Source organism: Isoptericola sp. NPDC019482 (assembly GCF_040632295.1).
GTDB lineage: Bacteria > Actinomycetota > Actinomycetes > Actinomycetales > Cellulomonadaceae > Isoptericola.
Window position 1 is genome coordinate 169511 of sequence record NZ_JBEYBQ010000004.1, and the last position, 43732, is coordinate 213242.

Annotated in this window: 42 protein-coding genes, 2 tRNA genes and 1 pseudogene (1 of these 45 only partly in view); 21 read left to right on the forward strand and 24 right to left on the reverse strand. The window is 74.5% G+C overall.

All coding sequences use genetic code 11. The features are described from left to right. Both ABZ493_RS05135 and ABZ493_RS05140 read right to left on the reverse strand, forming a co-directional pair. Positions 1-986 carry the 5' portion of a P1 family peptidase gene (locus ABZ493_RS05135; protein ID WP_430581095.1) on the reverse strand. It extends 157 nt beyond the left edge of the window, so the window shows 986 of its 1143 coding nt (coding positions 1-986); the start codon lies at positions 984-986; the stop codon falls past the left edge of the window. Beyond that, positions 983-1462 (reverse strand): MerR family transcriptional regulator, encoded by a 480-nt coding sequence (locus ABZ493_RS05140; protein ID WP_430581096.1) that lies wholly within the window; start codon positions 1460-1462, stop codon positions 983-985. Before ABZ493_RS05140 ends, ABZ493_RS05135 begins: the two co-directional genes overlap by 4 nt. Before the next feature lie 56 nt (positions 1463-1518). On the opposite strand from ABZ493_RS05140, the gene ABZ493_RS05145 reads away from it, so the two are divergent. The 3 genes from ABZ493_RS05145 to ABZ493_RS05155 all read left to right on the forward strand — a co-directional run bounded on the left by ABZ493_RS05145 (position 1519) and on the right by ABZ493_RS05155 (position 4706). Further along, positions 1519-2472, forward strand: a complete 954-nt coding sequence (locus tag ABZ493_RS05145) for an NAD(P)/FAD-dependent oxidoreductase (RefSeq protein ID WP_430581097.1) — start codon at positions 1519-1521, stop codon at positions 2470-2472. Between the two features lie 87 nt (positions 2473-2559). Then, complete coding sequence (locus tag ABZ493_RS05150) at positions 2560-3861, forward strand: nucleotide disphospho-sugar-binding domain-containing protein (protein ID WP_430581098.1); 1302 nt, start codon at positions 2560-2562, stop codon at positions 3859-3861. After that, positions 3858-4706, forward strand: coding sequence for a hypothetical protein (locus ABZ493_RS05155; protein WP_430581099.1), 849 nt, complete (start codon positions 3858-3860; stop codon positions 4704-4706). The genes ABZ493_RS05150 and ABZ493_RS05155 overlap by 4 nt, the downstream gene beginning before the upstream one ends. A gap of 21 nt (positions 4707-4727) precedes the next feature. Here ABZ493_RS05155 and ABZ493_RS05160 read toward each other — a convergent pair whose 3' ends face one another. Continuing rightward, positions 4728-5084 (reverse strand): nuclear transport factor 2 family protein, encoded by a 357-nt coding sequence (locus tag ABZ493_RS05160; RefSeq protein WP_430581100.1) that lies wholly within the window; start codon positions 5082-5084, stop codon positions 4728-4730. Between the two features lie 127 nt (positions 5085-5211). Between ABZ493_RS05160 and ABZ493_RS05165 the strand changes: the two genes are divergently transcribed. Further along, complete coding sequence (locus ABZ493_RS05165; RefSeq protein ID WP_430581101.1) at positions 5212-5607, forward strand: MmcQ/YjbR family DNA-binding protein; 396 nt, start codon at positions 5212-5214, stop codon at positions 5605-5607. Between the two features lie 18 nt (positions 5608-5625). Here ABZ493_RS05165 and ABZ493_RS05170 read toward each other — a convergent pair whose 3' ends face one another. After that, positions 5626-7944, reverse strand: coding sequence for a M28 family peptidase (locus ABZ493_RS05170; protein WP_430581102.1), 2319 nt, complete (start codon positions 7942-7944; stop codon positions 5626-5628). Positions 7945-8071: 127 nt separating this feature from the next. Between ABZ493_RS05170 and ABZ493_RS05175 the strand changes: the two genes are divergently transcribed. From ABZ493_RS05175 to ABZ493_RS05190, 4 genes and pseudogenes are all read left to right on the forward strand, one after another. Beyond that, positions 8072-9106, forward strand: a complete 1035-nt coding sequence (locus ABZ493_RS05175) for an alcohol dehydrogenase catalytic domain-containing protein (RefSeq protein WP_430581139.1) — start codon at positions 8072-8074, stop codon at positions 9104-9106. Positions 9107-9458: 352 nt separating this feature from the next. Further along, on the forward strand, positions 9459-10640 hold the full coding sequence (gene corA, locus ABZ493_RS05180) for a magnesium/cobalt transporter CorA (protein ID WP_430581103.1): 1182 nt from the start codon (positions 9459-9461) through the stop codon (positions 10638-10640). A 178-nt stretch (positions 10641-10818) separates the two neighbouring features. Next, positions 10819-11658: pseudogene (locus tag ABZ493_RS05185) on the forward strand (AI-2E family transporter); the annotation flags it as partial. A 231-nt stretch (positions 11659-11889) separates the two neighbouring features. After that, a complete protein-coding gene (locus ABZ493_RS05190; RefSeq protein ID WP_430581140.1) occupies positions 11890-12330 on the forward strand; it encodes a YbaK/EbsC family protein in 441 nt (146 codons plus the stop codon). A gap of 27 nt (positions 12331-12357) precedes the next feature. Here the strand turns inward: ABZ493_RS05190 and ABZ493_RS05195 are convergent, their stop codons facing one another. Continuing rightward, the gene (locus ABZ493_RS05195) at positions 12358-13239 is read right to left on the reverse strand and encodes an SGNH/GDSL hydrolase family protein (RefSeq protein WP_430581104.1); all 882 of its coding nucleotides are present in this window, start codon (positions 13237-13239) and stop codon (positions 12358-12360) included. 180 nt (positions 13240-13419) lie between these two features. Between ABZ493_RS05195 and ABZ493_RS05200 the strand changes: the two genes are divergently transcribed. Beyond that, on the forward strand, positions 13420-13785 hold the full coding sequence (locus tag ABZ493_RS05200) for a VOC family protein (protein ID WP_430581105.1): 366 nt from the start codon (positions 13420-13422) through the stop codon (positions 13783-13785). Positions 13786-13815: 30 nt separating this feature from the next. Here ABZ493_RS05200 and ABZ493_RS05205 read toward each other — a convergent pair whose 3' ends face one another. The 4 genes from ABZ493_RS05205 to ABZ493_RS05220 all read right to left on the reverse strand — a co-directional run bounded on the left by ABZ493_RS05205 (position 13816) and on the right by ABZ493_RS05220 (position 17276). Next, the gene (locus ABZ493_RS05205) at positions 13816-14220 is read right to left on the reverse strand and encodes a hypothetical protein (protein WP_430581106.1); all 405 of its coding nucleotides are present in this window, start codon (positions 14218-14220) and stop codon (positions 13816-13818) included. Positions 14221-14399: 179 nt separating this feature from the next. Then, complete coding sequence (gene cofE / locus ABZ493_RS05210) at positions 14400-15224, reverse strand: coenzyme F420-0:L-glutamate ligase (RefSeq protein WP_430581107.1); 825 nt, start codon at positions 15222-15224, stop codon at positions 14400-14402. After that, positions 15221-16231: a TIGR03557 family F420-dependent LLM class oxidoreductase gene (locus tag ABZ493_RS05215; protein ID WP_430581108.1), complete on the reverse strand. Its 1011-nt coding sequence runs from the start codon at positions 16229-16231 to the stop codon at positions 15221-15223. Before ABZ493_RS05215 ends, cofE begins: the two co-directional genes overlap by 4 nt. Positions 16232-16310: 79 nt before the next feature. Continuing rightward, a complete protein-coding gene (locus ABZ493_RS05220) occupies positions 16311-17276 on the reverse strand; it encodes a bifunctional helix-turn-helix transcriptional regulator/GNAT family N-acetyltransferase (RefSeq protein ID WP_430581109.1) in 966 nt (321 codons plus the stop codon). A 103-nt stretch (positions 17277-17379) separates the two neighbouring features. Between ABZ493_RS05220 and valS the strand changes: the two genes are divergently transcribed. Next, positions 17380-20181 carry a valine--tRNA ligase gene (gene valS, locus ABZ493_RS05225; protein ID WP_430581110.1) on the forward strand — a complete coding sequence of 934 codons (2802 nt, stop codon included), beginning with the start codon at positions 17380-17382 and terminating at the stop codon, positions 20179-20181. Between the two features lie 31 nt (positions 20182-20212). Here the strand turns inward: valS and ABZ493_RS05230 are convergent, their stop codons facing one another. Together ABZ493_RS05230 and ABZ493_RS05235 are read right to left on the reverse strand one after the other, a co-directional pair. Continuing rightward, entirely contained in the window at positions 20213-21463 is a 1251-nt protein-coding gene (locus ABZ493_RS05230; RefSeq protein WP_430581111.1) for a hypothetical protein, read from the reverse strand. Between the two features lie 132 nt (positions 21464-21595). Continuing rightward, a complete protein-coding gene (locus tag ABZ493_RS05235; protein WP_430581112.1) occupies positions 21596-21985 on the reverse strand; it encodes a chorismate mutase in 390 nt (129 codons plus the stop codon). 158 nt (positions 21986-22143) lie between these two features. Here ABZ493_RS05235 and ABZ493_RS05240 point away from each other — a divergent pair, with 158 nt between their 5' ends. Next, the gene (locus tag ABZ493_RS05240) at positions 22144-23937 is read left to right on the forward strand and encodes an AMP-dependent synthetase/ligase (protein ID WP_430581113.1); all 1794 of its coding nucleotides are present in this window, start codon (positions 22144-22146) and stop codon (positions 23935-23937) included. Positions 23938-23962: 25 nt separating this feature from the next. On the opposite strand, the gene clpX is transcribed toward ABZ493_RS05240, so the two are convergent. From clpX to ABZ493_RS05260, 4 genes are all read right to left on the reverse strand, one after another. Beyond that, entirely contained in the window at positions 23963-25237 is a 1275-nt protein-coding gene (gene clpX, locus ABZ493_RS05245; RefSeq protein ID WP_429728324.1) for an ATP-dependent Clp protease ATP-binding subunit ClpX, read from the reverse strand. Between the two features lie 156 nt (positions 25238-25393). After that, entirely contained in the window at positions 25394-26092 is a 699-nt protein-coding gene (locus tag ABZ493_RS05250; protein WP_430581141.1) for an ATP-dependent Clp protease proteolytic subunit, read from the reverse strand. Positions 26093-26174: 82 nt separating this feature from the next. Next, positions 26175-26795 (reverse strand): ATP-dependent Clp protease proteolytic subunit, encoded by a 621-nt coding sequence (locus tag ABZ493_RS05255; RefSeq protein WP_430547200.1) that lies wholly within the window; start codon positions 26793-26795, stop codon positions 26175-26177. Between the two features lie 136 nt (positions 26796-26931). Next, on the reverse strand, positions 26932-27522 hold the full coding sequence (locus tag ABZ493_RS05260; protein ID WP_430581114.1) for a helix-turn-helix domain-containing protein: 591 nt from the start codon (positions 27520-27522) through the stop codon (positions 26932-26934). A gap of 33 nt (positions 27523-27555) precedes the next feature. Between ABZ493_RS05260 and ABZ493_RS05265 the strand changes: the two genes are divergently transcribed. Then, positions 27556-28536 (forward strand): DMT family transporter, encoded by a 981-nt coding sequence (locus tag ABZ493_RS05265; protein ID WP_430581115.1) that lies wholly within the window; start codon positions 27556-27558, stop codon positions 28534-28536. A gap of 49 nt (positions 28537-28585) precedes the next feature. On the opposite strand, the gene tig is transcribed toward ABZ493_RS05265, so the two are convergent. Together tig and ABZ493_RS05275 are read right to left on the reverse strand one after the other, a co-directional pair. Further along, the gene (gene tig, locus ABZ493_RS05270) at positions 28586-29962 is read right to left on the reverse strand and encodes a trigger factor (RefSeq protein ID WP_430581142.1); all 1377 of its coding nucleotides are present in this window, start codon (positions 29960-29962) and stop codon (positions 28586-28588) included. A 210-nt stretch (positions 29963-30172) separates the two neighbouring features. Next, positions 30173-30685, reverse strand: a complete 513-nt coding sequence (locus ABZ493_RS05275; RefSeq protein ID WP_430581116.1) for a DUF4190 domain-containing protein — start codon at positions 30683-30685, stop codon at positions 30173-30175. Positions 30686-30916: 231 nt separating this feature from the next. Here ABZ493_RS05275 and ABZ493_RS05280 point away from each other — a divergent pair, with 231 nt between their 5' ends. Then, on the forward strand, positions 30917-31837 hold the full coding sequence (locus tag ABZ493_RS05280; protein ID WP_430581117.1) for a biopolymer transporter Tol: 921 nt from the start codon (positions 30917-30919) through the stop codon (positions 31835-31837). A 39-nt stretch (positions 31838-31876) separates the two neighbouring features. On the opposite strand, the gene ABZ493_RS05285 is transcribed toward ABZ493_RS05280, so the two are convergent. After that, positions 31877-31950 (reverse strand) — tRNA-Pro (locus tag ABZ493_RS05285). A 149-nt stretch (positions 31951-32099) separates the two neighbouring features. Between ABZ493_RS05285 and ABZ493_RS05290 the strand changes: the two genes are divergently transcribed. Continuing rightward, positions 32100-32170: transfer RNA gene (locus ABZ493_RS05290), tRNA-Gly, on the forward strand. A 187-nt stretch (positions 32171-32357) separates the two neighbouring features. Here the strand turns inward: ABZ493_RS05290 and ABZ493_RS05295 are convergent. Next, a complete protein-coding gene (locus ABZ493_RS05295; protein WP_430581118.1) occupies positions 32358-32504 on the reverse strand; it encodes a hypothetical protein in 147 nt (48 codons plus the stop codon). A gap of 169 nt (positions 32505-32673) precedes the next feature. On the opposite strand from ABZ493_RS05295, the gene cysK reads away from it, so the two are divergent. The 4 genes from cysK to ABZ493_RS05315 all read left to right on the forward strand — a co-directional run bounded on the left by cysK (position 32674) and on the right by ABZ493_RS05315 (position 35783). After that, on the forward strand, positions 32674-33609 hold the full coding sequence (gene cysK, locus ABZ493_RS05300) for a cysteine synthase A (protein ID WP_430581119.1): 936 nt from the start codon (positions 32674-32676) through the stop codon (positions 33607-33609). A gap of 79 nt (positions 33610-33688) precedes the next feature. Beyond that, positions 33689-34300 (forward strand): serine O-acetyltransferase, encoded by a 612-nt coding sequence (gene cysE, locus ABZ493_RS05305; RefSeq protein WP_430581143.1) that lies wholly within the window; start codon positions 33689-33691, stop codon positions 34298-34300. Positions 34301-34413: 113 nt separating this feature from the next. Further along, on the forward strand, positions 34414-34767 hold the full coding sequence (locus ABZ493_RS05310; RefSeq protein ID WP_430581120.1) for a GntR family transcriptional regulator: 354 nt from the start codon (positions 34414-34416) through the stop codon (positions 34765-34767). Next, positions 34764-35783 (forward strand): DUF1648 domain-containing protein, encoded by a 1020-nt coding sequence (locus tag ABZ493_RS05315; RefSeq protein WP_430581121.1) that lies wholly within the window; start codon positions 34764-34766, stop codon positions 35781-35783. The genes ABZ493_RS05310 and ABZ493_RS05315 overlap by 4 nt, the downstream gene beginning before the upstream one ends. 43 nt (positions 35784-35826) lie before the next feature. On the opposite strand, the gene ABZ493_RS05320 is transcribed toward ABZ493_RS05315, so the two are convergent. Next, positions 35827-36216, reverse strand: a complete 390-nt coding sequence (locus tag ABZ493_RS05320; RefSeq protein ID WP_430581122.1) for an MmcQ/YjbR family DNA-binding protein — start codon at positions 36214-36216, stop codon at positions 35827-35829. A 143-nt stretch (positions 36217-36359) separates the two neighbouring features. Here ABZ493_RS05320 and ABZ493_RS05325 point away from each other — a divergent pair, with 143 nt between their 5' ends. Further along, complete coding sequence (locus tag ABZ493_RS05325; protein ID WP_430581144.1) at positions 36360-37496, forward strand: LLM class F420-dependent oxidoreductase; 1137 nt, start codon at positions 36360-36362, stop codon at positions 37494-37496. 21 nt (positions 37497-37517) lie between these two features. On the opposite strand, the gene ABZ493_RS05330 is transcribed toward ABZ493_RS05325, so the two are convergent. Continuing rightward, a complete protein-coding gene (locus ABZ493_RS05330) occupies positions 37518-37931 on the reverse strand; it encodes an MGMT family protein (protein ID WP_430581123.1) in 414 nt (137 codons plus the stop codon). 90 nt (positions 37932-38021) lie between these two features. Here ABZ493_RS05330 and ABZ493_RS05335 point away from each other — a divergent pair, with 90 nt between their 5' ends. After that, positions 38022-39317 (forward strand): GNAT family N-acetyltransferase, encoded by a 1296-nt coding sequence (locus ABZ493_RS05335; RefSeq protein ID WP_430581124.1) that lies wholly within the window; start codon positions 38022-38024, stop codon positions 39315-39317. A gap of 81 nt (positions 39318-39398) precedes the next feature. On the opposite strand, the gene ABZ493_RS05340 is transcribed toward ABZ493_RS05335, so the two are convergent. Further along, a complete protein-coding gene (locus ABZ493_RS05340; protein ID WP_430581125.1) occupies positions 39399-40415 on the reverse strand; it encodes a zinc finger domain-containing protein in 1017 nt (338 codons plus the stop codon). Positions 40416-40429: 14 nt separating this feature from the next. Beyond that, a complete protein-coding gene (locus ABZ493_RS05345) occupies positions 40430-40897 on the reverse strand; it encodes a ribose-5-phosphate isomerase (protein WP_430581126.1) in 468 nt (155 codons plus the stop codon). 88 nt (positions 40898-40985) lie between these two features. Between ABZ493_RS05345 and ABZ493_RS05350 the strand changes: the two genes are divergently transcribed. Then, the gene (locus ABZ493_RS05350) at positions 40986-42998 is read left to right on the forward strand and encodes a M13-type metalloendopeptidase (RefSeq protein WP_430581127.1); all 2013 of its coding nucleotides are present in this window, start codon (positions 40986-40988) and stop codon (positions 42996-42998) included. A gap of 111 nt (positions 42999-43109) precedes the next feature. Here ABZ493_RS05350 and ABZ493_RS05355 read toward each other — a convergent pair whose 3' ends face one another. Then, a complete protein-coding gene (locus ABZ493_RS05355) occupies positions 43110-43601 on the reverse strand; it encodes a hypothetical protein (RefSeq protein ID WP_430581128.1) in 492 nt (163 codons plus the stop codon). Positions 43602-43732 lie beyond the last annotated feature (131 nt).

Here is a 43732-nt window from a genome sequence, read left to right on the forward strand (position 1 = left end):
TCGACGGCCTCCGTCGTGGCGGCGAACAGCGGATCGAGAGCATCGTCGGGCACGAGCCCGTCGCCGGGGTCCGCCGTCGTGAGCGCGAGGCCGTAGTCGCCGCTGCCGTGCGCGAAGTCGGAGCCCACGCGGCCCATGGCGAACACCGCGCGGCGGGCGACCCGCTCCAGGCGCCGGGCGTCGAGCGGGGCGTCCGTCGCGACGACGATCATGCAGGAGTTGCCTTCTGCCGGGCCGGATCCCTTCGGCACCCCGTCGATCCCTTCGGCAGGGGGAACAGCCGAAGAGATCGACTCCGTGCCGAGGAGATCCGCCGCGGGCAGCGGCACGCCCCGGACGGTGAGCGTGCCGGAGAAGTTCGACTGCACCAGCGCGCCCACGGTGCGCACGGTCCCCGCGACGTCGACCCGGCGCGACGACGTCCCGATCCCGCCCTTGTAGCCGAGCGCGGAGGTCCCCGCCCCGGCGCCGACGCAGCCCTGCGCCACCGGGCCGGACGTCGCGCCGTCGAGCGCGGCCAGCGCGTGCGCCTCCGTGATCGGCCGGGCGCGGATGTCGGACAGGAACCCGTCGTTCGTCTCCCCCACCACCGGGTTGAGCGTGCGTACGTCCTCGTAGCCCGGCCACGCCAGCACGTGCGTGACGAGCGCGTCGGCGGCGCGGAACGCCGAGAGCGTCGCGGTGAGCAGGATCGGCGTCTCGATCGATCCGAGCTGCTCCAGCTGCGTCGCGCCCACGAGCTTGCCGTACCCGTTGCCCACGAACAGGCCGCACGGCAGCGCGCGCCGCTGCCCCGGCCCGGCGCCGAGCGCGTCCGGCACGACGGCGGTGATGCCGGTGTGCAGGCGCTCGCCCTCGTGCAGCGTCGTGTGCCCGACGCGCACGCCCGCGACGTCGGTGATCGCGTTCGCCGGGCCGGTCGGCAGGTCGCCGACGACGACGCCGAGGTCGCGCGGCCCGGGTCGCCCTGCGACGGGGGCGCTCATGCCCGCTCCCCGACGGGGACGAGGCGCTCCGGGTGCATGTCGCGCCACGACCGGGTGCCGTCGACCAGGTCCTGCACGTGCTCGCGGAACCGCGGGCAGGTGGCGATGTCGTGCGCCCGGCACGACAGGGCGTGCTCCGTCATGTGCCGGGAGCGGTCGATCTCCTCCTGACGGCGGTCGAGCTCGGCCAGGTGCGCGGTGAGCACCTCGTGCCGGTCGCGGGCACCGCGCCCCGTGGACCCGGCGTCGAGCAGCACCTGGATCTGCTCGAGACTCATGCCCGCGACCTTGGAGCTGAGGATCGTCGCGACGCGCACGACGTCGTCGGACCCGTAGCGGCGCCGGCCCGCGCCGTCGCGGGCGGGGGCGAGGAGGCCGACGTCCTCCCAGTAGCGCAGCACGTGCGTCTCCAGGCCGAACCGCTCCGCCAGCTCGCCCACGCTCCAGGCCCGTTCCGCCGCCCCGCTTGACTTCATGTTGACATGAAGTCACAGCCTGGGGTCAGCACGCAACCCGACCCGAAGGAGACGCCATGATCGACACCACCCGCCACGACCTGCACGACGCGGTCATCCTCGGCGCCGGCCCGGCCGGCCTCGCGGCCGCGCTGATGCTCGGCCGCACCCACCGCGACGTCGTCGTGCTCGACTCCGGCACCTACCGCAACGACCCCACCGACGCGATGCACAACGTGCTCGGGTTCGACGGCGCCGCCCCCGCCGAGTTCCGCGCCGCCGCGCACCGCACGCTGGCCGCGTACGACACGGTGGAGCTGCGCCGCGCCGCCGCCCTCGACGTCGCCCCGCTCGATCCCTCCGCTCCGGCCGACGGGTTCGTCGTGCGGACGGACGCCGGCGACGTCGCCGCCCGGCGCCTGCTGCTGGCCACCGGGGTGCGCGACGAGCTGCCCGCCACCCCCGGGCTGGAGCAGCTGTTCGGCACGGTCGCGGCGCACTGCCCGTACTGCCACGGCCACGAGTTCTCGGGCACCCCCGTGGCGATCCTGGGCGCCGGCCCGCACGCGCCGCGGGTCGCGGGGCTGCTGGAGCGGATCGCGAGCCGCGTCGTCGTGCTCGCCGACGGCGCCGACGTCGACCCGCAGGTCCGGGAGGCGCTCGACGCCCGCGGCGTCGTCGTCCGGCCCGAGAAGGTGCTCCGCCTGGAGCCGCTCACCCTCCCCGGCGGGCACCCGGGCGCGCGGGCCGTGCTGGACGGCGATGCCGAGGACCTCGGCGGGATCATGGTCGCCCCGACGCTGCACCAGGCCGCGCCGTTCGCCGTCCGGCTCGGCCTCGAGCTGCGCGAGTCCGGCTGCGTGGCCGTCGACGCCACGGCCCGCACGAGCCTCCCGGGGGTCCTCGCCGCCGGGGACCTGGCCCACACCGCCGACTTCCCCATGCCCGTCAGCTCCGTGACCGCGGCGATGGCGGCCGGGCAGCTCGCTGCCGCCTCCATCGACTCCGACCTGCTCGCCGCCCCGCGCTGACGCGCGCGGCGATGCGCGGGGTCGGCGCAGCGGATGAAGTTTCGCCGACGCCGCACGGGCCGCGCGGCACGGACGGAGACTGGAGCCGTGGCCTCGATCATGCTGACGGCGATGCCGTTCGCCGGGCACACGCTGCCGCTGCGCACGGTCGCGGCGGAGCTCGTGCGCCGCGGCCACGACGTCCGCGCGTACACGGGGCGCCGGCACACGGAGACGTTCGCCGAGGTCGGCGCCCGGGCGGTCGCGTGGCAGCGGGTGCCGGACTTCGACGAGCGGCACCCCGCCACGACCTTCCCGCGCATGCGGGGCGCGAAAGGGTTCGGCCAGATGCTGGTCAACGTCGAGGACCTCTTCCTCGGCACCGCCGCCGCGCAGACCGCCGACCTCGTCGCCCTGTACGAGGACGAGCCGTGGGACCTCATCGCCGGCGACCCCATGGCGCTCGGCACCCGGTTCGCCGCGGAGCGGCTCGGCTCCAGGTGGGCGACCGTCTCCCCGCTCGCGTACTGGCCGCCCGGCACGCAGGTGCCGCCTGCGGGCCTCGGCCTCACCCCGCCGCGCGGGCCCGTCGGGCGGGCACGCGACGTCGTCCTGCGGCGCGCCGTGCGGGCGGGCGCCACCGTCCTGACCCGGCGGTACCGGCGCGCACGGTCGGGCGCGGGGCTCCCGCCCGACCGCACGACGATCGAGAGCGCCTGGCACTCGCCTCGCCTCGTCGTGACCGCCGGCTCCCCCGGGCTGGACTACCCGCGCGACGACATCCCCGCGGCCGTCCGGTTCGTCGGGGACCTCACCGACGACGGTCGCCCACCCCGACCGGCGCCCCTCCCCGCGTGGTGGGAGGAAGTCCTCCGGGCCGACGTCCCGGTGGTGCACGTGACGCAGGGCACGGAGAACGTGGACCCCGCCGACCTCGTCCTGCCCGCCCTCGAGGCGCTGGCCGACGAGGACGTCCTGGTCGTCGTCGGGCTCGGTCATCGCACGGCGCCGCTCCCCGGCCCGCTGCCCGCGAACGCGAGGGTCGCGCCGATGGTCCCCTACCCCGCGCTGCTGCCGCTCACGTCCGTGATGATCACCAACGGCGGGTACGGCGGGGTCCTCCAGGCCCTGCGGCACGACGTCCCGCTCGTCGTCGCGGGCGGCGACCTCGACAAGCCGGAGATCGCCGCCCGGATCGGCTGGCACGGCGCCGGCGTCAACCTCCGCACGGGCACGCCCCGGCCGGCGGCGATCGCGGCCGCGTACCGCGACGTCACGACCGACCCCCGCTACCGCGCGACCGCCGCCCGCCTGGGGGCGGAGCTGCGCAGGCTCGGCGGGACGCGAGCCGCGGTCGACCTGCTCGAGGAGCACCTGGCGTCCCGGCCTCCGACTACGCTCGCCGCATGACCTCTGCGCAACCGCTGCCGCTCGGCCCTGCCCCGCGACCCGCCACGGGCGACGACCTCGCCGACCGGCTCCGCGCCCTCGCGGTGCGGGCGGCCGGAGCCGGTGTCACGGGCCTGGACCGGGCGCGCCTCTCCGCCGCGCTGGACGGCGCGGACGTCACGTCGCTCGAGGCGGACCTGACCGGCGTCGCGTTCGGCGCCCAGCAGAAGGCGCCGGGCGTCGTGTGGCGTCCCGGGACGATCACCGCGCGCGAGGAGGGCACGGTGCGCCGCCTGCGCGTCGACGCCCACCCGCTCACCGCCGTCGACCTGCCGGTGGACGTCACCGCCGAGGCGGAGGGGCTGCGGTTCGCATGGGTCGAGGGCGCGGACGGCCAGGTCGGGTTCGAGCCGGTCGAGCCGGACGACGCGCACCCGGTCACCGGGCACGCCCGCGTCGCGGTCTCCCGCGCCGGCCTGGTCGCGACCGTGCACGGCCTGCTCGCCGTCTCGCTGCAGTCCCAGGGCATCACGCTCAGCGACCTGGACGTGCAGCTCGACTCGCACGGCCCCCGAGCCGCCGGCCTGCGGATCGAGGCGAAGATCCGCAAGGGCTTCCTCTCCGCAGGCGTCTCCGCCACGGCGTCGGCGTCGGTGGACGCGGCGATGGTGCTGACCGTCGGCGACGTGCGCATCTCCAGCGGCAACCCGCTCGTCGCCGCGATGCTCGGCGCCGTCCGCGGCCGCGTCGAAGCGGCGGCGAACCGCCGCGTCGACCTGGCCGCCGCGCTGCCGCCCGGGGTCCGCCTCGCGGACGTGCGCCTCGACGTCGGCGAGGAGCTGGTGCTCAGCGCCCGGCTGGGCTGAGCGCGGTCACGGCCTGCCCCGTCAGGCGATGGCGGGCTGGTCGAGCACCCACAGCCAGGTCCCGTCGGGCTGCCGGCGGGCCACCTCGGCCGTCACCGCGCCCGACTCGAGCCGGGTGGACGTCAGCGCCAGGTCACCCTGGACCAGCGTGGGTGCCGGCACGCCAGGGGCGAGCTGCGGGCGCGCGGCGAGGACCGGTGCGAGAGCGGCCCTGATCGCCTCGTGGCCGACCTGCCGTTCCCCGGGCGGGAACGCGAAGACCGCGTCCGGCTCGTACAGCGCGACGAGGCCGTCGAGGTCCCCGGCGTTGACCCGTTCGACGAACAGCCGTCCCAGGTCGTCGGGTTCGCGGGCAGGAGCGTGGTCACCGTTGGCCATGCGCCGATCGTGCCACCGCGCCCGGCGTCCGTCCACGGTCCGTGACACACCTGGCCGGCCCGCGCTGTCCGGGCCTGACGCCGGACGTCGGCCCGGCGGTGTGGGTGGGCCGTGCGAGATTCGGGGCATGCCCGACCGCCCCGACGTCCCGCCCGCGCTCGCCGAGCGGCTGCGTGGGCTGCTCGAGTTCCCCGAGTGCACCGAGGAGGCCGCCTGGACGGGTGTCCGGTGGCGGGTGCGCAAGGCGACCGTGGCGCACGTCTTCGGCGGCGAGGACCAGCTCTTCCGCGTGACCTTCCGCGCCGACCCACAGGAGGTCCGGGCGTTCGAGCACCTCGGCCACCCGTACTTCCGCGCCGGCTGGGGCGGCGACGTCGTCGGCGTCGTCCTCGACGACGCCACCGACTGGGGCGAGATGGCCGAGCTGCTCACCGACTCCTACTGCATCCAGGCGCCGCGGCAGCTGGCCGACGCCGTCGACCGGCCGGAGCCGCCGGACGACGGCGCCTCGACCGCCGGCTGACACCGGTCGGGGCCTGGGTCAGAGCGAGACGGACGTCCCGACCAGCACCAGCTCGGAGGTGTGCGACCCGGCCACGCCGACGTCGGCGGGCCGTGGGCGGAACCCGGGCAGCCCCTCCAGCCCGCCGCCGGCGGCGACGACCCGCAGGTCCAGCGGCTGCCCGGCCGGCACGGTGAGCGCCACCTCGAACCCGCCCTCGCCGGGGGCGTAGAAGCGGGTGTCGAGGTCCCCGCCCTCGACCGGGACCGCGCGCCCGGCGACCTCCGCGCTCTCCACGCCGGAGGCGTTGAGCTGCACGTACCGCAGGGCTCCGGCGGTGCCGATCGGGGCGCCGCCGCCCGGGGTCACGCGCAGCGTGAGGACGCGCGCGTCCCCCGCGGGTTCGGCGTCCTCGACGTCCACGACGGGGGCGGGCAGGTCCGCCGCCTCGGCGTCGCCGGCGTGCACCTCGCCGTCGAACATCGGGAACGGCTCGGACAGGTCGGTCTCGGTGTCCACGAACTGCGCGGTCCACTCGCTCGGGGTGCCCTCGTCGGAGACCCAGTGCGCCGAGCCGGTGTCGGCGTCGAGCGCGTACGCGAGCCGGGTGGGCTCGGGGTGCTCGGCGTCGAACGGGTCGACGAGGAGGCCCACGACGAGCGCGACCACAGCTACGGCGGCGCAGCCGCCGACCAGCCCGACCGCACGCCGGCGGCCGCGCGGCCACAGCACGGCGAGCACGGGGGTGAGGGCCAGGCCGAGCAGTGCGGCGACGACCGCGGGCGCCGCACCGGTCGCCAGGCCGAGCGCCGGGAAGAACAGGAGCACGATCGGCACGAGCAGCACGACGCCGACCGCCGCGCCCAGGGTCGCGGCGACGCGGCGCCCGACCACCCCGCGCGCCCACCGCAGCGCGACGAGCCCGGCCACGGCGCCGGCGAGCGCCGGCAGCGCCGCGAGATAGGAGCCGCCGGGCGTGAACGCGGCCAGCACGACGCCGAGGACGGCGAGCCAGCCGAGCGCCCCGACCACGAGCGCCGGCCCGCCGAGGGACCGGCGCAGCCCGACGAACCAGGCGGTCCACACGGTCGCGACGATGCCGAGGAGCGCGAAGCGGAAGCCCCACGGCCGCCAGGGGTCGAGCATCTCGTCGTAACCAGGCCGCACCAGGCCCATCACCCACCACAGCGCGATCGAGCCGGCGACGGCGCCGACGATCGGCAGGAGGGCGGAGACGAAGCCGAGCGCGAGGGTGCCGGCCGTGGTCCGGTCGCCGCGCACCTCGCGCCGCCGGGCGAGGACGACGGCGAGGGCGCCGACCGCGAGCACGGCGGCGACGGCCAGGGGCCACACGAGCCACCCGGGGTAGCGCGCGAGCACGCCGCCCGGCAGCGGGAAGTAGGTCGCGTCGCCGGCGGACGGCGTGGCGAGCGCCGCCGCGTCGGCGTTCCCGAGCTCGCGGGCCAGCGCCAGCATGTTGGCGCCGTGGTGCTGCAGGCTCGCCGTCGACATCCGCTCGGGCGTGTCCTGCGGCGCGTGGTAGGTGGCGGACCCGTCGATGTACGCGGAGTTGAGGCCGGTGAACCGCCCGTCGGGGTCGTCGAGGAACGGCGAGAAGTCGGTGTCGTTCGGCAGGATCCGGTAGACCTCGACCGCCATCGAGCTGCCCACGGGGTACGGCACGTGCGAGTAGGCGTCGACGAGGGCCGCGTTGCCGTCCGACGTCTCGAACATGATCGCCGGGCCCGACGAGCCGCGGGCCTCGACGTTGACCACGACGCCGCCGTCGGCCGCGCGCGGGTCGGCGTGCGCGAACGCCTCCGCGCCGCACAGGCACGCTTCCTCCGCGTCGGTGAACACGAGGACGAGGTCGTTGCGCAGCGGCTCGCCGGCACCGAGCGCGCGGGCGGTCTCCAGCAGCGTCGCGACGCCCGCACCGTCGTCGTTGGCGCCGTAGGACACCTCGGCGGAGTCGTAGTGCGCGACGAGGAAGACCGGCCCGGTCGAGTCGGTGCCCGGGATCGTGGCGACGACGTTCTTCGTGGCCGCGACGCGGCTCTGGTCGCCCAGGCGCCCGGACATGCCGACGCCGTCGGTCACCTCGGGGTCGAGACCGAGCTCCTCGAGGTCAGCCACGATCGTGTCGCGGACCGCTGCGGCCGCGGCGGTGCCGTGGGGGTGCACCTCCCCGCCGACCGCCTCGACCGTCGTGAACGCGCGCTCGGCGCTGAACTCGTCCGCGGCGGCGTCGGCCGGGCGCGCGGACGGGGGCAGCACCGACCAGACGGCGAGCGCCGCGAGGACGAGCAGGAACAGGGAGCACGCGAGCGACGTCGCCCGCGACCGGGTCTGGGTCACCGGGGCACGCTAGCGGCGCCCGCGCGCCGTGTCCCAATCGTGATACGCGCGGTCTCAGGTGGACCGCCGCCTGAGACGACGCTCCGACAACCTGGTGGGTCGATGGTTGGATCGCCCCGTGCGCGCGATGACGTTCGACCGGTTCGGCGGCCCCGTCACGGTCCGCGAGGTGCCCGACCCCGCGGCGCCGCCCGGCGGCGTCGTGGTGCGGGTCCGTGCGAGCGGCCTGTGCCTCAGCGACTGGCACGCCTGGGCGGGCCACGACACCGACATCACCTCCCTCCCCCACGTGCCAGGCCACGAGCTGGCCGGGGTGGTCGCCGCGGTGGGCGACGGCGTCACGCGCTGGCGCGTGGGCGACCGGGTGACCTCGCCCTTCGTCTGCGGCTGCGGGCGCTGCGACTGGTGCCGCTCCGGGCAGGCGCAGGTCTGCCCGGACCAGACGCAGCCGGGGTTCACGCACGCCGGGTCGTTCGCCGAGCTGGTCGTGCTGCACGCCGCCGACACCAACCTCGTCGCTCTGCCGGACGACGTCGACGACGCCACCGCGGCGAGCCTCGGGTGCCGCTTCGCCACCGCCTACCGCGCGGTCGCCGGGCGGGCGCGCGTGCGCCCGGACGAGTGGGTGGTCGTGGTGGGCGCCGGCGGCGTCGGCCTCAGCGCCGTCATGGTCGCGGCGGCGCTCGGCGCGCGCGTCGTCGCCGTCGACCGGCACGACGGCGCGCTCGACGCCGCCCGCCGGGCCGGGGCCGCGCACACGGTCCGCGCCGACGAGGACGTCGACGTGGCCGCCGCGGTGCACGAGCTCACCGGCGGCTGCCACGTGAGCGTCGACGCCGTCGGCAGCGAGCGCACCTGCGCCGACGCGATCGGCAGCCTGCGACGGCGGGGCCGCCACGTGCAGGTGGGCCTCCTGCCGCCGGTCGACGGCCACCCCCGCGTGCCGATGTCGCGCGTGATCGGCTGGGAGCTGGACGTGCTCGGCAGCCACGGGATGGCCGCCGCCGACTACCCGGAGATGCTGGCTCGCGTCGCCGACGGCACGCTCCGCCCCGCCGACCTCGTCGACCGCGTCGTCGGCCTCGACGAGGGCGCGACCCTGCTCCCGGGCCTGGCGGACACCCCGCGCTCCGGCATGGTGGTCGTCGACCCGCGCCGCTGAGCCAGGCCTGCAGGCTGTCGGCGCCGACGTCGCGGAGATCACCCCGACGACGCGCTCCCGGTCGTGGCCCGGGCCGGCGCGGCGGGGCTATGCTGGCCGACGGCCTGAGCAGCAGCGGCGACCGCCGCAGGACGACGAGGGAGGTGCGCGCCACATGACCCGTAGCGAGCCTCCCAGTAGTCCGAGCCGCGACTGACGGCTCCCCGCCCGGCCGCGCCGGGCGGCCGTGGCGCACGTGCCCTGATCCGGCGCCACCGCACCTCCGAGCACCCCGACGTCCGGGGCGCCTCCAGCCGCAGTCGCGGGACCGACGTCCTCGTCCCTGCACGCCCCTGCACGCTCGGAGTCCGCCATGTCCGTCACCTCTGCCCGCGCGTCCGCCGCCCGCACGGCCCGCACCCGCCCCCTGCTCGGCGCGCTGCGCCCCCGCCGCGCCACGCCCGCCTCCGGCGCCCACCTCGCCGGCGGGCACCCCGACACCGCGGCCCCGCGCCGCGAGGTGCCCGGCCGCACGTCGATCGTCGAGTCCGCCCTGTACGACGCGGACGGCCGCCGGGTCGCGAGCTTCACCCGCCTCGCCGACACGTTCCGCGAGCTGCGCGCCCACCCCGGCGGCATGGCGTGGATCGGTCTCGAGCGGCCCGACGAGAACGAGCTCGCCCAGCTGGCACGCGAGTTCGACCTGCACCCGCTGGCCGTCGAGGACGCGATCGTCGCGCACCAGCGGCCCAAGATCGAGCGCTACGGCGACACGCTGTTCGTCGTCCTGCACGCCGCCCGGTACCTCGACCAGGCGGAAGAGGTGGAGTTCTCCGAGCTGCACGTCTTCGTGGGCCCCGACTTCGTCGTCACGGTGCGGCACGGCGCGTGCCCCGACCTGTCGGCCGTGCGCACGCACCTCGAGGCGCACCCGGCCATGCTGGCCCGCGGGCCCGAGTCGGTGCTGTACGCGATCGTGGACCGCGTCGTCGACGACTACGCGCCCGTCGTCGCCGGCCTCGACGGCGACATCGACGAGATCGAGTCCGAGGTGTTCGGTGGCGACGCGGCGGTCTCGCGGCGCATCTACGAGCTCTCCCGCGAGGTCGTCGAGTTCCAGCGGGCGGTCCGCCCCCTGCAGCGCGTGTGCGGCTCGCTCGCCAAGGGCGCGGAGAAGTACGGCGTCACCGAGGAGATGCAGGCCTACCTGCGCGACGCCGCCGACCACCTCACCGAGGTCGCGGACCGCGTCGAGTCGTTCCGCGCCGCCCTGCGCGACATCCTCACCGTCAACGCCACCCTCGTGGCCCAGCGGCAGAACGAGGAGATGACGCACCTCACCGAGGCGAGCATCCGGCAGGGCGAGGAGGTCAAGAAGATCTCCGGCTGGGCCGCCATCCTCTTCGCCCCGACCCTGGTCGGCACCGTGTACGGGATGAACTTCGACGACATGCCCGAGCTGCACTGGGCCTGGGGGTACCCGGCCGCGCTGGTGGCCATGCTCAGCGTGAGCGTCGCGCTGTTCGCCGTCTTCCGCTGGAAGCGCTGGATCTGAGCGAGGCGCTCGCCGCCGCGTGGTCGTGCGCGCCGTCGCCGGGCGCGGTCGCTAGGGTCGCGGGGTGACCTCGACCGCGACGACCGCGCCCGGCAGCCCGACCACCGACCCCGGCGGCCTCAACCCCGCGACCCGCACCCTGCTGGCGCTCGGCGGCGCCGTGCTGGTCCTCGCGGGCATGTACTGGGCGCGGGACGTCCTGGCCCCCGTGTTCCTCGCCGCGGTGATCGTCATCATCTGCCACCCGGTGCGGCGCCCGCTGGAGGCCCGGGGCTGGCCGCGCTGGGCGGCCACCACGGCCGTGATCGTCGTCGCGTACCTCATCCTCGCGGCCCTGCTCGCGATGCTCGTGTTCGCCGGCTTCCAGTTCGCCGACCTGGTGACGGAGTACTTCCGCGACCTCGAGCAGTCGGTCACGCAGGTCGCCGCGCAGCTGTCCGAGCTCGGCCTCGACACGCAGGTCACGGACGCGGCGACGTCGTTCCTGGAGCCGTCCCGCCTCCTCAGCCTGGCCGGCAGCGTGAGCGGCATGGTGCTGTCGATCGCGACGGCATTCTTCTTCGTGCTCGCGTACTCCATCTTCATGGCCGCCGACGCCGCCCGGTACGCGACCGCGTCCCGCGTCTTCGGCGCCACGCACGCGGAGCAGATCGGCCGCGCGACGCGGTTCAGCACCGGGGTGCGCCGCTACTTCGTGGTCAACGCGACCTTCGGCGCCGTCGTCGCGATCGTCGACGGCTTCGCCCTCGCGCTGCTCGGCGTCCCCGCCCCGGTCGTGTGGGCGATCCTCGCGTTCGTCACCAACTTCATCCCGAACATCGGCTTCGTGCTGGGCCTGGTCCCGCCGCTCGTCATGGCCTTCGTCGTGGGCGGTTGGCCCCTGGCCCTCGCCGTCGCCGCGGTCTACTGCGTCGTCAACGTGGTGCTCCAGGTGCTGGTGCAGCCCAAGTTCGTCTCCGACGCCGTGAGCCTCAGCCTCACGCTGAGCTTCGTGTCCGTCGTCTTCTGGACGTTCGTCATCGGCCCGCTCGGCGCCATCCTCGCGATCCCGCTCACCCTGCTGGTGCGGGCGCTCGTGCTCGAGGGCGACCCCCGCAGCGTGTGGCTGCGGTGGCTCTCCGGGGACGACGTGACGCCCGAGGACGAGCGGCCCGCGGCGCCCGCCGGCGTCGTCGCGGCGGCACCGGCACACGCCGACCCCGTCGATCCTGCCGCCTCCCACCCCGCCGTCGACCGCGTCCGCGCCGCGCTGGACGCCGCGGGGGCGGACGGCGAGATCCGCTGGCTGGACGACCACGCCACCACCGCCGCCCGCGCCGCCGAGGCGCTCGGTGTCCCCGTCGGCGCCATCGCGAACTCGCTGGTCTTCACGCTCGACGACGAGCCCGTGCTCGTCCTCACGAGCGGCGCCCACCGCGTCGACACCGACTTCCTGGGCTCGCGCCTCGGCGGGCGGCTCGCGCGGGCGAGCAAGGAGACCGTGCGCGACGCCACCGGCCAGGTGATCGGCGGCGTCGCGCCCGTCGGGCATCCTTCACCGGTGCGCACGCTGGTCGACGTCGACCTGGGGGTCCACGACGTCGTGTGGGCCGCGGCAGGCCACGCGAAGACCGTGTTCCCCACGTCCTACGACGAGCTGGTCCGGATCACGGGCGGCACGCCGACCCCGGTCGTGCCGCCCGCGGAGTGATCCCCGGCCACCTCGGGGCGGGCGCGCTCAGTAGCCCAACGCATCCAGGGCGGCGTCCGCCATCGCGCTCTCGCCGCGCGCGTTCGGGTGCACGGGCACCACGTTCGTGCCGAACAGCAGCGGCTCCACCCACCGCTCGCCGGCCGGGGCGCACGCGTCGCGGCCCTCGCTGCGCTCCGCGAGGTCGACGAACGTCGCACCTGTCTCGTCGGCCGCCCGCTCGATGACGCCGTTCAGCGTGGCCTGGAGGTCGCGCAGGTAGGGCACGTCGCCGGCCGCGACGGGGAGCTTGGCGAAGCAGCCCTTCTCCGCCGGCACGATCCACGGGTAGCCGAGGATCGCGACCCGGGCGTGGGGGGCCCGCGCCCTGATGTCCTCGAGCGCCTGCCGGACGGCCGGGTAGGTGGACTCCTCGACCTGGTCGGTGAACCGGTCGCCGTAGGTGCGCTCGCACGGGTTGCCGCGCCCGCCCGTGAGGGCCCCGGCGGAGCCACAGGCGAGCAGCGCGCCGATGAACGTGCTGTTGTCGTTGCCGCCGATGGTCAGCGTGACCAGGTCCGTGCCCTCGGTGACCGCGTCGAGCTGCGGCGCGACACCCGGGTACTGGGCCTGGCTGAGGTCCTTCGTCTGGGCCGCGCCGCAGGTGACGTCCACGAGGTCCGCGCCGATCCGGTCGGCCACGAAGTGCGGGTAGTTCAGGGTCGTGCGCAGGCAGGCGAGCGGGGCGTCGGGGTCAGGGGGCAGGATGCCCGACCCGGCGGAGTACGAGTCGCCGAGGGCGACGTACTTCTCCGGCTCCTGCGCGGCCGAGGCGGGGGCGGCGACGAGGCCGGCGGCCGCGACGATGCCGACGGTGGCGGCGGAGGCCGCGGCGAGGGCGGTACGGCGCGTGCGACGTGCGAGGTGCATGACAACTCCCTTGTTGTGTCCGCAGGCGTTCGACGGTGAACACCGAGACCGAGTATCACGACGTGCGACGGCGTCTACCAGGCGGCGCGCCGATGATCCTTGCCCCCGGCACCCGCCCTGCCGGGCGCCGGCCCGCGGCTAGCGTGGTGACTCACCGCACGACGAGCGAGGAGCACGACGATGGCTCACGGCGACATCACGCACATCGACATCCCGGTGACGGACAAGGAGCGCGCCAAGGGCTTCTACTCCGGCCTGTTCGGCTGGCAGATCGAGGCCCCGCCCGGGTTCGAGGACTACCCCATGTGGCGGGCGCCCAACCAGATCAGCGGGGGCGGGCTGGCGCCGCGCAGCGAGGGCTTCGAGCAGCCGCGCAGCTACGTCGAGGTCGACTCCATCGACGACGCCCTCGCGAAGGTGGCGGCGCTCGGCGGCACGGTGCTCATGGAGAAGTCCGAGATCAGCCCCACCAGCTGGTGGGCGGTGCTCCAGGACCCGGACGGCAACCGGATCGGCCTCTACGAGGGCACGACCGACGCCGGCTGAGCCGCCTCGGGCCGCGGCCCCCGGAGCGTCTCAGCGGGCGAAGAGCACCCGCCCGTCCGGGTCGCCCTCGCGGCGCGGGCGCAGCGCCGACGGCGCCGGCCACGGCAGCTCGAACCGCTCGACCGCGACGTCGATCGCGCCGAAGTCGTCGGTCTGCACGACGACGCGGTCGGGCGTGACCTCGACGAGCTTCACGCGCAGCGGCTCGTCGCCGTCGCGCTCGAGCGTCCAGACGTCGGCCATCCACGACAGCCCGGCCGCCTCGAGCGCGTCCTCGGCGTCGGTCCAGTCGAGCGGCCCGCTCACGTCGCGGCCGAGCAGCGACACGGCGACCCAGCCGTCGCCCTCGGGGCGCAGCCAGCCGAGCGCCTCGCGGTCGTCGGGGCGGCGGTGCTCGATCCAGTCCGCGGGCAGGGAGGTCTCGGGCGCAGGCATGTCGGCACCGTAGGCGACGGCGCCGCCTCCGGGCGAGCGGATTCCCGCACCACCTCGTACTACCTCACGGAGCCCCGCACTACCTCGCGCCGTCCGGAACTACCTCACGGAGCCCCGCACTACCTCGCGCCGTCCGGAACTACCTCACGGAGCCCCGCACTACCTCGCGCCGTCCGGAACTACCTCGCAGGGTCTCGTACTACCTCGGCACGGCCGTCCGCGAGCCCGCGGGCGTAGGCCTCGGCGCTGCCCTCGCGGAACAGGTCGTCGGCGCTGGGGCGCACCAGCGAGCGGGCGCCGGGGCCGTCGGCGTCCGGCCCGTCCCCCGCGCGCACGTGCCGCGCGAGCCCGCGCACCACCGCGACGGGCCGGCCGTCCGCCTTGCCGCGCACCAGCTCCGACGCGGCGGCGACCTCGTCGGCGACGGCGGTCACGGTGACCGACAGCGGCCGACCGTGCGCGTCGACCCCGCCGCGCAGGTCGTCGACGACGTCCACGCCGGCCGCGCCGATCGCGATGTCGGTGAGCCCGTCGCGCCAGGTCCGACCGGCGGTGTCGGTGACGACGACGCCGAGCCGGTCCAGGCCGAACCGCGCACGCAGGGCGGCCCGCAGCGCGCGGGCCGAAGCGTCGGGGTCCTCCGGCAGCAGCAGCACCGTGCCGTCGGGGGTGTTGGAGGCGTCCACGCCGGCGGCGGCCATCACCAGGCCCAGCCGGTTCTCCACGATCCGCAGCGGGGGCAGGCCGTCGGGCCGCTCGCGCGTCGCGACCACCCGCACGGTCTCGTCGGTGATCGCCTGCTCGCGGTCGGCGGCGCGCACCACGCGCCCCTCGGCCTTCGAGACGATCTTGGAGGTCACGACGACGACGTCCCCCTCGGCGACCGGGTCCCCCGACGCCGCGCCGTCGGCGGCCAGGGCGTCGCCCACCAGCCGCGCCAGGTCGTCGCCGGGCCGCACCTCGGGGAACCCGGCGGGCGCCCAGAGCGTGAGCCGAGCGCTCACCGCACCAGCTTCGGGAGCACCTCGCGGCCGAAGACCTCGATCCACTCCTTCTGGTTGCGCCCCACGTTGTGCAGGTAGATGCGGTCGAAGCCGAGGTCGACGTACTTCTGGATGGCGGCGCGGTGCTCGTCCGGGTCGGCGCTGATGACCATGCGGCCCTCGAAGTCCTCCGGGCGCACCAGCTTGGCCATCTGCGCGAAGTCGTGCGGGGAGCGGATGTCGGCCTTGGGGAACTTCATGCCGCCGTTGGGCCACTCGGTCATCGCGTTCGCGAGCGCCTCCTCGTCCGTGGCCGCCCACGACATGTGCACCTGCAGCACCTTGGGCATCCCCTGCGGGTCACGACCGGACTCGCGCACGCCGTCGTCGAACTTGCCGAACAGCATCTCGATCTTCTCCAGCGGCGCCCCGACGGTGATGAGGCCGTCGGCGTGCTTGCCGGCGCGCTTGGCGGTGATCGGCCCGGCGGTGGCGACCAGGATCTCCGGCGGCACCTCGGGCATGGTCCACAGCCGCGTGGACTCCATCTTGTAGTACTGCCCGGAGTGCTTGACGTCCTTGCCGTCGATGCCGGACGCGAACAGCTTCTTGATGATGTCGATGGCCTCGAACATGCGGTTGATCCGCTCGGGGGCCTCGGGCCAGTACCCGGCGACGACGTGCTCGTTGAGCGCCTCGCCGGACCCCAGGCCCAGCCAGTGCCGGCCCGGGTACATCGCGGCGAGCGTGGCCGACGCCTGCGCCACCATCGCCGGGTGCCAGCGGAACGTCGGCGCGGTGACGCCGGGGCCCAGGTCGCCGCGGGTGCGCTCGCCGAGCGCCGTCAGCACGTTCCACACGAAGGCCGCCTCGCCCTGCTGCGGCACCCACGGCTGGAAGTGGTCGGCGGCCATGACGCCGGAGAAGCCGTGCTCCTCCGCGTAGGCCGAGTACGCGACCACGTCGGTGGGGTGGAACTGCTCGAGCATCGCGGCATAGCCGATGGTCAGGTCGGGGTTCGCAGCCATGCTTCCGACCCTATCCCCGGCCGACGACCAGGTACGTGGTACCGGGTCGACCCAGCAGACGCTCCCTCAGCCCGCCCGCTCAGCCCAGCCGCTTGGCGAAGAAGCGCTCGGCGTACGGGTTGTCGTTGTACCGGGCGATGCGCCGGTACCCGGCGCGCTCGTACATCGCGACCGCCTCGGTGAGCGTCCCGTTCGTGTCGAGCCGCACCTCCCGGTGGCCTAGGTCGCGGCTCACGCCCTCGAGGTGCCGCAGCAGCCGGGAGCCGAGCCCGGCGCCGCGCCAGCCGGGGTGCACCCACATCCGCTTGATCTCACCCACGCCCCCGGCTGAGTCGTCGGCCTCGCCGTCCGGCAGCGTCCGCACCCCGCCGCACGCGACGGGCTCGCCGTCGCTCGTCGCCACGACGAACGCGCCCGACGGCGGCGCGAGGCGCGCGTCCTCGGCGTCGCGCTCGCCGGGGGCGGGCGACGGTCCGGGGTCGAAGCCGCCGGGAAACCGCTCGTCGAGCTCCGCCACGTAGGCCGCCACGGCCCGCCGAGCGAGGTCCGACGCCGGGTCCACGCGCTCGAGGGACACCGTCGCGGCCCGCACCAGCAGGTCCGCCTCGGCGAGCGCCGCGGCGAGCCGGGCGCGCTGGCGGTCGGTAAGGGGCGCGACGAGGTCGCGGGCGCGGTCCACCGACCGGCGCTCCAGGTCGTCCCAGGCGCGGCGGCCCGCGGCGGTGAGGTCCACGCGGCGCCGGCGCCGGTCCTCGTCGTCGGGCACGACGGCGACGAGCCCGTCGGACTCGAGCCTGCGCAGCAGGCGGCTGAGATACCCGGAGTCCAGGCCGAGCCGGGCGCGCAGGTCCCGTGTGGTGCCCGGCTCGGTGCCGATCTCGAAGAGGAGGCGCGCGGTGCCCAGCGGCATCCCGGTGCCCAGGAACGAGTCCTCGAGCGCGCCCACCCGCTGCGTGTAGCTGCGGTTGAACCGCCGCACGACGTCCACCTGGTGCTCGACCTGTCCGCCGGTCTCCGCCGTCGCTCCGCCCGTCGATCCCGTCATACCTCTGACTTTAGTCAGAGGCTCTGGCCGACGTTCCGGCGGCGTCCGCCGATCGAGACGGCCATGCCCGGCGGGCCCCTCGGATCTGGGAGAATGAGCGACCATGAGCGACTTCCCGACCCCCGAGGCGCCGACCGCGCCCGCGCAGACCTCCGCAGCGACCCCGCCCGCCGGCAACCCTGTTGCTCAGGTAGCCGGCGACGTCGTCCGCGCGGTGGTCCGGGAGGTACCGGACAAGGTCAGCCTGGAGGGTCTGGAGCAGCGCTTCGACGAGCGCTGGTCGGCCGAGGGCACCTACGCGTTCGACCGCACCGCCACGCGCGAGCAGGTGTACTCGATCGACACCCCGCCGCCCACGGTCTCCGGCTCGCTGCACGTGGGCCACGTGTTCAGCTACACGCACACGGACACGGTCGCCCGCTTCCAGCGGATGCGCGGCAAGAAGGTCTTCTACCCGATGGGCTGGGACGACAACGGCCTGCCCACCGAGCGCCGCGTGCAGAACTACTACGGCGTGCGCTGCGACCCTTCGCTGCCGTACGTCGAGGGCTTCGAGCCCCCGCACGAGGGCACCGACGGCAAGAACGTGAAGCCCGGCGACCAGGTGCCGGTCAGCCGCCGCAACTTCATCGAGCTGTGCGAGCGGCTCACCGCCGACGACGAGCGCCAGTTCGAGGAGCTGTGGCGCCGCCTCGGCCTGTCCGTGGACTGGGCCCAGAACTACCAGACGATCGACGCCACCTCCCGGGCCGCGTCGCAGCGCGCCTTCCTGCGCAACCTCGCCCGCGGCGAGGCGTACCAGGCCGAGGCGCCGGGCCTGTGGGACGTGACGTTCCAGACCGCCGTCGCGCAGGCCGAGCTCGAGGCGCGCGAGTACCCGGGTCACTACCACCGGGTCGCGTTCCACCGCACGACGTCGGACGGCGCGGTCGGCAGCCCGGTCTACATCGAGACCACGCGACCGGAGCTCATCCCGGCCGTGGTGGCGCTCATCGCCCACCCCGACGACGAGCGGTACCAGGGCCTCTTCGGCACCACCGTGACCTCGCCCCTGTTCGGCGTCGAGGTGCCCGTGCTCGCGCACCCGGCCGCCGCGATGGACAAGGGCGCCGGCATCGCCATGTGCTGCACCTTCGGCGACCTCACCGACGTGCAGTGGTGGCGCGAGCTGCAGCTCGCCACCCGTTCGGTCATCCAGCGCGACGGCCGCCTGTCGCGCGAGACGCCGGCCTGGATCGCGGGCGGCCCGGGCGAGGCGCTGTACGCCGAGGAGCTGGCCGGCAAGACCACGTTCAGCGCCCGCAAGGCCGTCGTCGACGCGCTCGTCGCGTCCGGAGACCTGGACGGCGACCCGACGCCCACCCAGCGCATGACGAACTTCTACGAGAAGGGCGACAAGCCCCTCGAGATCGTCACCTCCCGCCAGTGGTACATCCGCAACGGCGGGCGCGACTGGGAGGCCCGCGACCTCAAGGCCGAGCTGCTGGCCCGCGGCAAGGAGCTCGACTTCCACCCGGACTTCATGCGCGTGCGCTACGACAACTGGGTGAACGGGCTCAACGGCGACTGGCTCATCTCGCGCCAGCGCTTCTTCGGCGTCGCCGTGCCGCTCTGGTACCCGGTGACGCAGGACGGCGACGTCGACCACGACCACCCGATCGTGCCGACCGAGGCCGAGCTGCCCGTCGACCCGACGTCGCAGGCCCCGGCCGGCTACGACGAGTCGCAGCGCGGCGCACCCGGCGGCTTCGTCGGGGACGCCGACGTCATGGACACCTGGGCCACGTCGTCCCTGTCGCCGCTCATCGTGTCCGGCTGGGAGCGCGACGCCGACCTGTTCTCCCGCGTGTACCCGATGGACCTGCGCCCGCAGGGCCAGGACATCATCCGCACCTGGCTGTTCTCCTCGGTGGTGCGCTCGCACCTCGAGTGCGGGGTGCTGCCGTGGAAGCACGCGGCGATCAGCGGCTGGATCCTGGACCCGGACCGCAAGAAGATGTCCAAGTCCAAGGGCAACGTCGTCACGCCGATGGCGCTGCTCGAGGAGCACGGCGCGGACGCGGTGCGCTACTGGGCCGCCGCGGCACGCCTGGGCACGGACGCCGCGTTCGAGGTCGGGCAGATGAAGATCGGCCGCCGCCTCGCGATCAAGGTGCTCAACGCCTCGAAGTTCGCGCTGACCTTCGGCGTCGACCCCGAGTCCGGCGCCGGCGAGATCGTGCTGGACCCGGCACGCGTGACCGTCCCCCTGGACCGCGCGATGCTCGCGGGGCTGGCGGACGTCGTCGAGCAGGCCACCGCCGCGTTCGAGGCGTACGACCACACCCGCGCGCTGGAGGTCACCGAGACGTTCTTCTGGACGTTCTGCGACGACTACCTCGAGCTGGTCAAGGACCGCGCGTACGGAGCGGGCGCCGCGGCCACCGAGGTGACCGCAGAGACCGAGTCCGCCCGCACCGCCCTCGCCCTCGCGGTCGACACCCTGCTGCGCCTCCTGGCGCCGTTCCTGCCGTTCGCGACCGAGGAGGTCTGGTCGTGGTGGCGCGCCGGCTCGGTGCACCACGCCGCCTGGCCCGTGGCCGCCCCGCTGCGCGACGCGGCCGGCGACGCCGACCCCGTGCAGCTCGCCGCCGCCGGGCACGCGCTCGCGGCGCTGCGCAAGATCAAGTCGGAGGCCAAGGTCTCCATGCGCACGCCGATCCTCAGCGCCTCCATGGTGGTCCCGGCCGCGCTGCTCGAGGGCGTCCGGTCGGCCCTCGACGACGTGCGCGGCGCCGGCCGCGCCACGGGCGCCCTCGACGTCGTCGAGGCGGCCGAGGGCCAGGGCAACCCGGACGTGCAGGGCGGCATCGTCGTCACCGCGTCCGAGCTGGGCGAGCCCCCGGCCCGCAAGCCGAAGGCCTGACGCCGAGATAGAGAACCCGGACCCGCGTTCTCTATCTCGGCGTGGTGAACCGGTCGCCGTCGCCGCTCATGGTGGCGGCGACCTCCTTCGGCGTCCCGTCGTCGTGCCACCGCAGGGTCGCGCCGACGCCGTCCATGAGCTCCACGGAGCCCTCGGGCGCGAAAGTCAGCGCGGCGTCCTGGCCGATCGCCGCCCGCAGCAGGGCCGACGTCGCGGGCAGCTCCTCGAGACCCTCCGTGACGCCGAGGTCCGTCAGGTCGGCGCGCGACGTCGCGATGTGCATCGGGTCCGGCCCGATCCACAGCGTGCGCCCCCCGAGCAGGCCGTCGGCGCCGCCCGCTCCCCCGGCCCCGCCGGCAGAGGCCGCCAGGGCCGACGTCGAGTCGATCGCGATCTGCTCGGCCAGGACGAGCGCCTTGACCTGACCGCGGGCCAGGACGGCGACGACGTCGTCGATCGACGACACGGCCCCCTCCTCGCGCCCCTGGTCCTGGCGGTACTCGGCCAGCACCACCTCGCGCCGTCGCTCCCGGTAGGAGTCGAGGGCGTCCTCGACCGCGGCCTCGAAGGTGTCCGCGCGCACGCCCGGCCCGCGCCCGCCGCCCGCGACCTCCACGGTGCGCCGGGAGGCCTCCTGCCCGAGCTCCGCGCGCACCAGGTTCACTGCGCGCACGTCGCCGGTGAGCAGCACCACCTCCGGGCTCCCTTCCGCCACGCGCCGGTCGATCTCGGCCGCGACGGCCGCCGCGTTGCGCTTCCAGGAGTCCTCGGCGCGCGACTCGATGATGGCGCGCTTGGTGCCGGTGCTGGAGGTCTTGCTCACCTCGTCGTTCGGCCCCTCGAACGTCTCCCGGGCGGCGCCGGGCCGGCCGCCCGCGTCGCACGGCCAGAAGTCCGCGCCGCTCCGGTCGACGGCGACGCACAGGGCGTCGACCGCCTCGTCCGCCGCCTGCGCCGCCTGCAGCAGCACCGGCACGGGCAGCCACGCGCCGGTCGCGACAGCGGGCGGGTTGCGCAGCACGCGGTCCACCGCGACCCCGCCGTCCGAGGCGATGAGCACCCGGCCGTGGGCGCCCGCCGTGCGCGTCGGTCGCAGGACGGCGGCCTCGAGCGCGTCCAGCACGCTCGCGGGCGCCGTCTGCCGTTCCAAGGAACGCCGCACCGCCCGCCACCGGTTCGCGACGTCCCTGTCGCCCGCCTCGGCCGAGGGCGTCGCGTCCAGGTAGACGGTCGCGAACGGTCCGGGGCGTCCGACGAGGGGCTTGAGCCAGTCGATCTTCATCCGTGGTCCCCCAGGTGTCCGTCGTCGGGCTGAACACCCAGCCTGCGACGGAAACGCGGCGGACGCCACCCCGTCACGGGGAAGCGCCAGGACCTCGGCCGACCCGAGGGGACCGGGTCAGATCTCACCTCTTCAAGCGTAGGTGTCCAGCGGCGGCAGCTCGCCCTTGAGGCGCCCGGCGGCGTGCTCCTCGGCGATGCGCTCGTGATGGCGGATCACCTCGGACACGATGAAGTTGCGGAACTGCTCGGTGAACTCGGGGTCGAGCCCGGCGCCCTCCGCCAGGCCCTTGAGGCGGTCGACCTGCTGGCGGTCGCGGGACGGGTCGGCGGGCGGCAGCCCGCCCACGGCCTTGAGCTCGCCCACGCGCCGCGTCATCTTGAAGCGCTCGGCCAGCAGGTGCACGAGCGCGGCGTCGATGTTGTCGATGCTGGCGCGCAGGTCCAGGATCTCCTGGGGCATCCCGTCCGTCGCGGGGCGCGGGGCGGAGTCCTGGGGGACGTCGTGAGGGGTGTCGGGCATGCCTCGATCCTACGAGGCGCGCCGAGCGTGTAAGGTCCCACGTCGGCCCGCACGCCGACCGGAGACTGGTCAGGCACCTGTCGGCCTTCCTCGGCGGCACGACGCCGCCCCCGCATGCCGCACCGCGCATGCCGCACCCACGCACGGAGAGAGAGTAGATGACGGTCGCGACGACGCCCAGCCTCGTGGACGTGCCCGAGGGCACGAGCATCAGCACGCTGCTGGCCGACCGGGTCGCCCGCGCCGGCGACCGGACGCTCGTCGAGCGCCGCTCCGCGTCCGACGGCTCGTGGGTGCCCGTGTCCGCGGGCGAGTTCCAGGCCGACGTCACGGCCGTGGCGCGCGGGCTCGTCGCCCGCGGGATCGAGCCCGGCGACCGGGTCGCGATCATGTCGCGCACCCGGTACGAGTGGACGCTGCTCGACTTCGCCGCCTGGGCGGCCGGCGCCGTCGTCGTGCCGGTGTACGAGACCTCCTCCCCCGAGCAGGTGCGCTGGATCCTCGAGGACTCCGGCGCCCGCCTCGTCGTGGTGGAGACACCCGCGCACGCGGACGCCGTGCGGCAGGTGGACGACGACCTGCCCGACCTCGAGGAGGTGCTCGTCATCGCGACCGGTGCCGTCGACGCGCTGCGCGAGGCCGGGGTGTCCGTCCCCGCGCGGGACGTCGCGGACCGCCGTGACGCCGTGCGCCGCGACGACCTCGCCACGATCGTCTACACCTCCGGCTCCACGGGCCGACCCAAGGGCGCCGAGCTCACCCACGGCAACTTCGCGCACCTCGCGATGAACGCCCGCCTCGCCCTGCCGGAGCTCCTGGAGGCGGACGGCGCGCGCACCGTGCTCTTCCTGCCGCTGGCGCACGTGTTCGCGCGACTGATCCAGGTCGCGGTGATCGCCAGCGGCTCGGTGCTCGGCCACCTGCCCGACGTCAGGACGCTCACCGACGACCTGAAGACGTTCCGGCCGACGTTCCTGCTCGCCGTCCCCCGCGTGTTCGAGAAGGTCTACAACTCCGCCGAGCAGCGCGCCGGGTCGCGCACCAAGCGGCGCGTGTTCGGCTGGGCCGCGCGCGTGTCGGGCCAGTACTCGCGCGCGCTCGACGCCGGGCGCGTCCCGGCGACGCTGCGGGCCCGGCACGCGCTGGCCGACCGGCTCGTGCTGTCGCAGCTGCGCGCCGCGATGGGCGGGGAGCTGCGGTACGCGATCTCGGGCGGCGCGCCCCTCGGCGACCGGCTCGGCCACTTCTTCCGCGGGGCCGGGCTCACGGTCCTCGAGGGGTACGGCCTCACCGAGACGACGGCGCCGACCGCCGTGAACCTGCCCTCCGACCTGCGCATCGGCACGGTCGGCCCGCCCTTCCCCGGCACCTCGGTGCGGATCGACGACGACGGCGCGGTCTTCGTGGCAGGCCCGCACCTCTTCCGCGGCTACCGGGGTCGACCCGACCTCACCGCCGACGCGCTCGTGGACGGCTGGTTCCGCACCGGCGACCTGGGCGCGCTGGACCACGGCCACCTGCGCATCACGGGCCGCACCAAGGAGATCATCGTCACCGCGGGCGGCAAGAACGTCGCCCCGGCGCCGCTGGAGGACCGGGTGCGGGCACACCCGCTGGTGTCACAGGTCGTCGTCGTGGGCGACAAGCGTCCCTTCATCGGCGCGCTCGTCACGCTGGACGCCGAGATGCTGCCCGGCTGGCTGGCCACGCAGGGCATCCCGCCCATGTCGGCGGGGGCGGCGCGGACCGACCCGCGGGTGCTCGCGGCGCTCGACGCCGCCGTCGAGGAGGCCAACTCGGCCGTCTCCCGGGCGGAGTCGATCCGCAAGTTCCGGGTGCTCGAGGGCGACTTCACGGAGGCGAACGAGTACCTGACGCCGTCGTTGAAGGTGAAGCGCGACCTCGTGCTGCGCGACTTCGCGGACGAGGTCGACGCGCTCTACTCCCGGTAGTGGCCCGGTGGCCGCCCGGTAAGGCTCAGGCGCTCTTCTCGCGGGGGGTGCGACGGCGCACGGGCGACGTGCGCGGCACGAGCGTCGGGTTGACGTTCTCCAGCACGACCTCGCGGCTCACCACCACCCGCTCGACGTCGTCGCGGCTCGGCACGTCGAACATCACCTGCTGGAGGACCTCCTCCATGATGGCGCGCAGCCCGCGCGCCCCGGTGCCCCGCAACAGCGCCTGCTCGGCGATCGCCTCGACCGCGTCCTGCTCGAACTCGAGCTCGACGCCGTCGATCTCGAACATCCGCTGGAACTGCTTGACGAGCGCGTTGCGCGGCTCGGTGAGGATCCGCACCAGCGCGTCGCGGTCGAGCGGCGACACGGACGCGATGACGGGCAGGCGCCCGATGAACTCGGGGATGAGGCCGTACTTCTGCAGGTCCTCGGGCCGCACCTCGGCGAACAGGTCGTCGTCGGCGACCGTCTCCATGGGGGCGCTGAACCCGATGCCGCGCTTGCGGGCGCGGGAGGCCACGATGTCGTCGAGCCCGGCGAACGCGCCCGCCACGATGAACAGCACGTTCGTGGTGTCGATCTGGATGAACTCCTGGTGCGGGTGCTTGCGCCCGCCCTGCGGGGGCACCGACGCCGTGGTGCCCTCGATGATCTTCAGGAGCGCCTGCTGCACGCCCTCGCCGGAGACGTCACGCGTGATCGACGGGTTCTCCGCCTTGCGGGCCACCTTGTCGACCTCGTCGATGTAGATGATGCCCGTCTCGGCCTTCTTGACGTCGTAGTCCGCCGCCTGGATGAGCTTGAGGAGGATGTTCTCGACGTCCTCGCCCACGTACCCGGCCTCGGTGAGGGCCGTGGCGTCCGCGATGGCGAAGGGCACGTTCAGCATCTTCGCCAGCGTCTGCGCCAGGTAGGTCTTGCCGGTGCCGGTGGGGCCGATCAGCAGGATGTTGGACTTCGCGATCTCGACGGCGTCGTCGCCGTCACGCTGGGCCTCGCCCGCCTGCACCCGCTTGTAGTGGTTGTAGACCGCCACCGCGAGCGCCCGCTTGGCCGGCTCCTGCCCGATGACGTACTGCTCGAGGAAGTCGAAGATCTCGCGCGGCTTCGGCAGCTCGGTGAGCCCCAGCTCCGCCGCCTCGCCGAGCTCCTCCTCGATGATCTCGTTGCACAGGTCGATGCACTCGTCGCAGATGTACACGCCGGGGCCGGCGATCAGCTTCTTGACCTGCTTCTGCGACTTCCCGCAGAACGAACACTTCAGCAGGTCTGCGCCGTCACCGATCCGAGCCACCGGGAGCCTCCATCTCGTGAGTGCACGTCCTGAGCAATGGTCCTGCATCCATTCCACACCACGGGGGCGTCGTTGTCAGCCGAGTAGCCCGGTGCGTCGTGTCGCAAGGTCCGCGGCCTCCCCCTCGGGAGGCCGCGGACCCGGTGAACATGCAGGTCAGCGCGGCGCGAGAGCGGCCGGCTTGCGGCTCTCGAGCACCTGGTCGACCAGGCCGTAGTCCTTCGCCTGCGCGGCGGTGAGGATCTTGTCGCGCTCGATGTCCTCGCGCACCTGCTCCTCGGACTTGCCCGTGTGCGCCGCCAGCGTCGACTCGAGCCACTCGCGCATGCGGATGAGCTCGTTGGCGTGGATCTCGATGTCGGACGCCTGGGCGTAGCCGCCGCCCTCCATCGCGGGCTGGTGGATCAGCACGCGGGCGTTCGGCAGCGCGAGTCGCTTGCCCGGCTGGCCGGCGGCGAGCAGCACGGCCGCGGCGGACGCCGCCTGGCCGAGGCACACCGTCTGGATCTGCGGCTTGATGAACTGCATCGTGTCGTACAGCGCCGTCATGGCCGTGAACGACCCACCCGGCGAGTTGATGTAGATCATGATGTCGCGGTCGGGGTCCTGGCTCTCCAGGACCAGCAGCTGCGCCATGATGTCGTCCGCCGACGCGTCGTCGACCTGGACGCCCATGAAGATGATGCGGTCCTCGAACAGCTTGGTGTACGGGTCCTGGCGCTTGAAGCCGTACGCGGTGCGCTCCTCGAACTGGGGCAGCACGTAGCGCGACGTGGGCGCGTCGGTGCTGGACCCGTACGGGAGCGCGACGCCGCCGGGACGCGCCGCGGCGCCCGCCAGGCTCTGGGCCCGCATTGCGAACTGGTACTCGTCTGAGTAGCTCACGGTGTTCTCCTCGGGTGGGAAGTCAGTGGGTTCCGGGGGCGGGTGGTCGGCGTCAGGAGCCCGACGCGCCGCCACCGCCCGAGACCGAGGCGGCGTTGGTGACCACGTGGTCGACGAAGCCGTACTCGAGGGCCTCGTCCGCGGTGAACCACTTGTCGCGGTCGTTGTCCTTGAGGATCGTCTCCAGCGACTGACCGGTCTGCTCGGCCGTCAGCTCGGAGAGCACCTTCTTCATGTGCATGATCAGCTGCGCGCCGATCCGCACGTCGGTCGCGGTGCCGCCCACGCCGCCGGAGGGCTGGTGCATCAGCACGCGGGCGTGCGGGGTGATGTAGCGCTTGCCCTTCGCGCCCGAGGAGAGCAGGAACTGCCCCATCGAGGCCGCCATGCCCATCGCGATGGTCGCGACGTCGGGCTTGATGTACTGCATCGTGTCGTAGATCGCCATGCCGGCCGTGATGGAGCCGCCCGGGCTGTTGATGTACAGCCAGATGTCCTTGTCCGGGTCCTCCGCGGCCAGCAGCATCATCTGGGCGCAGATCGCGTTCGCGTTCTCGTCGCGCACCTCCGAACCCAGCCAGATGATGCGCTCCTTGAGGAGCCGGTTGTAGATGGAGTCGTTGAGGCCGAGGCCCGGGCCATCGGCGCGCGCCACCGGCGTCGCACCGTCCATCCGCAGCAAGTCGTTCACGTCCGTCTCCTTCGTCATCGCCGTCGATCGACCCTAACGTGCGGCAACCGCGCGAAACGTCCCGGCGGAGGGGCTTTTCGCTGCTGGCGCACACGACGACGCCGCGGGCGGCCGCGGCTCACGCCCCGTGCGCCGCGCAGAGGGCGCCGGCGGCGCGGCGCGCGGCCCGGAACGGCTCCGCGGGCACGCCCGTCCCCGAGCCCGCCAGCGCCCCGTCGTAGAGCACCATGAGCTCGTCGGCGAGCCCGCCGGGCCGGGCGAGCCCGGCGGCGCGGCACTCGGTCTCGAGGAGGTCCCGGACCCACGCCTTCTGCCGGGCGACCTCGACGGCGACCGGGTGCCCGGGGTCGTCCACCTCGGCGCGGGCGTTGATCGCGGCGCACCCGCGCCCGCCCTCGGCCACCGACCACTTCTCGACGGCGTCGAAGAACGCGAGGACGCGCTCCACGCCGGGGGCGGGGCGCGCCGCGAGGCTCCGCCCCAGCAGCTCCTCCCACCGGGCGTCGCGGGCGCGGAGATAGGCCACCTCGAGCGCCTCCTTCGAGCCGAAGCGGTCGTAGAGCGTCTTCTTCGTGACGCCCGCCTCCGCGGCGATCGTGTCGACGCCGACGGCGTGCAGCCCACGGGCGTAGAACAGGCGCGACGCGGCGTCGAGGATCCGGCGCGCCGCCGGGGTCAGGGGCGCCCGCGGGGCGATGTGCTCGCTCATGCGACCAGTATACAGATCTGTATAGTAACGATCATGAGTAAACAGATCTGTCTACCTGCGGGCACCACGACCGTCCTCGCCTCCGCCGCGTTCGTGCTGTCCTGGAGCTCGGGCTTCCTCGGCGCGCGGCTCGGCGCGGGTCAGGCGCCCGTGCCCACGCTGCTGCTGTGGCGCTACGTCGTCGTGACCGTGGTGCTCACGGCCGGGCTGGCGACCGTCCGGCTCCTGCGCCGGAGGGGCCGCGCCCGCGCCCCTGCCGAGGCGGCACGGCTCGTCCCCCGACCCGGCAGGCCGCGTGCTGCGGCGCACCACGTCGTCGTCGGTCTGCTCTCGCAGGTCGGCTACGTGCTGCCCGTGTACGGCGCGATCGGTCTCGGCGTGTCCACGGGCACGACGTCGCTGGTGGACGCCGTGCAGCCGGTCGTGGTCGCGACCCTGGTGGGCCCGCTGCTCGGACAGCGCGTCCGGGGGCTCCAGTGGGCCGGGCTCGCGACGGCGTTCGCCGGCGTCGCGGCGATCGTCGCCGGCGATCTGCGGTCGACCACGGCCCCCGCATGGGCCTACGCGCTGCCCGCGGCGGCCGTCGCGTCGCTGGTCGCCGCGACCTTCCTCGAGCGCCGCCGTTCCGCGACCCTGCCGGCGGGCCCCCTGCTGGCCCTCCACTCGGGCGTGGCCGTGGTCGCCCTCGCCGCGCTCGCGCTGGCCACCGGCACCGTCACGCCGCCGGCCGACCCCGCCTTCTGGGGATCGACGCTGTTCCTGGCGCTGGTGCCGTCGCTGGCCGCCTACGGCCTGTACTGGAGGCTGCTGCGGCGCGTCGACGTCACGACGCTCAACGCCCTGCTGTTCCTCGTCGTGCCGACCACGACCCTGGCGGGCGCCGCGTTGTTCGGCGAGCCGCTCTCCCTCGCCGGCGGCGTCGGCCTCGGCCTGGCAGGCCTCGGCGTCGCCGCGGTGCTGCGCGGCGAGCACCGGCATCGCCCCGGGGACGACGACGGCCCGCACCGTCCGTGAGGACGATGCGGGCCGTCGGGAGTCCGGGCGGGCCGGGAGCGCTCCGGGATCAGGCCTTGGCCGTCTCCTCGGTCTCCTCCGCCGCCTCGCCGGACTCCTCGGTCTCGGCGGACTCGGTGGCGTCCTCGACCTCGGCGGCCGCGGCGTCCTCCTCCTCGGTGCCGATGAACTCGGTCAGGTCGACGACGTTGCCGTCGGCGTCCTTGACCTCGATGTCGCGGAGCGCGACGGCGAGGGCCTTGGAACGGGCGACCTCGCCGACCATGGCGGGGATCTGACCGCCCTGGTCGAGGGTCGAGATGAACTGGTTCGGGTCCATGCCGTACTGCTGCGAGGCCTGGACCAGGTACTCGACGAGCTCGCCCTGGCCAACCTGGACCTCGAGCTTCTCGGCCAGCGTGTCGAGCAGGATCTGGTTCTTGAGGGCCTTGGTGGCGTCCTCGGTGACCTCGGCGCGGTGCTCGTCGTCCTCGAGGCGGTTCTCCGACTCCAGGTGGCGGTGCACCTCGGCCTCGACGGCGCCGGACGGCACCGGGACCTCGACGGCCTCGAGCAGCTTCTCCAGCAGGAGGTCGCGGGCGGCGACGGCCTGGTTCGACGTCTTGATCGACGCGACCTGCTCGCGCAGGTCCGCCGTCAGCTCCTCGAGGGTGTCGAACTCCGACGCGAGCTGGGCGAAGTCGTCGTCCGGCGTCGGCAGGTCGCGCTCCTTGACGGCGGTGGCCGTGACGGTGACCTGCGCCTCCTCGCCCTCGTGCTCGCCGCCGGCGAGCTTCGTGGCGAAGGTCGTGGTCTCGTCCGTCGACAGGCCGGTGAGCGCCTCGTCGAGGCCCTCCAGCATGTTGCCGGCGCCGATCTGGTAGGAGACGCCGGAGACCGAGTCGATCTCCTCGTCGCCGATGACGGCCTTGAGGTCGATGACGACGTAGTCGCCCTCGGCGGCCGGGCGGTCGACACCCACGAGGGTGCCGAAGCGCTCGCGGAGCGCGTCGAGGCGCTCGGTGACGTCCTCGTCGCTCACCTCGGTGGAGTCCACCGTGATCTCGATGCCGGACAGCTCCGGGAGGGTGATCTCGGGGCGGACCTCGACCTCGGCGGTGAACGCGAGCTGGCCCTCGCCGGCCTTGGCGGGGATCTCGGTCACCTCGACCTCGGGCTGGCCCAGGGGGCGCAGCGACTCGGCCGTGACGGCGTCGCGGTAGAAGTTCGACAGAGCGTCGTTCACGGCGTGCTCGACGACCGCACCCCAGCCGACGCGCTGGTCGATGATGCGCGGGGGAACCTTGCCCTTGCGGAACCCGGGGATGTTCACCTGCTCGGCGATGTGCTTGTACGCGTGGTCGATGCTCGGCTTGAGCTCGTCGTACTCCACCTCGACGGTCAGCTTGACCTTGGTGGGCTCCAGGGACTCGACGGCGCTCTTCACTTCGATGGTCTCCAACGGTTCGGGTGCTGCGCGCGCGTCTCACCGGCGCGAGCCGGCCTGGTTGCTGCGGCGCGGGGTGCGGGGACCGTACGACGGGCGTACGGGCAACCCGTCCATCCTACGCCACGGCGAGGGGCACCCGGCAGACGTCCGCGTCACACCGACGCGCGTCGCCGGGCGCCCTCGCCACGGCGTCCCGAGGACGGGTGCTCAGGAGCAGGTGTAGGTGACGCCGTCCACGTAGTGCGTGCCCGGGCCGAGCTCCCCACACGTCTCGATGACGTGCGCGATACCGATGCCGGCGACGATGCCCACGATGATCGTGCCGAGCAGCACGAGACCGCTCACGATGATGCCGGCGACGGCCACGCCGTTGGACTGGCCCACCTTGCGCGACTTCACGAGGCCGACGATCGACAGGATCAGGCCGATGAGGGACAGCGGCCCGAAGAAGCCGAGGATCAGGCCGACGATGCCGAGCGTCTTGCCGGGGTTCTCGGGCTGCTGCTGGCCGTAGGCCGGCGCGTACTGGCCCGTCGGGGCCGCGGGATAGGGCCCGGGGCCCTGCGGGGCCGACGGGTAGGCCTGCCCGCCCGCGGGCTGGGCGGGGTAGGGCTGACCCGGCGCCGGCTGCCCCGGTGCGGGCTGCTGGGGCGGGGTGCCACCGGGGGGCGTCGCCCCGGGCTCGGGCGTGCCTGGCGTGTAGGGGTCCGGGGTGGTCATCAGGTTCTCCTCGCACGTCGCTCGCCGTCCGTCGGCGATCGAGGGCCGATCCTTCCAGATGCACAGGCCCCGCGGGGGGCTATCCACGGGCGAGCCGGGCGAGCCCGCCGCCAGGGGGCCGTCCGCGACCGTGGAACACTCGGTCGGACGGCCCGGCGGCCCGTTCCGGAGCCGGCCGCCCTCTCGCCGACCGATCTCACGTCGCCGACCGATCTCATCGAGGAGACCCTGATGCCCGACGCCCCCGGACGCACGCCCGACGACGCCGCCTCGCCGCCGCGGGGCCGCACGCTGGCGCCGGGGCAGCGTTGCGAGGTCTGGGTCGCGCGCGTGGGCGACCCGCGTGCCGAGCGCCTGCTCGTCACCGAGGACGTCCTGCTGGAGGCGCCGAACTGGGCCGCGGACGACACCCTGCTCCTCAACGGCGACGGCTCCCTGTGGCGCCTCCCCGTCGACGGGACGGCGGCTCCGACGAGGGTGGAGCTCGAAGGGCTCCCGCCGATCAACAACGACCACGTGCTCGACCGCTCCCGCGGCCTGCTGTACCTGTCCGCGAACGACGGGCACCTCTACCGCGCCCCGGTCGCGGGCGGCCCGGTGGAACGCCTCACCCACGACGACGACATCGTCCACTTCCTGCACGGCGTCAGTCCGGACGGGGCCCGGCTCGCGTTCGTCGCGCTGCCTCGCGACGACCTCGGGGCGCCCGGCAGGCTCGCGGTCGTCCCGGCGGACGGCGGCCCGGTGACCTACCCGCGTGCCGGCACGGGACACCTCGACGGGCCGGAGTTCTCGCTGGACGGGCGCTGGATCTACGTGAACAGCGAGCACTGGGCCGAGCGGCCCGGCCACGCCCAGCTGGCCCGGGTGCCCGCGACCGGCGGCGAGCTCGAGCGGCTCGTCGCCTCGGACACCGTGGACTGGTTCCCCCACCTGTCACCGGACGGCGCCCACGCGGCCTATCTCAGCTTCCCCACGGGCACGGTCGGCCACCCGGCCGACCTGGAGGTCGAGGTCCGCATCGTCCGCACCGACGACTGGTCCACCACGGTCGCGCGGCACGCCGTCCTCGGCGGCCAGGGGACCCTGAACGTGAACAGCTGGTCGCCGCGCGGCGACCGCCTCGCGTTCGTGGCGTACCCGACCCGGTGAGCCGGCCGGGACGCCACCACGTCCTGCGCGATCAGACGGTCGGGGTGACTGGATTCGAACCAGCGACCCTCTGCTCCCAAAGCAGATGCGCTACCAAGCTGCGCCACACCCCGCGGCCCGCCGTCGGGCGAGACCTCGGTCAGTGTAGTGCCGCCGGCGCCGGGCGATGCCACGACGTGCGCGGACGGCAGTTCGGGGGCCTGGACCTTTGCTAGGGTTGGCCCGCGTTCCCACCCCGGCGACGACGTCGTGGGGTGGCCGTGCGGGCGTAGCTCAATGGTAGAGCCCCAGTCTTCCAAACTGGCTACGCGGGTTCGATTCCCGTCGCCCGCTCCCTTCTCCTTCCTCCCCTCCCCTCGCCTCCAGGCACCCGCCCCGGCCGAGGCGTCTCGCGACCGATCGACGTCGCCGATGGATGAGATGCTCCTTGTCGATCGGTCGGCTCATGGTTAGGCTCGGCGCCGCAGCCTGCGACAGGCGCGACCACACCACGGCAGCACCAGAGCAGCACCGGGAAGCATCAGAGGAGGGCCGGCATGACGATCGTCCGCCGCGTCTCCCCCTCGGCCGCCCTCCCGTCCCACCGGGAGCCGGCGTCGACGCCCCGCACCCCGGCGTGCGCCGCGGCGACGACGCCGCGATGCTGTCGATAGAGCGTCCACGTCACGTCCGACCCGTCTGACGGCGGGTCCCCGGCGACCGTGCGGCGCTCGCACCGACCTCGCCGACGCCCCAGCGCTGCGCCTCCCCGAGAACCTGCTCGAGGGCCCGCCCCGCACGCGGCGGCACACCCGCACCACCCCACCCGCACGCCCCCTCGAGAAGGAACACCACCCATGGCACGCATCTACGACGACGCGACGAAGCTCATCGGCCGCACCCCGCTCGTCCGGCTGAACCGTCTCGCCGCCGGCCTCGACGCGACGGTCGTCGCGAAGCTCGAGTTCTACAACCCCGCCAACTCCGTCAAGGACCGCATCGGCGTCTCGATCATCGACGCCGCCGAGGCGTCGGGCGCCCTGCAGCCGGGCGGCACGATCGTCGAGGGCACGTCGGGCAACACCGGCATCGCGCTGGCCTGGGTCGGCGCCGCCCGCGGTTACAACGTCGTGCTCGCGATGCCCGAGACGATGTCGAAGGAGCGCCGCGCCCTGCTGCGCGCGTACGGCGCCGAGCTCGTGCTCACGCCGGGCGCGGAGGGCATGAAGGGCGCCGTCGCCGCGGCGGAGAAGATCGCCGCCGAGCGACCGGGCGCGATCCTCGCCCGCCAGTTCGCCAACGAGGCCAACCCCAAGGTGCACCGGGAGACCACCGCCGAGGAGATCTGGGCCGACACCGACGGCGAGGTCGACGTCGTCGTGGCCGGCATCGGCACGGGCGGCACCATCACCGGCGTCGGCCAGGTCCTCAAGGAGCGCAAGCCGGAGGTGAAGATCGTCGCGGTCGAGCCGGCCGAGTCGCCCATCCTCACCGGCGGGAACCCCGGCCCGCACAAGATCCAGGGCCTGGGCGCGAACTTCGTGCCGGAGATCCTCGACACCTCCGTCTACGACGAGGTCGTCGACATCGACGCGGAGACCTCCGTGGAGCTCGCCCGCCGCGCCGCGAAGGAGGAGGGCCTGCTGGTCGGCATCTCCTCCGGCGCCGCGATCGCCGGGGCGCTCGAGGTCGCCAAGCGGCCCGAGAACGCCGGGAAGCTGATCGTCGTCGTCATCCCCGACTTCGGCGAGCGGTACCTGTCCACGATCCTGTACTCGGACCTGCTGGACTGACGTGACGAGCCGCCGCACCGCTCCGACCGCCGCCGCCGGGCCCGCCCACGAGGACCTCGACGGGGACGTCGACCACCCGATGCCGGACGGGCACCGCCCGGGCCTGCGCCACCTGGTCGAGATCCTCGCCGAGGACCTCGAGGCGGCGCACGCCCACGACCCGGCGGCCCGCTCCCGGTTCGAGGTCGCGCTCGCCTACCCGGGCGTGCACGCCGTGTGGGCGCACCGGCTGTCGCACCGCATGTGGCATCGGCCCGGCCTGCGCCTGCCGGCACGCCTGGTGTCGCAGGCCGCCCGGTGGGTGACGGGGATCGAGATCCACCCGGGGGCCAGGATCGGGCGGCGGCTGTTCATCGACCACGGCATGGGCGTGGTCATCGGCCAGACGGCGGTCGTGGGTGACGACTGCGTGCTCTTCCACGGCTCCACCCTGGGCGGGCGGTCGATGACGCGGGGCAAGCGGCACCCGACCCTGGGCAACCGGGTCATGGTGGGCGCCGGCGCCAAGATCCTCGGCCCGCTGTGGATCGGCGACGACGCGCAGATCGGCGCGAACGCCGTCGTCACCCGCGACGTGCCGAACGGCATGGTGGCCGTGGGGGTGCCCGCGCACGCCCGCACCCCGGGCCACCGGCCGGACCACGGCCAGCACGTCGAGGACGCGTCGGAGCTGCTCGAGTACGTGATCTGACGCGAGGCCGCCCACGGCCCGTGCCCCTCCCCGATCCGCGGGAGGAGCACGGGCCGTCGTCGTCCCCGCCACCGGATTGTTCTAGTAGTCGTAGAACAAGTAGCCTCACCGCCGTGATGTGGCGCCTCGACCCGACCAGCGACGAACCGCTGTACGCGCAGCTGGTCGCGCAGGTGCGCCTCGGCGTCGCGCACGGCACCCTCCGCCCGGGGGAACGCCTGCCCTCGGCCCGGGAGCTCGCGGCCTCGCTCGAGCTCAACATGCACACCGTGCTGCGCGCCTACCAGGTGCTGCGCGACGAGGGCACGCTCGAGCTGCGGCGCGGGCGCGGCGCCGTCGTCGCTGTGGGCGCGCCCGACCTGACCGACGTCGAGCGGGCAGTGGCCGAGCTGGCCGCCGCAGCCCGTCGGGCGGGGCTGTCCGTCCAGACCACCACCACCCTCGTCACGGAGGCGATGCACCGATGACCACCGCTCCCCCGCCCGGCACCCCGCGAGCCCGCTCCGGCACGGAGGTGTGGCGCCCCCGCGCGCGCCGCGCGATGGCGTGGTCGTCGCTCGTCGGCCTGCTGTTCGCGGTCGGCGCGGCAGCAGTGGTCTGGGCATGGCGGGACGAGCTGCCGGCACAGGTCGCCTCGCACTGGAGCGGCAGCGGCGAGCCCGACGGCTTCATGGCGCCCACGACGATCGCCCTCGTGGGCGTCGCGACCGCCGTCGGGCTCTGCGTGCTCTTCGCGGCGATCGGGATCACGCAGGGCGCCGCCGCCTCCACGCGGCGCATCGCGGCCGCGGGCTGCGTGTGGTCGGGCGCGTTCATGGCGGCGATCGTCGTCGGGACGCTCGCGCCGCAGCGGGGCCTCGCCGACGCCTCCCAGGTGGAGCTGGCCGGCGACACCCTGCTGGCCGGCATCCTCCTGCCCCTCGTCCCGGCGGGGATCGCGGCCGCGCTCGTCCCCGGCGACCCCGCGATGCCCGCCGACGAGCCGGTGCCCGACGACGCCCCCCGCGCCCCGCTGCGGGACGGCGAGCGTGCCGTCTGGTTGCGGCGCGCGACGGGCGGGCCGGGGCTCGCCGTCGGAGCGGTCGCCGTCGCGCTGACGACGCTCGCCGCGGTGCTCACGGCCGAGTGGACGATGCTCGTCGTGCCCGCCGTGCTCGCCGCGCTGTTCGTCACGATGTTCGCCTTCACGGTCCGCGTGGACGCCGCCGGCCTCACTGTCCGCTCCGCGGCCCGCTGGCCGGGCACGCACGTCCCGGCGGGCGAGGTGGTGCGCGCCTCGGTGACGCAGGTGCGCCCGTTCCGCGAGTACGGCGGCTGGGGCTGGCGCACCGCCCGCGACGGGCGCGTGGGCGTCGTGCTGCGCGCGGGCGAGGCGCTGCTCGTCGAGCGCAGCGGGGGCCGGTCGTTCGCCGTGACCGTCGACGACGCCGCGGGCGCCGCCGCGCTGCTCAACGCGATGGCCGACCGCGCCCGCCACCGCTGACCTCGCCGCCGCTGAGCCCGTCTGGAGCGCGGGCCCGGGGGCGTCAGCCGAGCATGTCCCGGTGCGCCTCGGCGAGCCGGCGCGGCGCCTTCGCGAACCAGGCGTCCACGAGAAGCTCGCGCAGGGCGGCGTCACCGACCGCGTCCAGCCGGACGAGGACCACGGGCACCCCGTCGAGGTGCGGGATCGTCAGCGTCTCCGGCCGGGCGGCGAGCACGGCCTCCTTCTCCCCGAGGTCGTCGACCATGACGGCGAGGATCGGCCCTTCGGGCACGGGGTCGTCCCCGAACCGCCGCACGTCGGCCTTGCTGAACGGTCGGTGCCACGCGAACACGCGGCCGGCCACCGCCCACGCGCGGTTCCGGAACGTCGTCGTCTCGGCGACGTCGGGCAGCGCCGTGGCCGCTCGGGCCGCCTCCTCGAGAGTGACCATGGCCCGAACCTAGCGCCGCGCCCGGCGCACGCACGACGTCGGCTAGGGTGTGACGGGCCTTACCCCGTACTCCCGGTACCGGGAAGATCGGGGAGCGCCGCGACGGCCCCATCTCGACGAGGAGCACCCGCCCCATGAGCACCCTGCGCATCGGCATCCAGACCGGCTACTGGTCCCGCAAGCCCCCGAAGGGCATCGTGCCCGCGCTCGTCGCGGCCGAGGCGCTCGGGCTCGACTCGGTCTGGACGGCGGAGGCCTACGGGTCGGACGCGTTCACGCCCCTCGCCTGGTGGGGCTCCCGCACCCGCCGCCTGCGGCTCGGCACCGGCATCGCGCAGATGGCCGCCCGGACGCCGACCGCCACCGCCATGCAGGCGATCACCCTCGACCACCTCTCCGGCGGGCGGTTCGTGCTCGGCCTCGGGGCCTCCGGCCCGCAGGTCGTCGAGGGCTGGTACGGCCAGCCGTACCGCCGCCCGCTGGCGCGCACCCGCGAGTACGTCGACGTCGTGCGCCAGGTGTTCGCCCGCGAGCGCCCCGTCACCGCCGACGGCGAGTTCTTCCGGCTCCCGCTGCCCGCCGACGCGCCCGGCGCCACCGGCCTCGGCAAGGCCCTCAAGCCGACCGTGCACCCCCGCCGCGCCGACATCCCGATCGTGCTGGCGGCCCAGGGCCCGAAGAACGTGACGCTCGCCGCCGAGATCGCCGACGGCTGGATGGCGGGCTTCTACGCGCCGCGGGCCGACGCCGAGCACCGCGAGCTGCTCGCGTCCGGGTTCGCGCAGCGCTCCGACGAGCGCTCGCCGTCGTCCGGGTTCGAGGTGCTCGCCACGGTGCCCGTCGTCGTGCGCGACGACGTCGAGGCCGCCGCGGACGTCATCCGGCCCCACATCGCCCTCTACGCCGGCGGCATGGGGTCGAAGGAGGCCAACTTCCACAAGGCGTCGCTGGACCGCCTCGGCTATGCCGCGGAGCTCGACGAGGTGCAGGCGCTGTTCCTCGCGGGCCGCCGCGAGGACGCCGCGCGGGCGGTGCCGACCGAGCTCGTCGAGGAGGTCGCCCTGGTCGGGCCCGCGGACAAGGTCGCACGCGACCTGGCCCGCTGGGACGGCACGGCGCTGACCACGATGCTGCTGCAGGGCGACCCGTCCTCGATGCTGACGGTGCTCGCCGCGGCCCAGGCGGCCCGCAAGGACGCGGACGGCGGCACGCCGCTGGGTGCCCGCGTACGGGCGACGGCGGGCTCGGCCGCCGCCCGCGTCGCGCCGAAGAAGGCCTGACCGCCGCCGGCGCTCCTGGGGTCAGACCTCCTCCGGGAACCAGACGGCGCGGCGCAGGTCCACGCGCCGGCCGTCGCGGGTCAGCGGGCAGCCCTCGGCACGCAGGGCGTCGAGCGCCGCGGTGAGGTGGCGCGCGGGCGGGGCGCCGGACGCGTTCACCACGCGCCACCAGGGCACGGGGTGGTTGTCCTGCACGGGGCCGATCACCGCGGCGCCCTCGGGCACGAGGTGCGCGTAGCGGTCGCCCGAGCCGGCCATGACGTTCCCGACCTGCCGGGGCCCGCCGCGGCCCAGCCGCTCGCCCACGATCTCGGCGATCAGGCCGTACGTCATCGCGCGGCCGGACGGGATGCGGCGCACCAGGGCGAGCACCTGGGCGGCGTACTCGTCGGGGGCGTCGAGGGGTTCGTCGGACGCCGAGGCGCGAGCGGGCACAGCGCGACCCTACGACCGACCACCCACCCCGGAAGTCCGGCGGCGCGAATTCCGCTGGCCGCGGCGCGGCCGACGGGCCACGATCGGACCGTGACCTCCGACCGCCCCGCGCCCGGCCTGCCCGCCGGGTACCGCCTCCGGCAGCTCTCCGCCGACGACCACCGCGCGTTGCTCGAGCTCGACACCTGGGTGTTCCCGGCCCCGCAGTCCGTCGACGAGCTGCTCGCGATCCCCTCCCCGCTGTCGTGGGACCGGACGGTCGCGGTGGAGGCGGACGGCTTCGACGGCCTCGCCGGCATCCACGCCTCGTACCCCTTCGCGCACTTTCCCGTGCCCGGCGGCGAGCTGCCGACGGCGGGTCTCACCTGGGTGAGCGTGCACCCGCAGCACCGCCGCCGCGGCCTGCTCACCGCGATGATGGGCGAGCACCTGTCCCGCTGCCGCGAGCGCGGCGAGCCCCTGTCGGCGCTGTTCGCCGCCGAGGCTGCGATCTACGGCCGGTTCGGCTACGGCAAGGCCGCCGACGACCTGCGCGTCACCGTCCCGCGCGGCGCAGAGCTGCGCGACGTCCCCGGGGCGGACGAGCACACCGTGCGGTTCGAGCACGCCGACCGCGACCGCCACGGTGACCTCGTCGACCGCCTGCACCGGGCGGCGGGGGCCGCGGCCGGCGGACCGGGCCTCAACCGACCCGGCTGGGCGACGCGCGAGACGCCCGAGCTCCAGGCCGCGTTCTGGGACGACCCGCCGTTCCTGCGCGAGGGGCGGGAGTCGCGCCGCATGGTCGTCGTCGAGCGCGACGGCGAGCCCCGGGGCTACGCGCGGTTCCGGCGCAAGCTCGACTGGGAGGTGCCCGGTCCGCGCGGCTCCGTGTCCGTGGGCGAGGCGGTCGCGGTCGACGCCGCGGCCGCCCGCGCGCTGTGGGGCGTGCTGCTCGACGTCGACCTCATGTCCACGACCGAGCCGTTCCTGCTGCCCGTCGACGACCCGCTCACCCACCTGCTCGTCGACGTGCGGGCGGCGACGCCCCGCGTCGCGGACAACGTGTGGGTGCGCCTCGTCGACGTGCCCGCCGCCCTCGCCGGGCGCCGCTTCCAGGCCGACGTCGACGTGGTGCTCGGCATCACCGACCCCCGGCTGCCCGACAACGCCGGGTCGTGGCACCTGCGGGCGACGGCGTTCGGCGACGCGACCTGCGAGCGCACCGACGCGGCGCCGGACCTCGAGCTCGACGTCCGCGAGCTCGGCGCCGCCTACCTGGGCGGCACGTCGCTCGCGACGCTCGCCGGGGCGGGGCTCGTCACCGAGCGGTCGGCGGACGCCGTCGCGCGCACGAGCGCGGCGTTCGGCTGGCCCGTCGCCCCCGCCTGCAGCTGGGTGTTCTGACCGGCGACGGCCGGCACGTGATACCCGCCCAGACCATCCGGGGCAGGGTCGTCACCGCGGCAGTCGGCGGTCTGCTGGCCATCAGGCCTGACAGACGCCGCACCAGAAGAGGTTGCGGCCCGCCAGCTCCTTGGTGAGCACCGGGGCGCCGCAGACGCGGCACGGCAGGCCGTCGCGGTGGTACACGTAGAACGACGCGTCCCGGGGCACCGCGTCGGCGTCGCCGTCGGTGTTCTGCCGGGTGACCCGACCCCCGCCGTCCGCCACCCGGTGCTCGGGCCGGGTCGTGACGATCGCGCCGCGCTCCGCGCCGTCGCGCATGAGCACGACCAGGTCGTCCCAGATCCCCGCCAGCGCCGCCTCGGGCACGTCGCGACCCGGACGCAGCGGGTCGACGCCGGCCCGGAACAGCGCCTCGGCGCGGTAGATGTTGCCGACGCCGGCGATCACCGCCTGGTCCATGAGCTGCTGGCCGACCGTCACGCGCGAGCGGCGCACGCGCTCGACGAACGCCGTGCGGGCCGCGTCACCTCCGTCGCGGATGGGGTCCGGCCCGAGCCGCGCCTCGACGGCGGCCTTCTCCGCGCCGGTGAGCACCTCGCACGCCGTCGGCCCCGTGAGGTCGGCGACCGCGTGCGCGCCCAGCAGCCGCAGCCGCACGGCGCCGCGCGGGGCGGGCGGTTCCCACTGGCCCGCGGCGTCGAGGCCCGCGTCGACAGCCGGATCGCCGCCGTCGTCCGGCGTCGACTCGCGCTCCCCGATGCGTCGGCGCGGCGCGCCGATCGCGTGCACGACGTCGGCGCTGCCGTCGCCGGCGAACGTCCACGCCCCGTACAGGCCCAGGTGCACCCGCAGCCAGCGCACGTCGCCCGACCTGTCGGACCCACCGTCGGACCCGGTGGGGGCGTCCGACAGGTCGGGGGCGAACGCGCAGAAGAGCTGCTTGCCCCACGCCTCGGCGGCCAGCATCCGGTGGCCGTCCAGCAGCGCGGCACCGCCCGCGAACCGGCCCTGCGGGCTGGACACGGCGAGCGTCTCGCCGCCGAACAGCCCGCCCAGGGCCCGCGCGAGGCGGTGGACGGTGTGACCCTCTGGCACGTCGGCCGGTCGCGTCAGGCGATGGCGGAGACGTCGTGGGACGCCTCGTACGCGGCCATCTTGTCGATGCGGCGCTGGTGGCGGGCGTCGCCGCTGAACGGCTCGGCGACGAACGCCTCGACGAACGACGTCGCCTCGTCCAGAGGGTGCATCCGGCCGCCGACGGCGATGACGTTGGCGTCGTTGTGCTGACGGCCGAGCGTCGCCGTCTCCAGCGACCAGGCGAGGACGGCGCGCACGCCGACAACCTTGTTGGCCGCGATCTGCTCCCCGTTGCCCGAGCCCCCGATGACGATGCCGAGCGAGCCGGGCTCCGCGACGACGGCCTCGCCCGCGGCGATGCAGAACGCGGGGTAGTCGTCCTGGGCGTCGTACTCGTGGGCGCCGTGGTCGACGACGTCGTGGCCCGCGGCGCGCAGGTGGTCCACCAGGTGGGTCTTGAGCTCGTATCCGGCGTGATCGGCGGCGATGTGCAGACGCATGGCGCCATTCTCCCCCACGTCGCTCCCCGCGCCGCCCACCTCGCTCGACCCGCGCCCGCGCGTGGGCGGTGCGCCGTAGGGTGACGCCATGACTGCCGACGCCACCGGGCTGCGGTCCGGCATCGACCTCAGCGCCCTCGACCAGGCCGTCCGCCCGCAGGACGACCTCTACCGCCACGTCAACGGGCGCTGGATCGCCCAGCACGAGATCCCCGCCGACCGCGCCATGGACGGCGCGTTCCGCGCGCTGCACGACCTGTCGGAGGAGCGCGTCCGCGAGATCATCACGGACCTCGCCGCCACGGACGACCTCGACCCCGCGTCCACCCCCGCCAAGATCGGCGCGCTGTACGCGAGCTTCCTCGACGAGGACCGGGTGCAGCAGCTCGGCACGGGCCCGATCGCCGACGAGCTCGCGCAGATCGCGCGGGCGACGTCGCCCGCCGAGCTGGTCGACGTCCTCGGCGCGCTGCAGCGCACGGGCGGGGCAGGCGCCGTCGCGTTCTACGTCGACAACGACGCCAAGGACCCCGAGACGTACGTGACCTACCTCGTGCAGGGCGGCCTCGGCCTGCCCGACGAGGCGTACTACCGCGAGGAGCAGTACGCGCCCGTCCGCGACAAGTACGTGCCGCACCTGGCGCGCATGCTGCGCCTCGCCGGCGTCACCGCCACGTCCGGTTGGGGCGCCGACCCCGAGGACGCCGCGCAGCGCGTGCTCGCCCTCGAGACGAAGCTCGCCGCCCACCACTGGGACGTCGTGCGCGACCGCGACGCCGACCTCACCTACAACCCGATGACGCTCGCCGACCTCGTCGAGCGGGCGCCCGGCTTCGACTGGCGGGCGTGGGCGGCGGCGCTCGGCGCGCCCGCCGGTTCGCTGGACGCCCTGGTGGTGCGCGAGCCGTCGTTCGCGACGGGCTTCGCCGAGCTGTGGCGGACGGAGTCGCTGGCGGACTGGAAGCTGTGGGCCGCGTACCACCTGGTCACCGCGCGCGCCGCCTACCTCGACGACGCCACGGTCGAGGCCAACTTCGACTTCTACGGCCGCACGCTGTCGGGCGCGCAGGAGGTGCGCGACCGCTGGAAGCGCGGCGTCGCGCTCGTCGAGCGGGCGCTCGGCGAGGCCGTGGGCGAGCAGTACGTGGCCCGACACTTCCCGCCGGAGCACAAGGAGCGGATGGACACGCTCGTCGAGAACCTGGTGGCCGCGTACCGCGAGTCCATCGACGCGCTCGACTGGATGACGCCCGAGACGAAGGTCAAGGCGCTCGCCAAGCTCGAGCGGTTCACCCCCAAGGTGGGCTACCCGGTGAAGTGGCGCGACTACTCGGCCCTCGAGGTCGACGCCGCCGACCTGGTCGGCAACGTCCGCCGCGCGCACGCGTTCGAGCAGGACCACGAGCTCGGGAAGATCGGGCGCCCGATCGACCGCGACGAGTGGTTCATGACGCCGCAGACGGTCAACGCCTACTACAACCCGGGCATGAACGAGATCGTCTTCCCGGCCGCGATCCTGCAGCCGCCGTTCTTCGACCCCGACGCGGACGACGCCGTGAACTACGGCGGCATCGGCGGCGTCATCGGGCACGAGATCGGCCACGGCTTCGACGACCAGGGCTCCAAGTACGACGGGGACGGCCGCCTCGAGGACTGGTGGACCGAGACGGACCGCACCGAGTTCGAGAAGCGCACCCAGGCCCTCATCGCGCAGTACGACGCGTTCCGCCCGGCGCAGCTGCCCGAGGACGGCCCGCACGTCAACGGCGCGCTGACCATCGGCGAGAACATCGGCGACCTCGGCGGCCTGTCCATCGCGATCAAGGCGTACCGCATCGCGCTCGGCACGGCGCTGGACGAGGCGCCCGTCGTCGACGGCCTCACCGGCCTGGAGCGCGTCTTCCTGGGCTGGGCGCAGGTGTGGCAGTCCAAGGGCCGCGACGAGGAGGTGGTGCGCCGGATCGCCACCGACCCGCACTCCCCCAACGAGTTCCGCTGCAACGGCGTGATCCGCAACATCGACGAGTTCCACGCCACCTACGACGTGGGCCCCGACGACGCGCTGTGGCTCGCTCCCGAGGAGCGCGTGCGCATCTGGTGACCCGTCCGACGTCCTGACGCACCCTGACACGGCGAGGCCGCCGACCGTTTCTCCGGTCGGCGGCCTCGCCGTGTCAGGGGTCGCCTCAGGAGCAGGCCCGGGGCGGTGTCGTCAGCTGGCGCCGATGCCCGCGCGGGCGAGCGAGAAGCCGTTGCCGGTGGGGTCGTGCGTGCACGACATGCCGGTGTCCTCGCTGCGGCACGTGAACTCACCCTCGGTGATCGAGTCGCCGTACTCCAGGACGTCGACGTCGCCCCCGGCCTTCGTCGGCTGCTCGCCCTTCGGGACGCACGGCTGCGCGACATCCCCCTCGCCGTCGACCGTCACCACGTACCCGGTGGTGCCGTCGCATCCCTCCGTCGGGGCGGGCTGCTGGTTGAGCTCCGCGATCCCGCAGGACGCGCCGTCGGCGTAGATCGAGCACGTGATGTTCTGGGACGGGGCCGCGAAGTGCGCCAGCGCCTCGCCCTGCATCGGGGCCGCCTCCGACGCCGAGGGCGACGGCTCCTGCGAGGTCACGGGGGCGCCGTCGGCCTGCGGAACGGTGGGCGACGGTGCGCCGAACATCTGCACGGCGAGCACCACCATCGTCACGATGAGCACCGCGTCGACCGCGATGAACGCGATCCACCCGGCCGAGAGCCGGCGCCGCCGGCGCGGCGGGGCGGGCGGCGGCCCTGGAGTCCCTCGACCGCTGGGACCTCGTCGCCGGCATGGCCGAGGTCGTGAAGACC

Bases quoted from the DNA above. Each gene is read 5' to 3' on its own strand.
- corA (WP_430581103.1), top strand. From the start codon at position 9,459: ATGTCCGTCACCTCTGCCCGCGCGTCCGCCGCCCGCACGGCCCGCACC.
- cysK (WP_430581119.1), top strand. From the start codon at position 32,674: ATGGCACGCATCTACGACGACGCGACGAAGCTCATCGGCCGCACCCCG.
- ABZ493_RS05165 (WP_430581101.1), top strand. From the start codon at position 5,212: ATGCCCGACCGCCCCGACGTCCCGCCCGCGCTCGCCGAGCGGCTGCGT.
- ABZ493_RS05215 (WP_430581108.1), bottom strand. From the start codon at position 16,231: ATGGCTGCGAACCCCGACCTGACCATCGGCTATGCCGCGATGCTCGAG.
- cysE (WP_430581143.1), top strand. From the start codon at position 33,689: ATGCCGGACGGGCACCGCCCGGGCCTGCGCCACCTGGTCGAGATCCTC.
- ABZ493_RS05140 (WP_430581096.1), bottom strand. From the start codon at position 1,462: ATGAAGTCAAGCGGGGCGGCGGAACGGGCCTGGAGCGTGGGCGAGCTG.
- ABZ493_RS05350 (WP_430581127.1), top strand. From the start codon at position 40,986: ATGACTGCCGACGCCACCGGGCTGCGGTCCGGCATCGACCTCAGCGCC.
- ABZ493_RS05145 (WP_430581097.1), top strand. From the start codon at position 1,519: ATGATCGACACCACCCGCCACGACCTGCACGACGCGGTCATCCTCGGC.
- ABZ493_RS05345 (WP_430581126.1), bottom strand. From the start codon at position 40,897: ATGCGTCTGCACATCGCCGCCGATCACGCCGGATACGAGCTCAAGACC.
- ABZ493_RS05315 (WP_430581121.1), top strand. From the start codon at position 34,764: ATGACCACCGCTCCCCCGCCCGGCACCCCGCGAGCCCGCTCCGGCACG.
- ABZ493_RS05200 (WP_430581105.1), top strand. From the start codon at position 13,420: ATGGCTCACGGCGACATCACGCACATCGACATCCCGGTGACGGACAAG.
- ABZ493_RS05155 (WP_430581099.1), top strand. From the start codon at position 3,858: ATGACCTCTGCGCAACCGCTGCCGCTCGGCCCTGCCCCGCGACCCGCC.
- ABZ493_RS05240 (WP_430581113.1), top strand. From the start codon at position 22,144: ATGACGGTCGCGACGACGCCCAGCCTCGTGGACGTGCCCGAGGGCACG.
- ABZ493_RS05265 (WP_430581115.1), top strand. From the start codon at position 27,556: ATGAGTAAACAGATCTGTCTACCTGCGGGCACCACGACCGTCCTCGCC.
- ABZ493_RS05195 (WP_430581104.1), bottom strand. From the start codon at position 13,239: ATGCACCTCGCACGTCGCACGCGCCGTACCGCCCTCGCCGCGGCCTCC.
- ABZ493_RS05205 (WP_430581106.1), bottom strand. From the start codon at position 14,220: ATGCCTGCGCCCGAGACCTCCCTGCCCGCGGACTGGATCGAGCACCGC.
- ABZ493_RS05320 (WP_430581122.1), bottom strand. From the start codon at position 36,216: ATGGTCACTCTCGAGGAGGCGGCCCGAGCGGCCACGGCGCTGCCCGAC.
- ABZ493_RS05275 (WP_430581116.1), bottom strand. From the start codon at position 30,685: ATGACCACCCCGGACCCCTACACGCCAGGCACGCCCGAGCCCGGGGCG.
- ABZ493_RS05235 (WP_430581112.1), bottom strand. From the start codon at position 21,985: ATGCCCGACACCCCTCACGACGTCCCCCAGGACTCCGCCCCGCGCCCC.
- ABZ493_RS05255 (WP_430547200.1), bottom strand. From the start codon at position 26,795: ATGGACGGTGCGACGCCGGTGGCGCGCGCCGATGGCCCGGGCCTCGGC.
- ABZ493_RS05250 (WP_430581141.1), bottom strand. From the start codon at position 26,092: ATGCGGGCCCAGAGCCTGGCGGGCGCCGCGGCGCGTCCCGGCGGCGTC.
- ABZ493_RS05280 (WP_430581117.1), top strand. From the start codon at position 30,917: ATGCCCGACGCCCCCGGACGCACGCCCGACGACGCCGCCTCGCCGCCG.
- ABZ493_RS05260 (WP_430581114.1), bottom strand. From the start codon at position 27,522: ATGAGCGAGCACATCGCCCCGCGGGCGCCCCTGACCCCGGCGGCGCGC.
- ABZ493_RS05175 (WP_430581139.1), top strand. From the start codon at position 8,072: ATGACGTTCGACCGGTTCGGCGGCCCCGTCACGGTCCGCGAGGTGCCC.
- ABZ493_RS05160 (WP_430581100.1), bottom strand. From the start codon at position 5,084: ATGGCCAACGGTGACCACGCTCCTGCCCGCGAACCCGACGACCTGGGA.
- ABZ493_RS05220 (WP_430581109.1), bottom strand. From the start codon at position 17,276: ATGACGGGATCGACGGGCGGAGCGACGGCGGAGACCGGCGGACAGGTC.
- ABZ493_RS05230 (WP_430581111.1), bottom strand. From the start codon at position 21,463: ATGAAGATCGACTGGCTCAAGCCCCTCGTCGGACGCCCCGGACCGTTC.
- valS (WP_430581110.1), top strand. From the start codon at position 17,380: ATGAGCGACTTCCCGACCCCCGAGGCGCCGACCGCGCCCGCGCAGACC.